The 56272-nt window shown below is 66.4% G+C and carries 51 protein-coding genes, 2 tRNA genes and 1 other RNA gene (2 of these 54 cut by a window edge); 31 read left to right on the top strand and 23 right to left on the bottom strand.

Annotated features, from left to right (window positions below; genetic code table 11):
- Positions 1-103: the final stretch of a DUF488 domain-containing protein gene (locus AC3EDY_RS01065; protein WP_488570592.1), read on the top strand. Its footprint begins 347 nt before the window's first position; 103 of the gene's 450 nt are visible here — the last part of the coding sequence; its start codon lies off the left edge, out of view; its stop codon occupies positions 101-103.
- A gap of 85 nt (positions 104-188) precedes the next feature.
- On the opposite strand, the gene aroB is transcribed toward AC3EDY_RS01065, so the two are convergent.
- Positions 189-1295: a 3-dehydroquinate synthase gene (aroB, locus tag AC3EDY_RS01060; RefSeq protein ID WP_488570591.1), complete on the bottom strand. Its 1107-nt coding sequence runs from the start codon at positions 1293-1295 to the stop codon at positions 189-191.
- A complete protein-coding gene (locus AC3EDY_RS01055) occupies positions 1286-1867 on the bottom strand; it encodes a shikimate kinase (RefSeq protein WP_488570590.1) in 582 nt (193 codons plus the stop codon). Before AC3EDY_RS01055 ends, aroB begins: the two co-directional genes overlap by 10 nt.
- A 76-nt stretch (positions 1868-1943) precedes the next feature.
- Between AC3EDY_RS01055 and AC3EDY_RS01050 the strand changes: the two genes are divergently transcribed.
- The 4 genes from AC3EDY_RS01050 to AC3EDY_RS01035 are packed head-to-tail and all read left to right on the top strand — an operon-like array spanning position 1944 to position 5957.
- Positions 1944-2183, top strand: coding sequence for a hypothetical protein (locus tag AC3EDY_RS01050; RefSeq protein ID WP_488570589.1), 240 nt, complete (start codon positions 1944-1946; stop codon positions 2181-2183).
- The gene (locus AC3EDY_RS01045) at positions 2180-4069 is read left to right on the top strand and encodes a hypothetical protein (RefSeq protein ID WP_488570588.1); all 1890 of its coding nucleotides are present in this window, start codon (positions 2180-2182) and stop codon (positions 4067-4069) included. Before AC3EDY_RS01050 ends, AC3EDY_RS01045 begins: the two co-directional genes overlap by 4 nt.
- A gap of 38 nt (positions 4070-4107) precedes the next feature.
- Positions 4108-4977: a tyrosine recombinase gene (locus AC3EDY_RS01040; RefSeq protein WP_488570587.1), complete on the top strand. Its 870-nt coding sequence runs from the start codon at positions 4108-4110 to the stop codon at positions 4975-4977.
- A gap of 32 nt (positions 4978-5009) precedes the next feature.
- Positions 5010-5957 (top strand): acetyl-CoA carboxylase carboxyltransferase subunit alpha, encoded by a 948-nt coding sequence (locus tag AC3EDY_RS01035; RefSeq protein ID WP_488570586.1) that lies wholly within the window; start codon positions 5010-5012, stop codon positions 5955-5957.
- 126 nt (positions 5958-6083) lie between these two features.
- Here AC3EDY_RS01035 and AC3EDY_RS01030 read toward each other — a convergent pair whose 3' ends face one another.
- Entirely contained in the window at positions 6084-6266 is a 183-nt protein-coding gene (locus AC3EDY_RS01030; protein WP_488570585.1) for a Flp family type IVb pilin, read from the bottom strand.
- A gap of 98 nt (positions 6267-6364) precedes the next feature.
- Complete coding sequence (locus tag AC3EDY_RS01025; protein ID WP_488570584.1) at positions 6365-6547, bottom strand: Flp family type IVb pilin; 183 nt, start codon at positions 6545-6547, stop codon at positions 6365-6367.
- Positions 6548-6641: 94 nt separating this feature from the next.
- Here AC3EDY_RS01025 and AC3EDY_RS01020 point away from each other — a divergent pair, with 94 nt between their 5' ends.
- The 3 genes from AC3EDY_RS01020 (at position 6642) to AC3EDY_RS01010 (ending at position 7360) form a co-directional block, all read left to right on the top strand.
- A complete protein-coding gene (locus AC3EDY_RS01020; RefSeq protein ID WP_488570583.1) occupies positions 6642-7103 on the top strand; it encodes a (deoxy)nucleoside triphosphate pyrophosphohydrolase in 462 nt (153 codons plus the stop codon).
- A 50-nt stretch (positions 7104-7153) separates the two neighbouring features.
- A tRNA-Arg gene (locus AC3EDY_RS01015) sits at positions 7154-7230 on the top strand.
- A gap of 53 nt (positions 7231-7283) precedes the next feature.
- Positions 7284-7360: transfer RNA gene (locus tag AC3EDY_RS01010), tRNA-Arg, on the top strand.
- Between the two features lie 72 nt (positions 7361-7432).
- On the opposite strand, the gene AC3EDY_RS01005 is transcribed toward AC3EDY_RS01010, so the two are convergent.
- Positions 7433-7561: a hypothetical protein gene (locus tag AC3EDY_RS01005; RefSeq protein ID WP_488570582.1), complete on the bottom strand. Its 129-nt coding sequence runs from the start codon at positions 7559-7561 to the stop codon at positions 7433-7435.
- A 388-nt stretch (positions 7562-7949) separates the two neighbouring features.
- On the opposite strand from AC3EDY_RS01005, the gene pdhA reads away from it, so the two are divergent.
- The 6 genes from pdhA (at position 7950) to AC3EDY_RS00975 (ending at position 14098) form a co-directional block, all read left to right on the top strand.
- Positions 7950-8960, top strand: a complete 1011-nt coding sequence (gene pdhA / locus AC3EDY_RS01000) for a pyruvate dehydrogenase (acetyl-transferring) E1 component subunit alpha (RefSeq protein WP_488570839.1) — start codon at positions 7950-7952, stop codon at positions 8958-8960.
- Position 8961: 1 nt separating this feature from the next.
- Positions 8962-10374 (top strand): pyruvate dehydrogenase complex E1 component subunit beta, encoded by a 1413-nt coding sequence (locus AC3EDY_RS00995; RefSeq protein ID WP_488570581.1) that lies wholly within the window; start codon positions 8962-8964, stop codon positions 10372-10374.
- 19 nt (positions 10375-10393) lie between these two features.
- Positions 10394-10960, top strand: coding sequence for a hypothetical protein (locus AC3EDY_RS00990; RefSeq protein ID WP_488570580.1), 567 nt, complete (start codon positions 10394-10396; stop codon positions 10958-10960).
- A gap of 74 nt (positions 10961-11034) precedes the next feature.
- On the top strand, positions 11035-11505 hold the full coding sequence (locus AC3EDY_RS00985; protein WP_488570579.1) for an EF-hand domain-containing protein: 471 nt from the start codon (positions 11035-11037) through the stop codon (positions 11503-11505).
- 136 nt (positions 11506-11641) lie between these two features.
- Entirely contained in the window at positions 11642-12937 is a 1296-nt protein-coding gene (locus AC3EDY_RS00980; RefSeq protein ID WP_488570578.1) for an MFS transporter, read from the top strand.
- A 48-nt stretch (positions 12938-12985) separates the two neighbouring features.
- On the top strand, positions 12986-14098 hold the full coding sequence (locus AC3EDY_RS00975; protein ID WP_488570577.1) for an S-(hydroxymethyl)glutathione dehydrogenase/class III alcohol dehydrogenase: 1113 nt from the start codon (positions 12986-12988) through the stop codon (positions 14096-14098).
- A gap of 63 nt (positions 14099-14161) precedes the next feature.
- Here AC3EDY_RS00975 and putA read toward each other — a convergent pair whose 3' ends face one another.
- The 5 genes from putA to AC3EDY_RS00950 all read right to left on the bottom strand — a co-directional run bounded on the left by putA (position 14162) and on the right by AC3EDY_RS00950 (position 20232).
- Positions 14162-17815 (bottom strand): trifunctional transcriptional regulator/proline dehydrogenase/L-glutamate gamma-semialdehyde dehydrogenase, encoded by a 3654-nt coding sequence (gene putA, locus AC3EDY_RS00970; RefSeq protein WP_488570576.1) that lies wholly within the window; start codon positions 17813-17815, stop codon positions 14162-14164.
- A 98-nt stretch (positions 17816-17913) separates the two neighbouring features.
- An RNA gene (gene rnpB, locus AC3EDY_RS00965) (RNase P RNA component class A) lies at positions 17914-18348 on the bottom strand.
- 10 nt (positions 18349-18358) lie between these two features.
- On the bottom strand, positions 18359-19063 hold the full coding sequence (locus AC3EDY_RS00960; RefSeq protein ID WP_488570575.1) for an N-acetylmuramoyl-L-alanine amidase: 705 nt from the start codon (positions 19061-19063) through the stop codon (positions 18359-18361).
- 6 nt (positions 19064-19069) lie between these two features.
- Positions 19070-19723 carry a histidine phosphotransferase family protein gene (locus AC3EDY_RS00955; protein ID WP_488570574.1) on the bottom strand — a complete coding sequence of 218 codons (654 nt, stop codon included), beginning with the start codon at positions 19721-19723 and terminating at the stop codon, positions 19070-19072.
- 92 nt (positions 19724-19815) lie between these two features.
- Positions 19816-20232 (bottom strand): M67 family metallopeptidase, encoded by a 417-nt coding sequence (locus AC3EDY_RS00950; protein WP_488570573.1) that lies wholly within the window; start codon positions 20230-20232, stop codon positions 19816-19818.
- Between the two features lie 104 nt (positions 20233-20336).
- On the opposite strand from AC3EDY_RS00950, the gene AC3EDY_RS00945 reads away from it, so the two are divergent.
- Together AC3EDY_RS00945 and rpoH are read left to right on the top strand one after the other, a co-directional pair.
- Positions 20337-21281 carry an RluA family pseudouridine synthase gene (locus tag AC3EDY_RS00945; RefSeq protein WP_488570572.1) on the top strand — a complete coding sequence of 315 codons (945 nt, stop codon included), beginning with the start codon at positions 20337-20339 and terminating at the stop codon, positions 21279-21281.
- Positions 21282-21395: 114 nt separating this feature from the next.
- Positions 21396-22310, top strand: coding sequence for an RNA polymerase sigma factor RpoH (gene rpoH, locus AC3EDY_RS00940; protein ID WP_488570571.1), 915 nt, complete (start codon positions 21396-21398; stop codon positions 22308-22310).
- 101 nt (positions 22311-22411) lie between these two features.
- Here the strand turns inward: rpoH and AC3EDY_RS00935 are convergent, their stop codons facing one another.
- The 4 genes from AC3EDY_RS00935 to AC3EDY_RS00920 form a co-directional block, all read right to left on the bottom strand.
- On the bottom strand, positions 22412-25588 hold the full coding sequence (locus AC3EDY_RS00935; protein ID WP_488570570.1) for an error-prone DNA polymerase: 3177 nt from the start codon (positions 25586-25588) through the stop codon (positions 22412-22414).
- Positions 25585-27024: a Y-family DNA polymerase gene (locus AC3EDY_RS00930; RefSeq protein WP_488570838.1), complete on the bottom strand. Its 1440-nt coding sequence runs from the start codon at positions 27022-27024 to the stop codon at positions 25585-25587. Before AC3EDY_RS00930 ends, AC3EDY_RS00935 begins: the two co-directional genes overlap by 4 nt.
- A 19-nt stretch (positions 27025-27043) precedes the next feature.
- Entirely contained in the window at positions 27044-27832 is a 789-nt protein-coding gene (locus AC3EDY_RS00925; RefSeq protein WP_488570569.1) for an ImuA family protein, read from the bottom strand.
- A gap of 126 nt (positions 27833-27958) precedes the next feature.
- A complete protein-coding gene (locus AC3EDY_RS00920) occupies positions 27959-29461 on the bottom strand; it encodes a CoA-acylating methylmalonate-semialdehyde dehydrogenase (RefSeq protein WP_488570568.1) in 1503 nt (500 codons plus the stop codon).
- A 104-nt stretch (positions 29462-29565) separates the two neighbouring features.
- Between AC3EDY_RS00920 and AC3EDY_RS00915 the strand changes: the two genes are divergently transcribed.
- Positions 29566-30456, top strand: coding sequence for a LysR family transcriptional regulator (locus tag AC3EDY_RS00915; RefSeq protein ID WP_488570567.1), 891 nt, complete (start codon positions 29566-29568; stop codon positions 30454-30456).
- A gap of 70 nt (positions 30457-30526) precedes the next feature.
- Positions 30527-32569, top strand: coding sequence for a M3 family metallopeptidase (locus tag AC3EDY_RS00910; RefSeq protein WP_488570566.1), 2043 nt, complete (start codon positions 30527-30529; stop codon positions 32567-32569).
- A gap of 112 nt (positions 32570-32681) precedes the next feature.
- Here AC3EDY_RS00910 and AC3EDY_RS00905 read toward each other — a convergent pair whose 3' ends face one another.
- From AC3EDY_RS00905 to cyoA, 7 genes are all read right to left on the bottom strand, one after another.
- Entirely contained in the window at positions 32682-33242 is a 561-nt protein-coding gene (locus AC3EDY_RS00905) for a response regulator transcription factor (protein WP_488570565.1), read from the bottom strand.
- Positions 33235-34542, bottom strand: coding sequence for an ATP-binding protein (locus AC3EDY_RS00900; RefSeq protein WP_488570564.1), 1308 nt, complete (start codon positions 34540-34542; stop codon positions 33235-33237). The genes AC3EDY_RS00905 and AC3EDY_RS00900 overlap by 8 nt, the downstream gene beginning before the upstream one ends.
- The gene (locus AC3EDY_RS00895; RefSeq protein WP_488570563.1) at positions 34539-35252 is read right to left on the bottom strand and encodes an SURF1 family protein; all 714 of its coding nucleotides are present in this window, start codon (positions 35250-35252) and stop codon (positions 34539-34541) included. The genes AC3EDY_RS00900 and AC3EDY_RS00895 overlap by 4 nt, the downstream gene beginning before the upstream one ends.
- A gap of 2 nt (positions 35253-35254) precedes the next feature.
- Positions 35255-35662, bottom strand: coding sequence for a cytochrome o ubiquinol oxidase subunit IV (gene cyoD / locus AC3EDY_RS00890; RefSeq protein ID WP_488570562.1), 408 nt, complete (start codon positions 35660-35662; stop codon positions 35255-35257).
- A complete protein-coding gene (gene cyoC / locus AC3EDY_RS00885) occupies positions 35659-36318 on the bottom strand; it encodes a cytochrome o ubiquinol oxidase subunit III (protein ID WP_488570561.1) in 660 nt (219 codons plus the stop codon). Before cyoC ends, cyoD begins: the two co-directional genes overlap by 4 nt.
- Positions 36315-38360 (bottom strand): cytochrome o ubiquinol oxidase subunit I, encoded by a 2046-nt coding sequence (gene cyoB / locus AC3EDY_RS00880; RefSeq protein ID WP_488570560.1) that lies wholly within the window; start codon positions 38358-38360, stop codon positions 36315-36317. The genes cyoC and cyoB overlap by 4 nt, the downstream gene beginning before the upstream one ends.
- 71 nt (positions 38361-38431) lie before the next feature.
- Positions 38432-39634 (bottom strand): ubiquinol oxidase subunit II, encoded by a 1203-nt coding sequence (gene cyoA, locus AC3EDY_RS00875; RefSeq protein WP_488570559.1) that lies wholly within the window; start codon positions 39632-39634, stop codon positions 38432-38434.
- A 167-nt stretch (positions 39635-39801) separates the two neighbouring features.
- On the opposite strand from cyoA, the gene AC3EDY_RS00870 reads away from it, so the two are divergent.
- On the top strand, positions 39802-41160 hold the full coding sequence (locus AC3EDY_RS00870) for an MFS transporter (RefSeq protein ID WP_488570558.1): 1359 nt from the start codon (positions 39802-39804) through the stop codon (positions 41158-41160).
- A 59-nt stretch (positions 41161-41219) separates the two neighbouring features.
- Here AC3EDY_RS00870 and AC3EDY_RS00865 read toward each other — a convergent pair whose 3' ends face one another.
- Both AC3EDY_RS00865 and AC3EDY_RS00860 read right to left on the bottom strand, forming a co-directional pair.
- Entirely contained in the window at positions 41220-42086 is an 867-nt protein-coding gene (locus AC3EDY_RS00865) for a bifunctional 5,10-methylenetetrahydrofolate dehydrogenase/5,10-methenyltetrahydrofolate cyclohydrolase (RefSeq protein WP_488570557.1), read from the bottom strand.
- Positions 42087-42176: 90 nt separating this feature from the next.
- The gene (locus AC3EDY_RS00860) at positions 42177-43829 is read right to left on the bottom strand and encodes an NAD(P)/FAD-dependent oxidoreductase (RefSeq protein ID WP_488570556.1); all 1653 of its coding nucleotides are present in this window, start codon (positions 43827-43829) and stop codon (positions 42177-42179) included.
- A 55-nt stretch (positions 43830-43884) separates the two neighbouring features.
- Between AC3EDY_RS00860 and AC3EDY_RS00855 the strand changes: the two genes are divergently transcribed.
- The 12 genes from AC3EDY_RS00855 to AC3EDY_RS00800 all read left to right on the top strand — a co-directional run.
- Positions 43885-45132 (top strand): dipeptidase, encoded by a 1248-nt coding sequence (locus AC3EDY_RS00855; RefSeq protein ID WP_488570555.1) that lies wholly within the window; start codon positions 43885-43887, stop codon positions 45130-45132.
- A 102-nt stretch (positions 45133-45234) separates the two neighbouring features.
- Positions 45235-45423 carry a hypothetical protein gene (locus AC3EDY_RS00850; protein ID WP_488570554.1) on the top strand — a complete coding sequence of 63 codons (189 nt, stop codon included), beginning with the start codon at positions 45235-45237 and terminating at the stop codon, positions 45421-45423.
- A complete protein-coding gene (locus AC3EDY_RS00845; RefSeq protein ID WP_488570553.1) occupies positions 45420-46757 on the top strand; it encodes an AtzE family amidohydrolase in 1338 nt (445 codons plus the stop codon). Before AC3EDY_RS00850 ends, AC3EDY_RS00845 begins: the two co-directional genes overlap by 4 nt.
- A 74-nt stretch (positions 46758-46831) precedes the next feature.
- On the top strand, positions 46832-48145 hold the full coding sequence (locus AC3EDY_RS00840) for an NCS2 family permease (RefSeq protein ID WP_488570837.1): 1314 nt from the start codon (positions 46832-46834) through the stop codon (positions 48143-48145).
- Positions 48142-49089: a 5'-methylthioadenosine/S-adenosylhomocysteine nucleosidase gene (locus tag AC3EDY_RS00835; protein WP_488570552.1), complete on the top strand. Its 948-nt coding sequence runs from the start codon at positions 48142-48144 to the stop codon at positions 49087-49089. Before AC3EDY_RS00840 ends, AC3EDY_RS00835 begins: the two co-directional genes overlap by 4 nt.
- 7 nt (positions 49090-49096) lie before the next feature.
- Positions 49097-50686, top strand: a complete 1590-nt coding sequence (locus AC3EDY_RS00830; protein WP_488570551.1) for a gamma-glutamyltransferase family protein — start codon at positions 49097-49099, stop codon at positions 50684-50686.
- Complete coding sequence (locus AC3EDY_RS00825; protein WP_488570550.1) at positions 50680-51930, top strand: allantoate amidohydrolase; 1251 nt, start codon at positions 50680-50682, stop codon at positions 51928-51930. The genes AC3EDY_RS00830 and AC3EDY_RS00825 overlap by 7 nt, the downstream gene beginning before the upstream one ends.
- A 43-nt stretch (positions 51931-51973) precedes the next feature.
- Positions 51974-53206: a pyridoxal-phosphate-dependent aminotransferase family protein gene (locus AC3EDY_RS00820; protein ID WP_488570836.1), complete on the top strand. Its 1233-nt coding sequence runs from the start codon at positions 51974-51976 to the stop codon at positions 53204-53206.
- Entirely contained in the window at positions 53203-54099 is an 897-nt protein-coding gene (gene puuE / locus AC3EDY_RS00815; protein ID WP_488570549.1) for an allantoinase PuuE, read from the top strand. The genes AC3EDY_RS00820 and puuE overlap by 4 nt, the downstream gene beginning before the upstream one ends.
- Entirely contained in the window at positions 54096-54476 is a 381-nt protein-coding gene (gene hpxZ / locus AC3EDY_RS00810) for an oxalurate catabolism protein HpxZ (RefSeq protein WP_488570548.1), read from the top strand. Before puuE ends, hpxZ begins: the two co-directional genes overlap by 4 nt.
- Entirely contained in the window at positions 54473-54913 is a 441-nt protein-coding gene (gene uraD / locus AC3EDY_RS00805) for a 2-oxo-4-hydroxy-4-carboxy-5-ureidoimidazoline decarboxylase (RefSeq protein WP_488570547.1), read from the top strand. The genes hpxZ and uraD overlap by 4 nt, the downstream gene beginning before the upstream one ends.
- Positions 54910-56272: the 5' portion of an NAD(P)-binding domain-containing protein gene (locus AC3EDY_RS00800; protein WP_488570546.1), read on the top strand. It continues 92 nt past the right edge of the window; the window shows 1363 of its 1455 coding nt (coding positions 1-1363); it begins with the start codon at positions 54910-54912; its stop codon lies off the right edge, out of view. Before uraD ends, AC3EDY_RS00800 begins: the two co-directional genes overlap by 4 nt.

Below are 56272 nucleotides of genomic sequence, written 5' to 3'. Positions count from 1 at the left end.
GCTATGCTATGAACGCGCCGCCCCGGAATGCCACCGGACATTGCTGCGCCACGCGGTTCTGCCGGAATTTCGGGCAGTGGATCTGGTGCCGGATAACGGTTGACGCAGCCAGGCGCAGCAATGCCTGTTGGCAAGGCATCGCTGATTTCCTCCACGCCGTCCACTCGCTCCCCCGACTGACGTGGAACTTACCGCGTCAGCTCCTCGTCCAGGAACGCCGCTACATCGGCAAGGTCGACATTCTTCGCCAGGAACGTCTGCCCGATGCCGCGCATGAGCAGAAAGGGCAGAATGCCTGCGTCCATCTTCTTGTCGTGCAGCATGTGGTTCTTCAGGGTCTGCCCGTCGCAGCCCAGGGCCAGGGCCTTGAGCGAGGCGGGCAGGCCGACCGCGGCGATATGGGCGGCCACGCGCTCGGCATCCTGGCCGCGCATCAGGCCGGTGCGCGCGGAATAGCGAGCCGCCAGGATCATGCCCAGCGCCACGCCTTCGCCATGGAGCAGCCGGTCGGAAAAGCCGGTCTGGGCTTCCAGCGCATGGCCGAACGTGTGCCCCAGGTTGAGCAGGGCGCGCACGCCGGTGGTCTCCCTTTCGTCGGCCGCCACGATCCGGGCCTTGGCCGCCACGCTGCGGGCGATGGCCTGTGCGCGCGCTTCGGGATCGCCGGCCAGCAGCGCCGGCGCATTCGCCTCGCACCAATCAAAGAACGCGACGTCGTCGATCAGCCCGTACTTCACCACTTCGGCATAGCCGGCGCGCACCTCGCGCAGAGGCAGGGTATCGAGACTGCGCGGATCGGCAAGGACCAGGCTGGGCTGATGGAACGCGCCTACCAGGTTCTTGCCAAGGGCCGTATTGATTGCCGTCTTGCCGCCCACACTGGAATCGACCTGTGCCAGCAGCGTGGTGGGCATCTGGATGAACCCGCAGCCACGCTTGAGAATCGCGGCGGCAAAGCCGGTGAGATCGCCGATCACCCCTCCGCCCAGCGCCACCACGTTATCCTTGCGTTCCACTTCCAGGCTCAGCAGCCAATCGACCACGCGGGCAAGGCTGTCCCATGATTTGGTACCCTCTCCTGCGGGCAGGACGAGCCAGTGCGCCGCGATCCCCTCCGCCGCGAAGCTGGCGTCCACGGTATCGCGCCAGGCGGCAGCCACGTTTTCGTCGGTGACGATGGCGACGTCGCTTCCCCGCAGGAACGGGCGGCACAGCGCTCCGGCGCGGGCCAGCACGCCGTCTTCGATCACCACGTCATAAGGCGCGCCGGCAATGGCGACGGGGATTACAGCCATGCATCAATCGCTTTCAGGATGCGGCCGGCCGTCATGTGATGGGGCATGCTGCCGCTGGTGATATGGATCGCCGCCTGTTCATAGGCCGCGCGGCGCTCCTCGCGCAGGCGGGTGAGGATCTCGCGCGGGTTCCCGGCGCGCAGCAGGGGGCGATTGTCCTTGCGCCCCACGCGCTCGACCAGCGTGTCGATATCGGTATCGAGCCAGACCGATATGGCCCGGTCCAGAATCAGGCGCCGCGTTTCGGGATCGGCGAACGCGCCGCCGCCCGTCGCCAGCACCCTGCACGGGGCCTGGGCCTCGCCATCAAGCAGGCGGGCGATGACGCGACGCTCCCCGCTGCGGAAATAGGCCTCTCCATAGATGGCAAAGATTTCCGGGATCGACATGTGGGCGGCGCGCTCGATCTCCTCGTCGGCATCGACGAACGGCGCCGACAGCAGGCCGGCCAGTTTGCGTCCCACCGTGGTCTTGCCCACGCCCATCATGCCGACCAGCACGACCGGCCGATCGACGCGGCGGGCGATGCGGGCGATTTCCGCCGTGGAAAGAGGTGCGCTGTCGTGCTCCATTGCCGCGCCGGCTATACTTGCGCTAGGGCCAAGCGCAAGCGCTGCGGCGGCTGACAATGTGAACGGTCGGGGATCGATGCAGACAGGCAATGACGAACAGGCGCAAGCCGATCGGCACCGGCACGGCGGCGTCGGCAAGGGCAAGCGCTGGCTCTGGCTGACTGTCTCGGGTGCCCTGGCCATGGCGATACTGGGCGTGCTGGTCGTGGCGGCCTGGAAACTGGGCGGACCACGGCGGGCCGCCTGGATCGAACAGCCGATTGCCGCGCCCGCCGCCAATTCGGGAATCGCACCCAGTTCGGGAATCGCACCATGACACCGCGCCTTTTGCGCCAGGCCCTGCTGGGCTGCATTGCCCTGTCCGGCATGACTGGCGTTCTGCTTGCACAGGAATCCTTGCTGCCGCCCGGATTCGACAAGCCGGCCAGCCCGCCCCCGCGGCCCAGGCCGGCAGCGGCGCCCACCCCCAGGCCCGAGGCAAAGCCCGCCGTCGCGCCAGCGCCCCGGCCGGGCGCCGCAGCCCCGCCGCCTGCCGCTGCTCCATCCCCGGTGATCCAGCCGCTCCCCCTGGCCGACGATGCCGATGTGACCGGCCTTGCCGGCCCGGCAGACCCGCTCGACTCGCTCGATCCGGCAACGCTCGATGCGCTGATCGCCAAGGCCCAGCCCAAATACGACATTCCGCCCAACGTGCAGCGCAGTCTGGCGCGGGTCGGCGTTATCGACGAGGTCGATGGCGGCTTTCCCGCAGCTTCGACCCATTATCTGAACGGCGCCTTTGTCGAGCAGTTGCTGGGCCGCATGCGTGGCCCGGTGGTTTCGCGCTGGGGACATATCCTGCTGCGTCGCGCGCTCGCGAGCCGGATGGACACGCCGGTGGGCATGAACGGCGCCGATTGGGCGGCTCTGCGCGCTGCCTTGCTGCTGCGCATGGGAGAGGCCGATGCCGCGCGCGCCATGGTGCAATCCGTCGATAGCGGGTTCTTCACCCCCGGCCTCGAGGATGCGGCGATGGGCGCGTTCCTGGCCACGGCCGATCCGGTCGGGCTGTGTCCGATCACGGCGCTGACCGCGGCCGCGCGGCAGGGCGTGCAGTGGGATCTCGCCCGCGCCATGTGCTCTGCCTTCACGGGTGATGGGCCGCCGGCCATGGCGCAACTCGATCGCGCGCTGCGCCGTGGCGGCACCGACAAGATCGATATTCTGCTGGCGCAGCGGCTGGCCGGCGCCACATCCGCCACGCGGCGCGCGGTGACCATCGAATGGAACGGGGTCGACCAACTCACGCCCTGGCGCACGGGCCTGGCCTTCGCCGTGGGGATCGAGCCGCCACCGGCCCTGCGCGAACAGGCATGGGCCGATTATGCGATGCTGGCCGTGCGCGCGCCGATGCTGCCGCTGCCGTCGCGCTGCGCGGCGGCCGATGTCGCGGCGGGTCGCGGCGTGCTGTCGAGCGCGGCGATGGTCGATCTTTACAGCCAGTTGGCGGAGATCAACGCCCAGGAAGGGGCGGATCAGGACAAGACCTGGGGGCCGCTGGCGGGCCAGTTGCGCACGGCCTATACAGCGCCCGCCGCTGCCGACAGACTAGCCGCGATCAAGGCGCTCTGGGGCACGCCTGACAATCCCGATCGCGCCTACTCCCGCCTGGTGCTGACGGCCTATGCGGCCGCACGCACGGTGCCCAGCCCGGATCTGTCCGAGGATGCCGGCGGGCTGATCGCTTCGATGCTGACGGCAGGGCTCGATGCCAATGCCCTGCGCTGGGCGCCGGTCGTGGCGGCGGGCAGCGAACCCTGGGGTCTGGTCGCGCTGGCCGCCCCCAGCAAGGTCGCCGCGATCGGTGCCGATACCCTGGACAAGTTCCAAGGCGCGGACGACACCCCGGGCGCGCTGCGCTCGCAGTTCCTGCTCGCCGGCTTGATGGGCCTGGGCCGGGTGGACGATGGAACGGCGCAGGCCTTTGCCGGCCAGCTCAAGATCGACCTTGGCCGCCAGACGCGCTGGACCAGAGCCATCGACGATGCCGCCCGGTCGGGCAATCCCGCGCTCGTGGCCTTGCTTGCCGGCTTTGGCATGCAGGCCACGCGCTGGGACAAGATGACCGCCGTGCATCTTTACCACATCGTTTCGGCCCTGCGCCGCGTGGGTCTCGAAGGTGAGGCCCGGATGATCGCGGCCGAAGCGGTGGCGCGGGTTTGACACCGGCCGGGGCGCCCGCTGTTGCCGCTTTCCTGGCAATGATGGCGGCAGAGCGCGGTGCCGCGGCCAATACCCTTGCTGCCTATGGCCGCGATCTTGCCGATGCCGAACGCATCGTCGGCAACCTGCTCCTGGCCGATCAGGCAGCCTTGACGCAGCTTGCGCAAAGCTGGGCCAAACTTGCCCCCGCCAGCCAGGCGCGCAAGATATCCGCGCTGCGCCAGTTCATGGCCTTTGCCCGGGACGAAGGCCTGCGGGATGACGATCCCTCTGCCGCCATGATGCGCCCGCGCGCCCGGCGCCCTTTGCCGCGCTTGCTCGATCATGCGGAAATCGACCGGTTCTTCAAAACCGCGGAAGCCGATGCCGCGGCCGGCACGCCCGAGGGTGTGCGGCTGCTGGCGCTGGTGGAACTGCTTTACGGATCGGGCTTGCGGGCCACCGAACTGGTGTCCCTGCCACTGTCAGCCCTGCCGCGCGACGTGCCGTTCCTGGCCGTAACCGGCAAAGGCGGGCAACAGCGGCTGGTTCCGGTATCGACGCGCGCGCTGGCGGCGCTGCGCCGCTGGGTCGCCGTGCGCCCGGGGCGATCGCGCCACCTGTTTCCCTCGCCGCGTGGCGGGCACCTGTCGCGCGTGCGGCTGTTCCAGCTGGTGCGCGATCTGGCGGTGCGTGCGGAAATCGATCCGGACAAGGTCAGCCCCCACGTGCTGCGCCACGCATTTGCCACGCATCTGCTCGAAGGCGGCGCCGATCTGCGCGTGCTGCAAACCCTGCTGGGCCACGCCGATATCGCCACGACCGAGATATACACCCATGTCGACGGCGCGCGGCTGGTTGCGCTGGTCAACGAAAAGCATCCCCTGCGCAACGCTCCCGTGCGCGACCCTCGCGTGCGCAACCATTGACCAAACGCGTGCGTATCCCTAGCGCAGGCGCCATGATTTCGTACCTCGAATTCGAAAAGCCGGTCGCCGCCCTGGAAGCCCGTATCGCCGAATTGCGCGATACCGCCGCCGCCAGCGGTGAACTCGACATCGCTGCCGAAATCCGCCGGCTTGAGACCAAGTCGGCCGAACTTCTGGCCAACACCTATCGCGCGCTCACGCCCTGGCAGAAAACCCAGGTCGCCCGCCACCCGTCGCGCCCCCACTTCCGCGATTACGTCGAGCGGATGTTCACCGGGTTCATGCCGCTGGGGGGTGACCGGGTTTTTGGCGAGGATCAGGCGATCGTCGGCGGCTTTGCCCGCCTGGGCAATCGCCGCGTCATGCTGATCGGCCACGAAAAGGGCCACGATACGCAAACCCGCATCCGCCACAATTTCGGCATGGGCAAACCCGAAGGCTATCGCAAGGCGGTGCGCCTGATGGAAATGGCCAGCCGGTTCGGCCTGCCGGTGGTGACGCTGGTGGATACCTCGGGCGCATTTCCCGGCGTGGAGGCAGAGGAGCGGGGCCAGGCCGAAGCCATTGCCCGGTCCACCGAAGCGTGCCTTGCGCTGGGCGTGCCGATGGTCGCCACGATCGTGGGCGAGGGCGGCTCGGGCGGGGCGGTTGCTCTGGCCAGTGCGGAGCGCGTGCTGATGCTGGAACATGCGGTCTATTCGGTCATCTCGCCCGAAGGCTGCGCCTCCATCCTGTGGCGCACCGCCGAAAAGGCGCCCGAAGCGGCCGAAGCCATGAAAGTCACGGCGCAGGATCTGCTGTCACTGGGCGTGATCGACCGGGTCGTGCCCGAACCGGTCGGCGGCGCCCACCGCGATCCGGCGGCTACCTGCACCACGCTGGCGGCGGCAATCGGGGAAGAACTCGATCATCTGGCCGGCAAGAATGCCGACGCACTGCGCGCTTTGCGAGCCGAGCGTTTCCTGCGCATCGGGGCCTGAACAAAGAGGGCCGCCACCATGATGGTGGGCGGCCCTTTTTCAAAAAAGACGGATATTCAAAAAAAAGACGGAGAAAGGCCCCCGCCTTCCTCCGTCCCTTTTCGATCTTTCGCTTGCGCGACAGCCTTACAGCTTGCCGTCCGAAGCGTTGTTCATGTCGTTCGACACGAGGTTGAACGTGTTGCCGAGCGAGTTGCCCAGCGCGCCCATGGCGGTGATGGCAGCAACGGCGATCAGGGCGGCGATCAGGCCGTATTCGATGGCGGTGGCGCCTTCTTCGTCGCGCAGCAAGTCACGGATCAGCTTCATCTTTATTCTCCTGAAGAGGTCTTCTTTTCCCGGCCCGCATCGGTCGTTGATGTCGCTGCGGACAGCGCCGTTTCTAAGCAATAAAACCTAAAATGCGCTTAATGACGTTTGGCCGCATTGGTGGTGTTGGTTTCGACAATGTGCCAAAGCTTGTACAGTTGATTGGTAAACGCATTGAGGCCGAACACGATCGAAAGCCCAAGCGCTCCAACCAGAAGGCCATATTCGACAACCGTCATCGCATCGCTTTCACGTGCGATCTTGCGCAAGAATTCCGGCATCCGACGGCCCCCATGACATGTCCCGACACTGGCATAGCAGGCGACCACCTAAGAAAACCTTGCACCAGACATGGGGGCCTGTTGAACTGGCGCCTTGACCGCTTTCGTACTGGACGGGTCCATGCCATCTGAAACGCCGCTTCTGGTCGTTGCCGCTGCCCTGGTTGCCGGGCAGGGCACGGATCGGCGTCTGCTGCTGCAGCAGCGGCCGCTGGGCAAGCATCATGGCGGTCTGTGGGAATTTCCTGGCGGCAAGGTCGAGCCTGGCGAGGCGCCATCGACGGCCCTGGCCCGCGAACTGCACGAGGAATTGGGCATTGCCGTGAGGCCCGCCGATCTGCATCCGCTGACCTTTGGCGTGCGAGAGGGCGAAGGGCGCGATCTCGTGCTGCTGCTCTATCGCTGCGGCGTCTGGGCGGGCACGCCCGTGGCAGAGCCGGGCGCCGCGCTGCAATGGGTCGGCACCCGGGCCTTGCACGATCTGGCCGCCGCCAGAGCAATGCCGCCGCTGGACATCGCGTTGTGCACAACCGCGCAGAATCTGCTGGCGCCCTGAACAAGATGCTTGCCAATGCGAGCGGTCTGACATAGAGGCCCGGCTTCCCGGCACCCGTAGCTCAGCTGGATAGAGCATCAGACTACGAATCTGAGGGTCGGACGTTCGAATCGTTCCGGGTGCGCCATTCCCTTCGGGCATGGTGCGGGAAAAGGCCTTTGACAGGCCGGACATGGGCAAGCACCCGTAGCTCAGCTGGATAGAGCATCAGACTACGAATCTGAGGGTCGGACGTTCGAATCGTTCCGGGTGCGCCACGTCGGATCAAAGACACGATTGCTTGGCACTGCCGCCGTGGCTCCAACGGCGGCGGCATCCTGCGGACCGTCCTACTCCTGATCGACGGGCATGATCACGGTCAAGCCTGCGCGCGGGGCTTGCCGGCTGGCGCCGGCATGGGGCACCCGGTCGCTTTGCCGGTTCACTTTCCATAACGTCGCCACCATTTGAGCTGCCATGAGGTACGCATTCGAATGCGATGAAAGGCGGTATCGGATCGCCGCGGGTTGCGTCGACGCTGCCGGTTTCAATCATTCTCATTTTATACTAGTATAAACCTCCGCAACCGCCGTCACCGATGCAGATTTCGTCGTTTTGCTGCGTCTTGGGCGTTGCGAAACGCGCGATCATGGTTCAAGGAAAGAGCTGGTTTTGCGAACACGCAAGGCCGTGAGGCTGCCAGAACAAGGATATTGAGACTTGGCCAAGTCCGCCAGGCCGCGTGCCGCCACCCCCCGTGCTGCCGCCCCCCGCGCTTCCGCTCCCAAGCCTGCCGCCGCAGCGGCGTCGCTCCCTGACGTGTCCGCGGCCTTGAGCAGCCCGGTGGAAGACGATGCCACGTTCGCCCTGCGCAGCCTCCAGCAGGCGCACGCGAACAACCGGCGCTATGATGCATCGGATGCCGAACTGCTCAAGTTCTACGAGCAGATGGTGCTGATCCGCCGTTTCGAGGAAAAGGCCGGCCAGCTTTACGGCCTCGGGCTGATCGGCGGCTTTTGCCACCTCTATATCGGCCAGGAAGCGGTGGCGGTGGGCCTGCAGTCCGCGCTCAAGGAAGGGCACGACAGCGTCATCACCGGCTATCGCGACCATGGCCATATGCTGGCCTACGGCATCGATCCCAAAGTGATCATGGCCGAACTGACCGGGCGCGGCGCCGGGATCAGCCATGGCAAAGGCGGGTCGATGCACATGTTCTCGACCGAGCACAGGTTCTATGGCGGCCACGGCATCGTGGGCGCGCAGGTGCCGCTGGGCGCGGGCCTTGCCTTTGCGCACAAGTACCGCGACGACGGCGGTGTGTGCATGGCCTATTTCGGCGATGGCGCGGCCAACCAGGGCCAGGTCTATGAAACGTTCAACATGGCCGCGCTATGGAACCTGCCGATCGTGTTCGTGGTCGAGAACAACGGCTATGCCATGGGCACCGCGGTCAGGCGCGGGTCGGCCGAAACCCATTTCTATCGCCGTGGCACTGCTTTCCGCATTCCCGGCATGCCGGTGAACGGCATGGACGTGCTGGAAGTGCGTCAGGCGGCCGAAGTGGCGCTGGAATACGTGCGCGGCGGCAATGGTCCGGTGCTGATGGAACTCAATACCTATCGCTATCGCGGCCACTCGATGTCCGATCCGGCAAAGTATCGCAGCCGTGAAGAAGTTCAGGAAATGCGCGAGAAGCACGATCCGATCGAAGGCGCCAAGCAGGAACTGCTCAAGCGCGGCGTGAGCGAGGACGCCATCAAGGAGATCGACAAGAAGATTCGCCAGCGGGTGGCCGAGGCCGCCGACTTTGCCGAAAGCTCGCCCGAGCCCGACATGGCAGAGCTCTATACCGACGTGCTGGTGGAGACCTATTGAGATGGCAATCGAACTGAAAATGCCCGCCCTCTCTCCCACCATGGAAGAGGGAACATTGGCCAAGTGGCTGGTCAAGCCCGGTGACGCGGTCAAATCGGGCGATATCCTGGCCGAGATCGAAACCGACAAGGCAACCATGGAATTCGAAGCCGTGGACGAAGGCACGGTCGGCGAACTGGTGGTGGCAGAAGGCACCGAAGGCGTGAAAGTCGGCACCGTGATCGCCACTCTGCAGGGAGAGGAAGAGCCTGCCGCGCCGGCAGCCGAGGCGCCGCCGCCCGCCAATGCTCAGGCCGCCAATGCTCCGGCCGCCAATGCTCCGGCCGTTACCGATCCCGCTGTGGCCGATCCAAAGGCCCAGGCCGCTGCTGCCATTGCGCCGCGTCACGATGCCAAGCCGGCGGCCGATCCCGAGATTCCGGCCGGCACCACGATGGTGCCCACGACCGTGCGTGAAGCTTTGCGCGATGCCATGGCCGAGGAAATGCGCGCCGATCCCGCCGTGTTCGTGATGGGCGAGGAAGTGGCGGAATACCAGGGCGCCTACAAAGTGACGCAGGGCCTGCTCGAAGAATTCGGGGCCAAGCGCGTGATCGATACGCCGATCACCGAATATGGCTTTGCCGGCATCGGCACCGGCGCGGCCATGGGCGGCCTCAAGCCGGTTATCGAATTCATGACGTTCAATTTCGCCATGCAGGCGATCGATCACATCGTCAATTCAGCCGCCAAGACCAATTACATGTCCGGCGGGCAGATGCGCTGCCCCATCGTGTTCCGCGGCCCCAACGGCGCGGCCGCGCGCGTCGGTGCGCAGCACAGCCAGAACTATGGCCCGTGGTATGCCTCGGTGCCCGGCCTGGTGGTCATCGCGCCATATGACAGCGCCGATGCCAAGGGCTTGCTCAAGGCCGCGATCCGCAGCCAGGATCCGGTGGTCTTCCTGGAAAACGAGCTGGTCTATGGCCGCACGTTCGATGTGCCGCAGATCGACGATTTCGTGCTGCCGATCGGCAAGGCCCGCGTCGTGCGCGAAGGCAAGGACGTGACGATCGTTTCCTATTCGATCGGCGTCGGCTTCGCGCTCGATGCAGCCCAGCAACTGGCCGCAGAAGGCATCGATGCCGAAGTGATCGATCTGCGCACCCTGCGTCCGCTGGACAAGGAGGCCGTGCTGGCCAGCCTTGCCAAGACGAACCGCATGGTCGTTGCCGAAGAGGGCTTTCCGGTCTGTTCGATCGCGTCGGAAATCATCGCGATCGCCATGGAGGAAGGCTTCGATCACCTCGATGCCCCGGTCCTGCGCGTGTGCGACGAAGACGTGCCGCTGCCCTATGCCGCCAATCTCGAAAAGGTTGCGCTGATCGATGCGGGCAAGATTGTGGCCGCGGTAAAGAAGGTCTGCTACCGCTGAAGCGCGGGCGGGCCAGGCGATGCAGGATCTGATCGACGCTTTGCCGCCGCTGGAACGGCTGGCGGCAAGCTATGCCCCCGCCGCGACCCGGCAGTTGTGGATCGGATACTTCGCCTTGGAGCGGCGCCTGTCCGACGCCGCGCGCGAGGGGCGCGACGCGATCATGATCCAGTTGCGGCTGGCCTGGTGGCGCGATCGCCTGGGCGAGGATGCTAGCCGGTGGCCCAGGGGCGAACCCCTGCTTGCCGTCCTTGGCGCATGGAATGCGGAGCGCGGCGCCCTTGTCGCGCTAGTCGATGGATACGAGGCGCTCCATGTGGGCGAAGGGGGGCCTGGCGCGCTCGATGTGGCGCGGGCCGGCGTGATGGTCGCCCTGGCGCGTCTCTCTGCGGTGACCAATCTGGCTCCTGTCGAGCGGGCGGCGCGCGAATGGCGCGGCCTCGCGCCATCGTCAGGGCCTGCGCCACGCTTGCCGCGCGCCATGCGCCCCCTTGCCGTGTTGCGCGGCATGGCGGTGCGCGACGAGGGCGGGGCGCCGGTCATGCGCTTTCTATCCGCCTTGCGATTGGGGTTGACCGGCCGTTGATCCGGCCAAATCGGCACGGCTTCCCGTTGGAAATCCCCTTTTCCTACGTAAAAATGCATAGCAAAGGGGATCGCATGAACAGGATACTCATCGGCGCTCTGGGCGCGCTCTTGCTTGCCGCGGCCGGGGTCTTCTGGTGGCAGGGCCACGCGGCGGTGCAGCGCGGGCAGGCGGCGGCCGCCCTGCCGAGCGACGCGCCCGAGGCGCAGGCGGAGGACGACAGCCTGCCCACGGCCAATGGCGACGGTCTGCAAGGGCCCGCGTTGCCCCATGCCAGCGAAGCGACGCGCGAGCAGCGCCGGTTCGACCACGTCGACAAGGACCATGACAGCCGCATCACCCGCAACGAGATGCTGGCACCCCGCGCCAAGGATTTCCGCAAGCTGGACACCGACGGCAACAACCTGCTCAGTTTCGAGGAATGGGCGGTCAAAACCGACAACAGGTTCAAGGGCGCTGACGCCAATGGCGACGGCACACTCAACCGCGCCGAATTCGCCACCACCAAACAGAAAGTGAAAACGCCAGCCTGCAGATGCAAGTAGACTGGCAGCCTTGCGGTTTTTGGCCAGGCGTTTTCCTGCAGCCAGGCTGAGATCGCAACCGCATTACGGTTGCAGGCTGGCGTCGGCCGGCTAAGCTGCGCCAACAGACCGTTCGCAGCGGGAGAAGGCGCCGGCCATGGCCATTTCACACGACCACAATGCCGTTGCCGCGCTTTCTCACGCGCAGCGGTTGCGCGCCATTCTTGCCGGATCGGCCGGCAATCTCGTCGAATGGTACGATTTCTACATCTATGCGTTCAGCGCGCTCTATTTCTCGGCCGAATTCTTTCCGCAGAGCGATCCGTTGGTACAGGTCATGGCCACCAGCGGCATCTTTGCCGTCGGCTTCCTGCTGCGCCCGATCGGTGGCTGGTATTTCGGCCGTTATGCCGATCGGCGCGGGCGGCGGAAAGCGATGGTCGCCTCGGTCCTGATGATGGGCCTGGGCGCGCTGATCATTGCTGTCCTGCCCACCTATCGCCAGGTGGGGATCGCCGCGCCGGCGCTGTTGCTGCTGGGCCGCATGCTTCAAGGGTTTTCCACCGGCGGGCAATATGGCACCGCCGCCACGTATCTCAGCGAGATTGCCGGGCCGGGGCGGCGGGGGTTCTGGTCATCGTTCCAGTATGTCACGCTGATCGGCGGGCAACTGCTGGCCACGCTGGTGATCCTGGCGCTGCAGTACGGTTTGGGCGAAGCCGGGATGAAAGCCTATGGCTGGCGCATCGGCTTCGTATTGGGCGCGGCGGGCGCGGCGCTGATCCTGCTGTTGTCGCCACACATGCACGAAACCGGCCAGGCCGGGCAGGGCCAGCCCGGCGCCGGCTCGCTGCGCATGCTGCTTATTCACCACACCCGGCCGTTCCTGCTGGTCATGGCGCTGACGGCGGGCGGTAGCCTGTCGTTCTACACGTTCACCACCTACATGCAGAAATATCTGGTGCTTACGCTGGGCATGACCAAGCCCGATGCCACCCTGCTGATGACCGTGGTGCTCATCGTGTTCATGGTGATCCAGCCGGCCATGGGCGCCCTGTCTGACCGGATCGGGCGGCGGGCGAACGTCATCCTGTTCGCCGCGCTCTCGATGCTGCTGACCGTGCCGATCTTCACTGCCCTGGCCCGCGCGCCGGATGTCCGGACGGCCGGTGTGCTAGTGCTGGCAGGCCTCGTGATCAACAGTTTCTACACCTCGGTCAGCGGGCTGTTCAAGGCTGAACTCTTTCCCGTTCATCTGCGCGCGCTGGGCGTGGGGCTGGCCTATGGCGTGGGCAATGCGCTGTTCGGCGGCACCGCAGAAAACGTGGCACTGGCGTTCAAGCAATGGGGCCATGAAAGCGGGTTCTATTGGTATGTCACCGCGCTTTCGGCCGTGGCGCTGGTGGCGGCGCTGATGCTCAGGGACACGCGCCGGAACGATCCGCTGGCCTGACCGCCCGGCAGTGATATAAGCCGCGCAAATCGACAAGAAGGAACCGCCATGAAAACCCGCGCCGCCGTCGCTTTCGAAGCCAGAAAGCCGCTCGAGATCGTCGAACTCGATCTTGAAGGACCCAAGGCGGGCGAAGTGCTGGTGGAAATCATGGCGACGGGCGTGTGCCATACCGATGCCTACACTCTGGACGGCTTCGACAGCGAGGGCATTTTCCCTTCGGTGCTGGGCCACGAAGGCGCGGGCATCGTTCGCGAAGTGGGTGCCGGGGTAACCAGCGTGAAGCCCGGCGATCACGTGATCCCGCTCTACACCCCCGAGTGCCGCCAGTGCAAATCGTGCCTTTCGGGCAAGACCAACCTGTGCACCGCGATCCGCGCGACCCAGGGCAAGGGGCTGATGCCCGACGGCACCACGCGCTTTTCCTACAAAGGCCAGCCGATCTATCACTACATGGGCTGCTCCACCTTCTCCAACTTCACTGTCCTGCCCGAGATCGCGGTAGCAAGTATCCGCAAGGATGCGCCGTTCCAGACCAGCTGCTACATCGGTTGCGGCGTGACGACGGGCGTAGGCGCGGTGGTCAATACCGCCAAAGTGCAGGTGGGCGACAATGTCGTGGTCTTCGGCCTGGGCGGCATCGGTCTCAACGTGATCCAGGGCGCGCGCCTGGCCGGTGCGGGCAAGATCATCGGGGTGGACATCAACGAGACCCGCGAGGAATGGGGGCGGCGCTTTGGCATGACGGATTTCCTCAATTCCAAAGGCCTCAGCCGCGAAGAAACCGTGGCCAAGGTCGTGGAAATGACCGATGGCGGCGCCGATTACACGTTCGACGCCACCGGCAACACCGAAGTGATGCGCACCGCGCTCGAAGCCTGCCACCGTGGCTGGGGCACCAGCATCATCATCGGCGTGGCCGAAGCCGGCAAGGAGATCGCCACCCGCCCGTTCCAGCTCGTCACCGGACGTAACTGGCGCGGTACGGCGTTCGGCGGGGCGAAGGGCCGTACCGACGTGCCCAGGATCGTCGACTGGTACATGCAGGGAAAGATCGAGATCGACCCGATGATCACCCACGTCATGGGCCTCGAAGAGATCAACACCGCTTTCGATCTGATGCATGCCGGCAAATCGATCCGCAGCGTCATCGTCTTCTGATCGTGCGTTTTCGCGGTGCCGGGGCAGGGCGCCCAGCGGCGGGGCGCCCCTTTCCAGTCGGCATCAGACCATGGCCATCAGGCTGGCATTGCCGCCCGCGGCCGTGGTGTTGATCGACAGGCTTATTTCCTCGAGCAGCAGGTCGAGCGGATAGTTACCCTGTGCGTCGGGCGCGTGCAGGGCCACGATCATCCCTTTGCGCGCGGCCAATTCCTGGCTGGCCCTGATCGCCGGTGCGCCGGGCTCTTCCACCAGGGCCGCAGCCAGATGGCGCGTCTCGCCTTGCGCAAAGGCCACCCGGGCGGCAAGTGCAGGGGGGAAATCGGCCGGCAGTGCCGGGATCGGCGCCCCGGGCATTACCACCGCCCTGTTTCCCGTGGCGAGCACCGCGCCCACCTGGCGCCACAGCCCGTCGGCAGTGCCGGCATGAAGCGCGATGGCGCCACGCGGGGCCAGGCGATAGCGGTTGCTTTCGCCCACGGGGCCGGGCAGTTCGATCTCCAGCCCCAGCCTGCTGCGCGCGGCATCGGCACGCACCGCGCGCGCCACGTCACTCTTGCCCTGCCGGTCGAGCCAGTCGGCGAGCACGAATGCAGCCGGATCGGTCGAAGCGGTCGCCCGTGCGAGATCGGGGGGCGGAGTCACTGCGCCGCGCACCAGCCGCGCCAGGTAAAGCGGGCCACCCGCTTTCGGCCCGGTGCCTGAAAGCCCGCGCCCGCCAAAGGGCTGCACGCCAACCACGGCGCCAATAGTGTTGCGGTTTACATAGAGATTGCCGGCTTCCACCGCCGCGGTCACCCGTGCCACGGTGTCATCCAGCCGGGTATGCAGGCCGAAGGTGAGGCCATAGCCGGTGGCATTGATCGCGGCGACAAGCCGGTCCAGATCGCGCGCGGCATAGCGCACGACATGGAGAACAGGCCCGAAAACCTCGCGTTCGAGCGCGTCGATGCCCGGCACTTCGATCAGCGTCGGCGCCACGAACGTGCCCTGCATGCAGGCGGTGGGCAGAGGCAGGCGATGGACCGGTGCACCGCGTTCGGCCAGCGTGGCCACATGGGCTTCGATCCCGTCACGCGCCTGCGCGGTGATAACGGGGCCTATGTCGGTGGCCAGCGCATCGGGATTGCCCACCGCCAGTTCGGCCATCGCGCCGCGCAGCATCGCCAGCGTGCGATCGGCGATGTCGTCCTGCAGGCACAGCACCCGCAGGGCCGAACAGCGCTGGCCGGCGCTGTCGAAGGCAGAGGCCAGGACATCGGCCACCACCTGTTCGGCCAGCGCCGACGAATCGACGATCATCGCGTTCTGGCCACCGGTTTCGGCAATCAGCGGGATGGGCCGGCCTTGCCCGTCGACGCGTGGTGCGAGCGTCCGCTGGATGATGCGCGCCACCTCGGTCGATCCTGTAAACATCACGCCGGCGATGCCGGGCGTTTCCACCAATGCCGCACCGATCGCGCCGTCGCCCGGAACCAGGTGCAGCACCTCGTCCGGTATGCCCGCCTGGTGAAACAGGGTCACCATCCGGGCCGCGATCAATGGCGTTTCCTCTGCCGGTTTGGCCAGCACCGGATTGCCGGCCACCAAGGCCGCCGCCACCTGGCCGGCAAAGATCGCCAGCGGAAAGTTCCACGGAGAAATGCACACTACCGGTCCCAGCGGCGTGGTATGCGCCAGGCCGGCTCGCGCCTCGGCGGCGTAATAGCGCAGGAAATCCACCGCTTCGCGCACTTCGCCCACGGCATTGGGGGCGGTCTTGCCGGCTTCGCGCATGATCAGACCGATCAGCGTGCGCCCCTCTTCCTCAAGCAGCGCGGCGGCACGTTCCAGCATGATAGCGCGGGCAGCGACCGGGGTTGCGGCCCATGCGGGGGCGGCGTGCATCGCTTGCTCCACAGCCGCGCGTGCCGTATCGGGCGTGGCCGGCCAGACCGTGCCGACGATGTCGCGATGGTCGGCCGGATTGCCAACGGTCTGCGCACTATCGCCGCTTGCGGGCACCCGCGCCTGCCATGTCTGCCGGGCTGACGCGGCCAGGCGAGGAGCCAGGTCGGCCAGCGTGGCCTCATCGGCCAGATCCAGCCCCGCCGAATTGCGCCGGTCGGCAAAAAGCGCGGCGGGCAAAGCCACGGCAGGATGCGGCGCCCCCGGATCTGGGCTGGCTTCGACCAGGGCGGCCGGATCGCGGACCAGATCGGCAACCGTCACCGCCGGATCGTTGATGCGGTTGACGAACGATGAATTCGCCCCGTTTTCCAGAAGGCGTCGCACCAGGTAGGCCAGCAGCGTTTCGTGCGTGCCCACCGGGGCATAGACGCGGCACGGCCGGTCAAGCTTGTCGGGCCCGACAACCTGTTCGTAAAGCCCTTCACCCATGCCATGCAGGCACTGGAATTCATAATCGCCGTGCCGGAAAACAGGACCTGCCAGATGCAGTATCGTGGCAACCGATTGCGCATTGTGCGTGGCGAACTGCGGGAACACGGCATCGCGCGCCGCCAGCAGCCTGCGCGCGCAGGCCGCATAGGCAAGATCGGTATGGACCTTTTGCGTGTAGACCGGGAAATCGGCAAGACCATCGACCTGCGCCCGCTTGATTTCCGCATCCCAATAAGCGCCCTTGACCAGGCGCACCATGATCCGTCGTCCGCTGCGCCGCGCCAGGTCGATGATCCAGTCGATCACGAACGGGCATCGCTTCTGATAGGCCTGGACGACGAAACCCAGCCCGTTCCAGCCGGCAAGGTCCGCATCGGTTGCCAGGCTTTCCAGCAGATCGAGCGAAAGCTCCAGCCGGTCGGCTTCTTCGGCATCGATGTTGAGGCCGATGGCATGGCGCTTGGCCATCACGCACAGCGCTTTGACGCGAGGCAGCAATTCGGCCTTCACCCGGTCTGCCTTGGCGCGAGTGTAGCGCGGATGCAGGGCCGACAGCTTGATGGAAATGCCCGGCCCGCCATAGATGCCGCGGCCGGCGCTGGCCCGGCCTATTGCCTCGATCGCCTGTTCGTAGGATGCATTATAGCGATCGGCGTCGGCCGCGGTCATCGCCGCTTCGCCCAGCATGTCATAGGAAAAGGAAAAGCCCCTCGCCTCGCGCGGCGCGGCGCGGCGCAGGGCCTCTTCGATAGTTTCACCGGTTACGAACTGTTCGCCCATCATGCGCATCGCCGCATCCACGGCGCGGCGAATGACCGGCTCGCCCATGCGCGCGATCAGGCGCGTCAGGCTTGCGCCGAGCCCGGCATCGTCTTCGGCCTGAACGAGGCGCCCGGTAACCAGCAGACCCCATGAGGCGGCGTTGACAAACAGGGGGCGGTCTTTGCCCACATGACCGCGCCAATCCCCAGGCGCGATCTTGTCACGGATCAGGGCATCGCGCGTCGCGGCGTCGGGAATGCGCAGCAGCGCTTCAGCCAGGCACATCAAGGCGACGCCTTCCGGGCTGCTCAAGGCGTATTCCTGCACCAGCGACTGGACTGCACCCGGGCGCGACTCGGCGCGAAGCTGGGTGATCAGCGCGGTGGCGGTGGCGGCGATCGGCCTGGCGAGGCTTTCCGGCACGCGGGCTTCAGGCAGGAGCGCCGCCACGCAGGCGCGCTCGGCCCGGCGCGTCGCGGCCGTGATGGCCTGGCGCAATGCGGTCTGCCCGGCCAGCGGCGGGGCAAAGCAGGCAAAGGGGCCGGAAACGGGTAGGGAAACGGAAGCGGTCATATTCATTTCCTCTCGCACGTATCGGCCGGCTTCCGGCGGCACTTGATCGCTTTGATTGCCCAGAACGACGCGGCCGGTCTCGACAATCCGCCTGGATACGCGCCGGGGAGCCTGTAAGCCGGGTTCTGTCGTGCCGGCGGTTTCCATGCAATGGACCGTACCGGCACGGGCAGCCATTCCTCTCGGCGGCCTGTCGCCAGGCCGCTCCAGCAACCAACCCGGGCAACTGGCGCGAAACCCGCCTGCATCGCCTTGCCGATACGATCGGTGGCGATGCGCGTTGCCCCTATTCGGTCTTGCTCCGGGTGGGGTTTGCCATGCCGCTTCCGTTGCCGGTCGCGCGGTGCGCTTTTACCGCACCCTTTCACCCTTGCCTGGGGCACGAATGCCCCGTCGGCGGTCTGCTTTCTGTGGCACTTTCCCTTGCCCGGCTTGCACCGGGCCGGCGGGCGTTACCCGCCACCCTCGTTTCGTGGAGCCCGGACTTTCCTCGGCATCAGGCGAAGTGATGACGCGGCTGCCCGGCTCCCCGGCGCGAGACGCTCACCTAGCATGGCCCAGATCGCGCGCCAACAGCAGTTCGAACAGCAATGCCCCGATCTGACCGTCCACCTGTCCGTCGATCTTGTGCGGGCGCCAGCGCCGCTGGAAGGCGGCCACGGCTGCTTCCCTGTCGGTCACGTCATAGCCGAAGCGCTCCAGCGCCAGGAAAAACGCACTTTCGTTGTCATAAATCAGGCGCATTCTGGGCCGGGGGCGGGGTAGGGCAAGGTTGTATCGGGCCAGCATGTCCCAGTCGAACAACTCGCCCGGGTCGGTCTTGCGGGCCGGAGCGACGTCGGAATGGCCCACCACGTTGGCGCGCGGGATGTCGTGCCGCCGCACGATATCCGCCAGCAGCGGCACCAGCGCTTCCATCTGGGCATCGGGAAAGGGGCGATAGCCGAATTCATGGCCGGGGTTGACCAGTTCTACGCCCACGCTGGCGGAATTGATGTCGGTGATCCCGCGCCAGAAACTGCGCCCTGCATGCCACGCGCGGTGGGTTTCATCGACCAGGCGGATGACCGTGCCGTCTTCCTCGATCAGATAATGGGCCGAAACCTGGGCTTCCGGGTCTTTCAACCGGGCGAGTGCCTCGGCGGCGGTCGGCATCCCGGTATAGTGCAGCACCACCATCGAAACCGGCAGCCGTCGCGCGTTGAAATTGGGCGACGGCTCTTCGCGATGGACCAGCCAGCGGTTCATCAGGCTTTAGCGGACAGGCAGTACGGCGCCCAGCACAAGGGCATCGGCCGTCACATGCGTTTGAAAGCTGCCCCCCAGGTCTTGCGCCAGCTGATACAGCATGGCGGCAGGGGCGGTGCGGCTGGAAAGATCGGCCGGGGCCAGGGTTCCGGCCAGCGCCTGGGCCACCAGCGGATCGAAAGCGATGCGCGGCCCGCTGGCGCGGATCACCAGTTCGGTGGCGCCGCCCCCGGCATTGCTCCGCATTTCGCCGGCAATATCCAGGTTGCCGCCGCGCACCAGCGCTTCCATCCCGATCAGGGCCAGGTTGAGCAGAGTCTTGACCGCGGCTTTGGGCAACATGTCGTCGGCCAGCGTCCAGGCCACCGCGACGCGCGGATTGGCCGCCACCAGTGCATCGACCAGCGCGCGCGGCTCTGCGGTGGGAACCATGTCGCCAAAGCCGCCGGCCGCGCCGAAAGCCAGGCGAAAGAAACGCAGCTTGTTGGCCGAACTCGTCGCGCTCTGCTCCAGCAGGTCCATGCATTTCTGGCGCATTTCGGGATCGCGCTCCTCGGCCAGCAATTCCAGCCCGTTGGTCAGTGCGCCCACCGGGCTCAGCAGGTCATGGCACAGGCGCGAGCAGAGCAGGCTGGCAAGGTCGAGAGTGGCGATGGTCATGGGATGTCGGAAAGCCTTTACCGGATGCACGCTTGCGCCGGGGAATGGAAGGCTGCGCAAATGCATCCTCTTTCCCCGCCCGCAGGATCGCCTTAACCGTCTGCGAGGCGATAGGAAAGCGCTTGAAACGCCGCTGGCGCATCACGCCACAAACCGACTGTACCAGCGGCAACGATGGCCCATACGCGCCCATCGCCCTCGCGCTGCGCCGCATCGGTTGCCGACGGCCGCGCCAAGCCATTGGGATGAGAGTGAAAATAGCCCAGGACAGTCGGCCCCCCCTCCCGCGCCGCACGATGGGCGGCAATCAGGGCGGCAGGATCGATCTCGAAACGATGCAACGGATCTGGTGCCACATTGGCGCATTCCCGCGCCCAGGCGATATGCGTGCCCATGCCCAGCAACAGCCCGCAGGCTTCGCGCGGATGGGCCCGTGCCGCAGCCGTCAACATCGCCGCGTGTGCGGCCACAGACAGCGTAAGGCTGCACGACGGTCGTGATTTATCCATGTCCTCGCCTGCCATGCCAAGCCGTCGGCCGGGCGATACGATACCGCTCCCGAACGGTCCATCCCCTTGCGGCCACACGCCATGCCCCCCATATTCAAAGGCAAATGGGGGAAGTCGACGAAATTCTGACCGGTACGATCGACGTGCCCGGCCGCCTTGACAGGGCCTTGGCCGATGCCAGCGGCCTTTCGCGCGAGCGGATCAAGGCATTGCTCGACGATGGCCGCGTCATGCTGGCAGGCCGGGCCGTGCGGCAGGCCTCGCTCAAGGTTGCCGCGGGTGCCTCCTATGAAGTGCGGGTTCCGGCTGCCGCTGCCGCAGCGGCAGCGGCGCAGGATATTCCGCTGGCTATCGTGTACGAAGACGATGCGCTGATCGTGGTCGACAAGCCGGCCGGCCTGGTGGTCCATCCCGCGGCGGGCAATCCCGACGGCACGCTTGTCAACGCGCTGCTGCACCACTGCCGCGGCCGGCTTTCCGGCATTGGCGGCGTCGCTCGGCCGGGGATCGTCCACCGGATCGACAAGGATACCTCGGGCCTGCTGGTCGTGGCCAAGAACGATGCCGCGCATGAAGGGCTGGCACGCCAGTTTGCCGATCATTCGATTGTGCGGGCCTACAAGGCGATCACTGCCGGGCGGCCGATGCCGCCGTCAGGCACTGTCCGCGGCGCGATTGCCCGTTCGGTGCACGATCGCAAGAAGATGGCGCTGGTGGAGGATGGGCGGGGCAAGCATGCCGTCACCCACTATGCCACCCTGGCGGTGCTCGACGGGGCGGCCCTGGTCGAATGCCGGCTGGAAACGGGAAGAACCCACCAGGTCCGCGTTCACCTTGCGTCAATCGGCCATTCGCTATTGGGGGATCCTGTCTATGGACGTGCGCCCGCGAAGATTCGCCCCGTTCTGGTCCGCATTGGCTTTGCCCGCCAGGCGCTGCATGCAGCCGAACTGGGCTTCGTTCACCCGATCGACGGCGAGACGCTCCATTTCACCAGCCCGACGCCTGTCGATATGGAGGAACTGATAATCGAACTGGGCGGTTCTTAACGAGCTTATGATGTAAATCGATTACTGTGTGCCAAAAGGATGTGTGGCCCCACCGGGGAATGCTCGCTAGAGGTTCTCCATCGGGGAACTGACGCGACGAAAGGATGTGTTCAGGTGAGCAACAAGACTGCAGTGGCCAAAGCCCCCGTGACGGTTCCGGCCTTGGGCGGGGAAGCCAGTCTCAATCGCTATCTGTCGGAAATTCGCAAGTTTCCGGTGCTGACGGCAGAGCAGGAATACATGCTTGCCAAGCGCTATCAGGAGCATGGCGATCCCGAGGCGGCCGCCCAGCTGGTGACCAGCCATCTGCGACTCGTGGCCAAGATCGCCATGGGCTATCGCGGCTATGGCCTGCCCGTGTCCGAGCTGATTTCCGAAGGGAACATCGGCTTGATGCAGGGCGTCAAGAAATTCGAGCCCGATCGGGGTTTCCGCCTCGCGACTTATGCGATGTGGTGGATCAAGGCCTCGATGCAGGAATTCATCCTGCGTTCGTGGAGCCTGGTGAAAATGGGCACCACGGCCGCGCAGAAAAAGCTGTTCTTCAACCTGCGGCGGATGAAGAAGAACCTCGAAGCTTTCGAAGACACTGATCTTTCGCCCGAGGACGTCAGGAAGATCGCAACCGATCTCGGCGTGCCCGAGCAGGAAGTGATCAACATGAACCGGCGCATGATCATGGGTGGCGATGCCAGCCTGAACGTGCCCCTGCGCGAAGATGGCGAAGGCAGCTGGCAGGATTGGCTGGCCGACGATCGTCCGTTGCAGGACGAAACCGTGGCCGATGCCGAGGAAGCGCATTTCCGGCACGACATGCTGGTGGAAGCGATGGGCAGCCTCAACGAGCGCGAGCGGCACATCCTGATCGACCGCCGCCTGGTGGACGAGCCCAAGACGCTGGAAGAGCTGAGCCAGGTCTACAATGTCAGCCGCGAACGGGTGCGCCAGATCGAAGTGCGGGCCTTTGAAAAGCTGCAGAAGGCGATGCAGCGCATCGCCGGCGAAAGGCACCTGCTGCCGGCTGGTTGACGGCTTGGGCAAGCCCCCCGGATCAGGTCCGGGATGACCTGAGAAAGCCATGCTTCGGCGTTACCCCGGACTTGCTCCGGGGTGACGCTACGTTTTTGGCTTCAATGAAAATCCCTTGATTTCGGCAATACCCTTACCTGACGCGGATGGCGCGCCAGGTAAGGGTCGGGCCGGGGCGCGATCCCTTCATCTGTCAGGCCGGCCAGTTCGGCGCTGGCATCGTGGACGCGAGAGGCCATCAGATGGACCACGCCCTCCTTGCTGCGCTGTACTTCGCCTTCGATCACCATCAGCCGCGCGGCCATGACCTGGCGCCGTTGCTTCTCGAAATCGCGCGCCCACAGCAGCGCGTTGACCACGGCGGTTTCGTCTTCCAGCGTAATGAAGACGGCATTGCCCTTGCCGGGCCGCTGCCGCACCAGCACCACCCCGGCCACGCGCACCCGGCTGCCATCCCGGGCGGCATTGACCTGCGCGCACGAAACGATGCCTTGCCGCGCCAGGCGGGGGCGCAGGAATTGCAGGGGATGGCCTTTCAGCGATAGCCGCTGGGTCTGATAATCGGCGACCACTTCTTCGGAAAGCGGCATGGCGGGCAAGGCGGCATCGGGTTCCGCCGCCAGTTCGGGCGCCTCCTGCGCGGCGAACAGCGGCAATTGCCGGGGCGGAACGCGGCGAACGTCCCATCCCGCGGTGCGCCGGGTGCGTCCGAGCGAGCCCATGGCATCGGCATCGGCCAGCAAGGCCAGCGCGCGCGTGGGCAGATCGGCGCGGCGTGCCAGGTCTTCGGGCGAGGCAAAAGAGCCGGCGACCCGCGCCCGCACGATGGCGGCGGCCCATTCTTCGCGAAACCCGTCGATCAGGCGCAATCCCAGACGCAGCACGCGTTCGCTCTCCAGCGTGCAATCCCAACCGCTGGCATTCACGTCAACGCCATGCACGGCGACGCCATGTTCGCGCGCATCGCGCACCAGCTGCGCCGGGGCATAAAAGCCCATGGGCTGGCTGTTGAGCAGCGCGCAGGTGAAAACCGCGGGATAATGGCATTTCAGCCATGACGAGACATAGGCCAGCCAGGCAAAGGCCTGGGCATGGCTTTCGGGAAAGCCATATTCGCCAAAGCCCTTGATCTGTTCGAAGCAGCGTTCGGCAAAATCCTGCGCATAGCCGTTGCGGATCATGCCGGTAATGAACTTTTCCTGGTAATTGGCGATGGTGCCGTGATTGCGGAAAGTGGCCATGGCGCGGCGCAGGCCATCGGCTTCGGCCGGAGCGAAACCGGCGGCCACGATGGCCAGTTTCATCGCCTGTTCCTGAAACAGCGGCACGCCCAGGGTCTTTTCCAGCACGCTTTTCAGTTTGCCTGGCGGGCCGGGATATTCCACGGCTTCCTCGCCATTGCGGCGGCGCAGATAGGGGTGGACCATGCCGCCCTGGATCGGGCCGGGCCGCACGATCGCCACCTGGATCACCAGATCGTAAAGGATTCTAGGCTTCATCCGCGGCAGCATCGCCATCTGCGCGCGGCTTTCCACCTGGAACGTGCCTACGCTGTCTCCCCGGCACAGCATGTCGAACGTCGGCTCGTCCTTACGGGGAATGGTGGCCAGAGTCAGGTGGCCCAGCCCGTGGCGCGCCATCAGGTCAAAGCTTTTGCGGATGCAGGTCAGCATGCCCAGCGCCAGAACGTCGACTTTCATCAGCTTGAGAACATCGATATCGTCCTTGTCCCATTCGATGAACGTGCGATCGGGCATGGCGGCGTTGTGGATCGGCACCAGTTCGTCGAGCCGGTCCTGGCACAGCACGAAGCCGCCGACATGTTGCGACAGGTGGCGCGGAAAGGTCAGCAGGCGATCGACCATCTCGCGCAGCCGGGCGATTTCGGGATTGGCCGGATCGAACCCGGCCTGGGCCAGGCGCTCTTCGGGCAGGGAGCCGCGCCCCCAGCTGCCCCAGACCGTGCCCGCAAGGCGCGCGGTCACGTCTTCGGAAAGGCCCAGCGCCTTGCCCACGTCGCGAATGGCGCTGCGCTGGCGATAGTGGATCGCCGTGGCCACGATTCCCGCACGCGCGCGGCCATAGCGGCGATAGATGTACTGGATCACTTCCTCGCGTCGCTCGTGCTCGAAATCCACGTCGATGTCGGGCGGCTCGTCCCGCTGTTCCGACAGGAAGCGCGAGAACAGCAGGCGTTCCCGCACCGGATCGATCGGCGTGATGCCCAGCAGGTAACAGACCAGCGAATTGGCGGCCGAACCGCGCCCCTGGCACAGGATCGGCGGCGAAAGGCTGCGTGCATAGCGGACCACATCATACACGGTGAGAAAGTAATAAGCATAATTTCTTGAAGCGATTAGCCTGAATTCCTCATTCAGAACCTCACGATAGCGAGGTGGCAATCCGTCGGGAAACTGGCGCGCCGCATTTTCCATCACGAGATGTTCGAGCCAGCCCTGCGGAGTCCAGCCCTGCGGCACCGGTTCGTGCGGATATTCGTAAGCGATCTCGTCCAGCGTGAAAGCGATGCAGGCAAGCCAGTCGCGCGTTGCTTCCAGGGCTTGCGGGCACAGGGCGAACAGGCGGGCCATTTCGGCCGGAGGCTTGAGATGTCGTTCGCCATTGGCCGCCAGCCGGCGCCCGGCAGCGCGCACCGTGGTGCCCAGGCGCACAGCCGTGAGCACATCGTGCAGCGGGCGATCCGCCGGAACGGCATAGAGCGGATCGTTGCTGGCGATCAACGGTATCCCGGTTTCGTGCGAAAGCGCCATGCGCCGGGCAAGTTCGCGCCCGTCGCGCCCGGCGCGGGGCATGGTGGCGGCCAGCCACAGATGCGAGGCCGCCTCGTTCAGGCGTGCCAGCAGTGCCGCATCGGCATCCATCGCCACCAGCGCCAGTCCCTGCGCATGATCCAGAAAATCGCCCAAGGCGAGGTGGCAATCGCCTTTGTCCGCGCGGCGGTTTCCAGTGGTAAGCAGGCGTGTGAGCCGCCCCCAGGCCGCGCGCGTCGTGGGATAGGCGGCAATATCGGGCGTGCCATCGGCAAAGCACAGCCGCGCCCCCACTTTCAGGGAAAAGCCGCCGTTCGCGCCGCCGATCTCGCGCCAGGCCGCATGGGCGCGCACCACGCCCGCCACCGAATTGCGATCGGCGATGCCAATGCCTGTCAGGCCCAGGGCATGGGCGCGCGCCACCATTTCGGCCGGGTGTGCCGCGCCGCGCAGAAAGCTGAAATTGCTGGCCGCCACAGGTTCGGCAAAGAACGGCGCGGCATTCATGGAAACAGTCCGTGGACGTACCAGGAGGGTGCGCTTTCCACGCTGCCGTAAAGCCCCCGCCGGAAGACCCACAAGCGGCGGCCGCGCGCATCCTCGATCCGGTAATAATCGCGCGTCGTGCGACCGGCGCCCCGGCCCATGTGGCCGCCCCGCTGGCGCCACCATTCCGGCGCGATCCGTTCTGGCCCTTCGGCATGGACCACCTCGTGCACCGCGCCGCGCCAGCGCAGGCGCAGCGGCGGGCCATCGGGCACCCCGGCGATCACCTCGATCCCCTGGGGCGGATCGAACAGCAGCAGCGGGCGCGGCATGGCCGGTGGAACAAGCCGGGCGGGCAAAGGAAATGAGACGGGTTCGTTCAATTCCATTGCCGGCACGCGAACCTGGGCTGCTTCAGGCAGGTGACGGTCGGCCGGAACCAGACGCAGCACGGCATCCCGGCCCAGCCGCACGCCCAGCCTGTCGATCAATGCCTGCACGCCATCGTGCACGTGTTCGGTGCGGTCCAGCCCCGCTTGCCGTGCCGCCAACGGTTCTGCACGGGTGACGGCCAGGGCCATGGCGTCAAAACCGAAACCCGGATCGAGAGGATCGGCCAGGCTTTCGATCCTCTCGCGCAGCAGACGCACCACCGGTGATGGCGCGCGCGTAGGCTGGCCGGTTTCCACCGACAAAGAGCGCTGCGCCCCGTCGCTCCGGTAAAGCGTCAGGACAAAGCGCCGGCCGCCCAACCGGCGCTGCTCCATCTGTGCGGCCACCTGGCGCAAGAGATCCTCGGCCACGTCCAGCACATCGTCGGTGCGGGCGATGGGTTCGGCAAAGCGCGCTTCGGCTGCGATCGGCGCCTGGGCCTGGCGCGGGGCGAGCGGCGCGGCCACGTCTCCCATCACCTGGCGCAACCGCAACACCACGCTTTCGCCAAAGCGCGCGGCCAGGGCCTGGGGCGGGCGGGCCGCCAGATCGCCCAGGCGCCTGAGCCCGGCACGGCGCAGCGCCGTCGTGGCTTCCTCGGCCAGATCCAGCGCGGCCACGGGCAGGGCGGGCACGTCTTCGGCGCGGCGTTGTGCCGGGCTGCCATGACGGGCCAGGGCACGGGCGGCCGCCGGATTGCCGGCCAGGGCATGGACCGTGGCAAGCCCGGCCAGTTTCGCCGCCCGCGCCGCCATCGCCGTTTCCGAGCCGAACAGATGCGCGCAGCCGCTGATATCCAGCAGCAGGCCGTCAGGGGGATCGGTCATTACATTGGGCGTCAGGGCATGCATGGCTGCGGCCAGGCGTTCCAGCAAGGCTGCATCTCCCGCCGGATCGTGGGGCAGGGTGAACAGATCGGGGCAGCGCGCGCGGGCATCGGCCAGGCCCATGCCGCGCGCCAGGCCATGGCTGGCGGCATCGCGCTCCACCGCCGCCAGGCGCAGGGCCTGCCCGCTGCGCGCCACCAGGGCCAGCGGCGCCCCTTCAGGCAGCGTAGCCGCCAGCCCCGGATGGCTCCTTGCCCGCTCGCAGGGCAGCCATGGGAACCACAGGGCCAGGTAACGCCGCTCTGCCGGGATCCGTTTTGCCTTCGCTGTTGCCGATGCTGCCTGTGGCGTCACGGAATCGGCCATGGTCTTCATCCCATTGCAAGTGCCACCTCTGCCCTGCCGGCCCACCGCGCCAGCGCAGGGCCTCTACCGCAAGAGCGGGAAGGCCGGGCGGGCGCACTTGCGCACCAGGCGGCGCCTCCAGCGGCATGGAAGCCGCGCTCGCCACCTGCCAGCGGGTATGCGCGGCGCTGGACTGAACCGGCGCGGCGTGGCGCAAGAGGACCACCGGTGTCTGCGTGCGTTCGGCCGCCAGCACGAAGCGCCGGCTCGCCGTCAGGTCATAGCTCTTGAGCGGCCCTTCGCTTTCCAGCACCACCAGCGCGAGGCCAGGGCAGCGCGCGGCTTCCAGCCCGGCGCGCAGCAGGGCGGCGGCATCGCCCGCTTCCACCAGCAGCAAGTCGGCTGGATCGATGCCAAGGTGCGCCAGCCCTTCGCCATAAAGCCCCAGCGGCTGACGCAAGGCCCCGCGTATCACCAGCACCGGCCCTGCGCGATTCGCCGCGCCCAGCCCCAGGGCAAAGGCGAGCGGCGCCACGCGATCATCACCTTGTCCATGCACTTCATGGACTTGGCCGGGTGCCAGCACCGGCACGGGGCGGCGAAGCGCCGGGCGCAAACGCCATGCAGGCGAGGAAAGGATCGAAGCGGAACACGTTTCCATGTTCCCTTTATGTTCTAAATTCTCCGCGCTGTCGAGGCTGGCCGTTGGAACAGGGGGAGGAAAGTCCCGTTATCATTACCGATATGAAAAATGCGCCACAAGCCTTTGCTCGTGGCGCATTTTCCATCACTTCATCGTCGGGATCACGAAGCTCTGGTCCACCACGGCGGCGCCGGTTGCCGGCCAGCGCTGGGTCACCGTCTTGGTGCGGGTATAGAAGCGCACGCCGTCCATGCCGTACTGGTTGAGATCGCCAAAGCCCGAGCGCTTCCACCCGCCGAAGCTGTGATAGGCGACCGGCACCGGGATCGGCACGTTGATCCCCACCATGCCTACTTCCACCTTTGCAGCGAAATTGCGCGCGGCGGCGCCATTGCGGGTGAACATCGCCACGCCATTGCCATAGGAATGATCGGTCGCCAGCGCGATGGCTTCATCCACGTCCTGCGCGCGCACGATCTGCAGCACGGGGCCGAAGATCTCTTCCTGATAGCTGCGCATCTGCGGCGTCACCCGGTCGAACAGGGTAGGTGCCAGGAAATAGCCGTTCTCATAACCCTGGAGCGAGAAACCGCGGCCATCGACTACCAGTTCGGCGCCTTCGTCCACGCCCATCTGGATATAGCTTTCGATCCGGGCCTTGTGCTGCGCGGTCACCACCGGGCCGTAATGAGCCGCTTCGTCGGTCGAGATGCCGACCTTGAGACCGGCGATCCCGTCGATCAGGCGGCTACGCAGTTCCTCGGCCGTCTTGTCGCCCACCGGCACCACCACCGGCAGGGCCATGCAGCGTTCGCCGGCCGAGCCATAGGCCGCACCCAGAATGTCGCTGACCACCTGGTCGAAATCGGCATCGGGCAGCACGATGCCGTGGTTCTTGGCCCCGCCCATGCACTGCATGCGCTTGCCCGCCTGCGCGCCGCGCTGATAGACATAGTTGGCGATGTCGGATGAACCGACAAAGCTGACGGCCTTGATGCCAGGATGATCGAGAATGGCATCGACAGCCACCTTGTCACCCTGCACGACGTTGAACAGGCCAACCGGGCCGCCCGCCTCGATGAACAGTTCCGCCAGCATGACCGGCACCGAAGGATCGCGTTCCGAAGGCTTGAGAATGAAGGCGTTGCCCGTGGCAAGGGCCGGGCCGCACATCCACAGCGGGATCATCGCCGGGAAATTGAACGGCGTGATGCCCGCAACGACGCCCAATGGCTGGCGCATCGAGAACACGTCGATCCCCGGGCCGGCGCCTTCGGTATATTCGCCCTTGAGCAGATGGGGGATGGCGCAGACGAACTCGATCACTTCCAGCCCGCGCTGCACATCGCCCTTGGCATCGGCGATCACTTTGCCGTGCTCGGCCGAAAGGGCACGGGCCAGCTTGTCCATGTCACGCTCGATCAGGCGCTTGAATTCGAACATCACGCGGGCGCGGCGCTGCGGATTGAGCGCAGCCCATTGCGGCTGCACCGAGGCCGAAAGGGCCACGGCCTGATCGACATCGGCCTCGCTGGCCAAGCCGACTTCGGCCTGGACTTCGCCGGTATTGGGATCGAAAACCGCGCTTTTGCGGCCCGATGTGGCGGCAACGGCGGACCCGTTCAGGAAATGATCGATCTGACGCATAGCAACTCTCCCGCAGGACATGTGATGCCCTTTTGTAGAACGTGCGCAAATATCATGATACAGGCATTTTTGCCAAACAGGCCGTGCAAATTTACAGGGACGTCATGCGTATTCGCCAATGGGATGATCTGAGGATATTTCTGGAAGTGGCGCGCCATGGCCGCCTGAGTGCCGCCGCGCGTTCGCTGGGTCTTGATCATTCCACGGTCTCGCGCCGGCTCGATGGGCTGGAAAGCGGGCTTGGCGCGCGACTGGTCGATCGCTCGCCCAACGGGGCGCGGCTGACCGAGGCGGGCCGCGCGCTGATGCTGCATGCCGAACGGATAGAGGCCGAAACCCATGCGGCCGACAGCGCGCTGGGCGGCGTGGATACCGAACTGACCGGTACCGTCCGCGTGGCGACGCCGGCCGCTTTCGGCACGTATCTGGTGGCGCCGCGCATTGCCGCCTTCATGGCCCGGCACCCGCGCATCGAACTGGAACTGGCGCCCGAAACCCGCGCCGTCAGCCTGTCGCAGCGCGAGGCAGACCTGGCCGTCACACTCAAGCGTCCGCCGCGCGGACGGCTCTATGCCCGGCAACTGGCGCCCTTTACCGTGGGATTCTATGCAGCACCCGCCTATCTGGAACAGTACGGCATGCCGCAAGGCGTCGATGATCTCGCCCGGCACCGGCTGATTTCCTATATCGACGATCTGATCGACTGGCCCGAGTTGCGCTATCTCGATGAAGTGGCGCCGGGGCTGCATGCGCAATTCCGCTGCACCTCGGCCACGGTGCAACTGGCCGCCGTGCAGGCGGGGGGCGGCATCGGCCTGCTGCATACCTTTGCCGCCGACGGCCTGGCGGGCCTGGTGCGGGTTCTTCCCGATCTGGTGGCACAGCGTGCCTATTGGCTGGTGGTGCATGCCGAACTGCGCCGCCTGCCGCGCGTGCGGGCGGTGGCCGAATTCCTGGAAGAGGCGGCCCATGCCGCGGCGCCCACGGCAAAATAACCGGCCCCGGGGCAGACAAGCCCGGGCCGCGTTCCTATCTTGCCCGCACGACCTTTCGCCGGAGCGTACCTTGACCGATATCGCCACGATCGACACCGTCTTTCCCTTGCTTGCCCCGCATGACCAGCCGCGGTTCGCCGCGATCCGGCCAGACGATATCGTGCCGGCCATCACTGCCGCGATTGCCGATCACCGCGATGCCATGGCGCACTGCGTGGCGCGTGCCGGCGATCCGGCCATGCTGGCGTTCAAGGAAGAGGCCGATCGCCGCATCGGCGAGGCATGGACCGTGGTCGGCCATCTCCTGGCCGTGACCAACACGCCGGAATTGCGCGCCGCCCATGCAGAGGCGCAGCCGCTGATCGCCGCGCACTTTGCTGCCGTTGGCCAGGACCGTGCCCTGTACGACGCGATCCGCGCGATTGATCCGGCAGCGCTCGACCGGCTCGCCGCGCGCGCCCGCGAGCTGGCCCTGCGCGATTTCGAGCTTTCCGGCGTCGCGCTGGACGGGGACGAGGCCCGTGCCTTTGCCGAAAACCAGGTGGAGCAGGGGCGCCTGGCAACCGAATATGCCAATGCCGTGATGGACGCAACGGAGGCCTGGAGCCTGCACATCACCGATCCTGCACGCCTGGCCGGAATGCCCGCGGCAGACCTGGCCGGCATGGCCGCCGCTGCCCGTGCCAAGGGACACGCGGATGGCTGGCTGATCACGCTGCACGCGCCAGTGGTGGTGGCTGTGCTGACTTATGCGCAGGATCGCGCGCTGCGACACGAGGTGCAGCGCGCCTATGCCACGCGCGCATCCGATCAGGGGCCCAATGCCGGGCAGTTCGACAATGGTCCGCGCATGGCGGCCTTGCTGGCGCTGCGCGCCAGGGCCGCGCAGCTCTTGGGCCAGGGCGATGCCGCCAGCCTATCGCTGGCCACCAAGATGGCGCAAAGCCCGGCGGCGGTGGAAGAATTCCTGATCGACCTGGCAGAGCGCGCCCGGCCTTTGGCCCAGGCCGAACTGGCCGACCTTGCCGCATTTGCCCGCAGCGAGCTTGGCATCGATGCGCTCGAGCCATGGGACATGGGCTTTGCCACCGAGCGCGCGCGGTTGGCACGCCATGCGCTCGATCAATCCGAAGTGCGTCGTTATCTGCCGCTCGATAGCGTGCTGCCGGCGCTGTTCGGCCATGTCGAGCGGCTGTTCGGGGTGCAATTCCGGGAAATGCCTGCCGATGGGCTGTGGCATGAGGACGTGCGTTGCTTCGGTCTGTTCCAGCAAGGGGCGGATGTGCCATTCGCGCGGCTCTATGCGGATTTCTTTGCGCGCGATGGCAAGCGCGGCGGCGCCTGGATGAACACGTGCCGCTCGCCCAGCCGCGCGGCGGCACGGCATCAGATCCCGATGGCCTATCTTGTCACGAATTTTGCGCGGCCCGCGCCGGGCGCGCCCGCGCTGCTCCAGCATGCCGACATGGTGACGCTGTTTCACGAAATGGGCCATTGCCTGCACCATCTGCTGGGCGAGGGCGATATGCCCTCGATCGGCGGCATCAGCGGGGTGGAATGGGACGCGGTGGAACTGCCCAGCCAGTTTCTGGAAAACTTCGCGTTCGATCCGGCGGTACTCAAGGCTGCTTCGGCGCACGAGGAAACCGGGGAGCCGCTGCCCGATGACCTGATCGCCCGGCTGAATGCCGCGCGCGGTTTCATGGGCGCGCTGGCCGTGCTGCGGCAGATCGAATTCGCCCTTTTCGACATGCGGCTGCACCGCGCAGCGGCCGCAGCGCCCGATATCCAGGCCATGCTGGATGCCGTGCGGGCCGAAGTGGCCGTGGTGCGCTATCCGCCGTGGAACCGCTTTGCCCATTCCTTTACCCACATCTTTGTAGGTGGCTATGCGGCAGGGTATTATTCCTATCTCTGGGCCGAACTGCTGTCTTCGGATGCATACGAACAGTTTGTCGCCGCGCCCGGAAGGCAGCCGGCGCTGGGCGCGGCATTCCGGCGCGAGGTGCTGGCCCAGGGCGGCGCGCGCCCGGCCATGGAAAGCTATGTGGCGTTTCGCGGGCGTGCGCCCGATCCGGGGGCGCTGTTGCGGGTGCGCGGGCTCGTGGCTTGAGCGGCAACGCCGTTGCAAGACGCGATGACGCATGGCCTGTTTTCCTCGCCCCGGACTTGATGCGGGCCTGCGTTCACCAACGGAGTACGACACCTCGAACGGGTGCCGAACCTTATCGCAAGGGCCGCTTTTCCAGCTTCCGCGCCAGGGTGCGGCGGTGCATGCCCAGACGCCGCGCGGCTTCCGAAATGTTGAAATCGCATTCCACCAGCGTGGAATGGATATATTCCCATTCCACCGTCTTGATCGAGGTTTTGCGGGTATCGAGCGGCACGGTGGGATCGCCGCCCGTGCGGCCGAAAGCTTCCTCGATATCGTCGGTATTGGCCGGCTTGGCGAGATAATGCGCCGCGCCGAGCTTGATCGCCTCGACCGCCGTGGCGATTGAGGCAAAGCCGGTCAGGACGACGATCCGCGTGTCGCGATCGCGTGCGGCCAGCATCTGTACGCAAGTGAGGCCCGATCCGGTGCCGAGCTTCAGATCGACCACGGCAAACTGAAAGGCATGGACGGCGAGCAGGGTTTCGAGCGCGTCAGGGCTGGCGGCATGCTCAACGGCATAGCCACGCCGTTCGAACGAGCGGCGCAGCGTGCGGGCAAAGGCCGGATCGTCTTCCACGATGACCAGCCGGGGAGTATCCAGCATGGCCTCGCCCGCTGCGGGATCAGGCATGGTCGTTCCCCGAATGATAGGCGAGCGAGGCCAGCGGTATCTCGAGCCGCACCATGGCCCCGCGCGCGGTGCGGTTGCGCACTTCCACCTGCCCGCCCAGCTTGCGCACCACGTTGACCACCAGGAACAGGCCCAGCCCGCCGCCGTCACGGCCCTTGGTCGAACTGTAGGGCCGGCCGATCGCTTCCAGCATCTCGGGCGTGAAGCCGGGGCCAAGGTCCAGCACGGTCAGCACGATGTCTCCACCGGCCATCTCGGCACGGATTTCGACGAAATCGGGCGAGACTTCCAGGGCATTGTCGATCACGTTGCCGATCACCTGACGCAGCGCAGGGTCGGCCACGATCGGGCGGTCGGTCTTCACCATGTTGCGCAGGTGGATCGTGCCGTTGCCGCGCTGGTTCCATTCGGCGGCAATGGTTTCCAGGAATGCGCCCAGCGTGGTGACCTGCGGGTTTTCGCCGCGCGCTTCGCCGGCGCTGAGCAGGATGCCCGAAAGGATCGCTTTGCAGCGCCGCAATTCCGACGCCATGTCCTGCACGTCGTCATGCAGATCGGGATCGCCCTGGATTGCCGGGTGGCGTTGCCAATCGCCCAGGATGACCGACATCGTGGCCATCGGGGTACCCAGTTCGTGCGCCGCGCCCGAAGCCAGCAGGCCCATGCGCACGATATGCTGTTCCTCGGCCGCCTGCTGGCGCAAGGCGGCCAGCGCGGTTTCGCTCTGCCGCCGGTTGCGGTCCATGCGGATGACGAAGAACACCAGCAGCGCGGCAACCAGCACGAAGCAGACGAGATTGCCCAGCTGGAACAGTTCCACCGTGCCGAACGTGCCTCCGGGCAGATCGAGCGGGCGATGGGCGAACGTCAGGATGGCAACGATCAGCGCGGCCATGGCCGCGACGATCGCGCTCCAGTTGGGCGGCAGAAGGATCGCGGCGATCACGATTTGCAACAGGAACAGGAACGTGAAGGGGTTCGAGGTGCCGCCGCTGAAATAGAGCTGCCAGGCCAGCGCCAGCATATCGAGCGTGAGGGCGCCGAGCAGTTCCACATGGCTATACCCCTCGCGCCCACGATCGAGCACGAGGGTGAGCGCATTGACCACGATCATCAGCATCGGCACGGCGAGCAACGGCGCCACGTCGAGCCTGACGCCCAGGAGCCGCAGGCTGACCCAGATCGCCACGAGCTGCCCGGCTGCCGCGAGCCAGCGCAGCTGGACCAGCAGCGCCATGTTGCGCGCGCTGGCCGCGGGATAGATCGGCCTCTGCGTGGAAAGGGTGGCGGCGGCGCTCATCGCGCCTTGCGCCATACCATGATCGCCGCGCCAAGCGAGAGGGCGCAAAGGGCAAACCAGGTAAGCGCATAGGACAGGTGGCTATTGGCGAAGCGGATCACCGTCAGGCCGGGCACGGGCACGGGCGCCACGGTCGGCCGGGGCGTTTCTTCTTGCGCATCGAGGAAATAGCGCGGCTCGGCCACGATGCCGCGGCGCGCGGCCATGACCGGCAGGTCACGCGCATACCAGCGTTCGGCCGCGGGGCGGTTGTCGCGCAGGAACGAGCCCTTGGGCTCGCTCGGCCGGATCAGGCCGTTGGTGGAAACGATTCCGCCCGGCACCGCCGCGCGCGCGGCATCGAGACGGGTACCCAGCGGCACGAAGCCGCGGTTGATCCAGATCGGCAGGTGCCCGGGCCTTTCCAGGGGGACCATGACCCAATAGCCGTTGCCCAGCGTGCTGGTGGCGGTGGCAAGGACCGTGGCGGCCGGCAGGAAGCGCCCCGACAGCACGACGCGGTGATAGGCAAGGGGCGCGATGTTGCCGGGCGGAATGGCCTCGGGCGCGATCGGCGCGGCACGCAGGGCACGGTCCACATCGGCGATCAGCGCCTCTTTCCAGGCCAGGCGCCGGACCTGCCAATGGCCTAGCGCGGCAAAGAGCGCGGCCAGCACCAGCAGGAGGGAAACGGGCAGCACGCGCCGCCTGCCGCCCCCTTTCCCAGTCATGGTCAGTCCATCTGCTCGGCGTGCATCGGCATCATGTTGCGGTTCATGTGATACATGACCCACATGGAGCCCGAAATGACGATCAGCACGATCACCGCGGTGAAAATCAGCGCCAGCATGTTCCACCCGCCTTCGGCCTTGCCGTTCATATGGAGGAAGAACACCATGTGCACCACGATCTGCACCGCGGCAAACACCGCGATCGTCATGGCGGTCACGGTCTTGTCGGCGATCACGCCGCTCATCACCAGCCAGAACGGGATGGCGGTCAGCACGACCGAGAGAACGAAGCCGATCACGTAATCGCGCAGCGAGCCGTGCGCTTCTTCGTGATGATGGCCGATGGCATGGGGATTGGCTTCCCCATGCGCATGGCGGTGCGCCAGATCGTTGTAGTTTTTCGCGGTCATCGCAGCATGCCCATCAAATAGACGAAAGTGAAAACGCCGATCCACACGACGTCGAGGAAGTGCCAGAACAGCGACAGGCACATCAGGCGCCGCCGGTTAGCCTGGATCAGGCCCTTTTGCGCGATCTGCACCACCAGGGTGAACAGCCAGACCAGGCCGAAGGTCACGTGCAGGCCGTGCGTGCCCACCAGGGTGAAGAAGGCCGAAAGGAAGGCACTGCGTTGCGGCGTGGCCCCTTCGTGGATCAGGTGGGCGAATTCATACAGTTCGATCGACAGGAACGCCGCGCCGAACAGCGCCGTGACCAGCAGCCAGATCTGCGTCTGGCCCGCCGATCCGCGCTGCATGGCCAGCATGGCAAAGCCGTAGGTGATCGACGAGAACAGCAGCATCGCGGTGTTGAGCGCCACCAGCGGCAGCTCGAACAGGTCTTTCGGACCGGGCCCGGCCGCATAGTTCCCGCCCAGTACGCCATAGGCGGCAAACAGCATCGCGAAGATGAGGCAGTCGCTCATCAGGTAGAGCCAGAAGCCCAGCATGGTGCTGTGGCCTTCGGGATGGTCGTGCTCGTCAAGGTCCCAGAACTTGCCGAGTTTCTGCAGCGCGCCGGGCGAAAGCGCCGCGGGCAGGGGCGGGGTTTGGGTGGCATCGCTCATGCGGCGGCTCCTTGTTTACCGGCAAGGCGTTCGAGCTGGGCCGTGCGGCGCCCTTCGACTGCGGCAACATAATCGGCCGGAATATGATAATCGCGCTTGTAGTTGAACGTATGGACGATCGCCCCGGCGATGAGCGCCGCGAAACTGGCGCCGGCCATCCACCAGATATGCCAGATCAGGGCGAAGCCCAGAACCGTGCTGATGCCGGCCAGGATCACGCCCGCGCCGGTGTTGCCGGGCATGTGGATCGGGCGGAAACCGTCGAGCGGGCGGCCGACGTTGGCGCGCTTCATGTCGTCCCAGGCGTCAAGATCGTGGACAATCGGCGCGAAGGCGAAGTTGTAGGCCGGCGGGGGCGAGCTTGTCGCCCATTCCAGCGTGCGGCCGTTCCACGGATCGCCGCTTTCGTCCTTGAGCGCCTCACGCTTCCAGATCGAAACGCCGAACTGCACGATCATCGCGCCGATGCCCCCGGCGATCAGCACCGCGCCCACCAGGGCGACGATGAAATAGGGTTGCAGGCTGGGATCGTCGAACACGCGGACGCGGCGGGTCACGCCCATCAGGCCCATGACATAAAGCGGGGTGAACGCTACCCAGAAGCCCACGACCCAGCACCAGAAGCTGACTTTGCCCCAGAACTGGTCGAGCTTGAAGCCGAAGGCCTTGGGCCACCAGTAGTTGATCGCGGCAAACACGCCGAACACCACGCCCCCAATGATCACGTTGTGAAAGTGGGCGATCAGGAACAGCGAGTTGTGCAGCACGAAGTCGGCCGGGGGAACGGCGAGGAGAACCCCGGTCATGCCGCCCACGGTGAAAGTAAGCATGAACGCCACCGTCCACATCATCGGCAGGTCGAAACGGATGCGGCCGCGGTACATGGTGAACAGCCAGTTGAACAGCTTTGCCCCGGTGGGAATCGAGATGATCATCGTGGTGATGCCGAAGAAGCTGTTGACGCTGGCTCCCGACCCCATCGTGAAGAAGTGATGCAGCCAGACCAGATACGACAGGATCGTGATCACCACCGTGGCATAGACCATCGACGTATAGCCAAACAGCCGCTTGCTCGAAAACGTGGCGGTCACTTCGGAAAACACCCCGAAAATCGGCAGGATCAGGATGTAGACCTCGGGGTGGCCCCAGATCCAGATGAGGTTGACGTACATCATCGGATTGCCGCCGAAATCGTTGGTGAAGAAGTTGGTCCCCACGTAGCGGTCAAGCGACAGCAGCACGAGAACGGCGGTCAGCACCGGGAAGGAGGCAACGATCAGCACGTTGGTGCACAGCGCGGTCCAGGTGAACACGGGCATGCGCATCATCGTCATGCCGGGCGCGCGCATCTTGATGATCGTGGCGATCAGGTTGATGCCCGAAAGCGTGGTGCCGACGCCGGCCACCTGCAAGGCCCAGATGTAATAGTCGACGCCGACGCCAGGGCTGTAGGCCAGCCCCGACAGCGGCGGAAAGGCCAGCCAGCCGGTCTGCGCGAATTCCCCCAGGAACAGCGAGGCCATGACCAGGAGTGCACCGCCGGTGGTCATCCAGAAGCTGAAATTGTTGAGGAACGGGAACGACACGTCGCGTGCGCCGATCTGCAGCGGCACGACATAGTTCATGAGGCCGGTGACGAAAGGCATCGCCACGAAGAAGATCATGATCACGCCGTGCGCGGTGAAGATCTGATCGTAATGGTGGGCGTTGAGATAGCCTTCGCTGCCGTTGAACGCGATAGCCTGCTGGATGCGCATCATGATCGCGTCGGCAAAGCCGCGCAGCAGCATCACCACGCCCAGGATCATGTACATGATGCCGATCTTCTTGTGATCGACGCTGGTGAACCATTCCTTCCAGAGATAGCCCCATAGCCGGAAATAGGTAAGAACGCCCAGCAGCGCGATCCCGCCCAGGATCACGGCAACGAACGTCATCCCCACGATGGGTTCATGCAGAAAGGGAAGCTGCTCGAACGAAATGCGCCCCAAAAGCGGGGTCCACGGCGGCGGGGCGGTGGCGGGAAGGGAATCTGCGGGCATCGCGGTATCCATCGATCAGAAAGTGGGGCCGGAGCAAACCGGGCGTGGCTTCTCGCTCAAGGCAAATCGGTTCAGGAGGTAGGCTGGAGAAGGGGCGCCACCAGGCTGATGCGCTGACCGCCTGCCTGGTTGATCCCCGATCCGCGCAGGCGGTCGAGCGTCTTGGGTGCGACGGTTTCGCCGCCGGGCGCGGCCATCGGGCGATTGTCGCTGCAGAAGGCTTTCACGAAGCGGTCGGTCTGGGCAACCACGCTGCCCGGCAGCACCGCCGTCTCGGTAGCGCGACCCTGTTTGTCATAGGTCAGCGCGGCGACATTCAGCATCGCGGCTTCCTTGCCCACGCCGCCCTTGGCATCGAGCATGGCCATCTGGCTCATGCAGATCTTGCCCGGCTGCACGCACAGGTTGACGACGGCGTTGAACAGATCGGGCGCCACGCCGGCGTAGTGGCGCACGGGCTCGGCCACGCTGGGCTTGTCGAGCCGGAGATAGGCCCCGCGATCGAGCGTGCCGTCGTTCCGGCCCGCTTTGACACTTTCGACCCATTGCGCAAACTGGGCGTCGGACACCGCGCGCGTGGCAAAGCGCATGTGCGAAAAGCCCGCCCCGCTGTAATGCGCGGACAGCCCCTTGAACGTGCCCTCGCTGTTGAAAACCGCGTGCAGCTTGGTTTCCATGCCCGGCATCGTATAGATCATGCCGGCGAGCGCGGGGACGTAGAACGTGTTCATGACGGTCGAGGAGGTCAGGCGGAAACGCAAGGGGCGGCCCGCCGGCACGACCAGTTCGTTGACCGTGGCGATGTTCTGTTCGGGATAGATGAACAGCCACTTCCAGTCCATCGATACCACTTCGACGTCCACCGGCCTGGCATCGGCGGGGATCGGCGTCTGCGCATCGATCCGCGAAATCGTGCGATAGGGATCGAGCAGATGCGTACCTACCCAGGTCACCGCGCCTAGGGCGATGATGATCATCAGCGGCGCGGCCCAGATCAGCAGTTCCAGCTGGGTCGAATGGTTCCAATCAGGCTCGTACTTGGCTTCTGTATTGGTTGCGCGATAGCGCCAGGCGAAAATCACCACGGTCGCCATGACGGGGACGACGATCAACAGCATCAGGAACGTGGCGACGATGACCAGGTCGCCTTGCTGGCGCGCCACGTCGCCGGCCGGGTTGAGCACGACCCAGTCGCAGCCGGAAAGCGGCAGGGCCAGGAACGGAACGGTGGCGCGGCGCAGGAGGCGCGCCCGATTCAGAAGTTTCGCACGCATGCAGCGCAACTAGGAGCGACGGCGGATGCAAACGATAGGACATTTTGTCCAATCCCCTTCATCGCTCGCCGGGGACATTAGGACAGCCACGAGCAGGCTGCCATCGGCGGCCGGCCGTTCGGCGCGTTCCCGGGAACGGCGCGGAATCCAAGGAGTTTGTGACAGTCATGACGGCCGCCGTAGTCGATAATCGCCAAGGGCTGGAAAGCGATCCCAACGCCGGTAACGGCGAGGTCGCTCATGGCCAAATTCCTCATGGCCAAATTCCGCATGGGCCGATCTCTCCCGGCGAAATCGCCATCGGCGTGATCATCGGGCGGACGTCGGAATTCTTCGACTTCTTTGTCTATGCGATCGCGTCGGTGATCGTTTTTCCCAAAGTGTTCTTTCCCCACCTCGACCCGCTTAACGCCACGCTCGCCTCGTTCGCGGTGTTCCCGCTTGCTTTTCTGGCGCGTCCGGTCGGCACGCTGTTCTTCACGTGGCTCGACCGTGCCTATGGGCGTGGGCTCAAGCTTACGGTGGCGCTGTTCGGCCTCGGCGGATCGACCGCCGCCATCGCATTCCTGCCCGGCTACGAATATCTCGGCCGCAATGCGGTGCTGTTGCTGGCGCTCTTGCGCCTGGGCCAGGGTTTTGCCCTGGGCGGCACCTGGGATGGCCTTGCATCGCTGCTGGCGCTCAATGCGCCCAAGGGCAGGCGCGGATGGTTCGCGATGGTCCCGCAGCTTGGCGCTCCACTGGGCCTTATTGTCGCCAGCCTGCTTTTTGCGTTCTTCACGTCATCCCTGCCGGCCGAGGATTTCCTGTCGTGGGGCTGGCGGTTTCCGTTCTTCGTGGCGTTCGCCATCAACGTGGTGGCATTGTTCGCACGGCTGCGCATCGTCGTGACGCCGGAATACCAGCGTCTGTTCGAATCCCGCGACCTGGTGCCTGAAAGCGTGATGGTCACGCTGCGCGAACAATGGAAAACCATCGTCATCGGAGCGTTCGCCCCGCTCGGCAGCTTTGCCCTGTTTCACATGGTCACCGTGTTTCCGCTGTCGTGGGTGTTCATCTTCACGACCGAGGAGCCGAGCCGCTTCCTGACCATCGAGGCGGTCGCGGCGGCCGTGGGCGTGGCCGCGATCGTGATTTCGGGGATCGTTGCCGATCGCGTCGGCCGCCGTACGCTGCTGGGCTTTTCCGCTGCTGCCATCGCCACGTTCTCGGGCTTTGCCCCGCAATTGCTCGGCACCGGGGTCGCGGGCGAAATTTCGTTCATGCTGACGGGTTTCTTGCTGCTGGGGCTGGCGTTCGGCCAGTCTTCGGGCGCAGTGGCCGATGCCTTTGAAACCCGGCATCGCTATACCGGCTCTGCACTGACGAGCGACCTTTCCTGGCTTCTGGGCGCAGGCTTTGCGCCTTATGCCGCGCTGTGGCTGTCGGCCAATTACGGCCTGCTTGCGTCGGGCGCCTATCTGCTGTCGGGGGCGGTCTGCACGATCGTGGCGCTCTGGGCAAACCGTACCGCCGCCACGCACTGAACCGCGCAAACGGACAGCGGGGGCGGCTTGGCATCGGCCGGGCCGCCCCTTGCCGCGTTTCAGCCGGGCTGGCCCGCCTGCGCCGCGGCCTGAACCGTGTTGCTGAGCAGGCAGGCGATGGTCATCGGGCCAACGCCGCCGGGAACCGGCGTGACGGCGCGGGCGTGGTTCATTTCGTGGGCGGCGCAATCGCCCACCAGGCGGGTGGTGCCGTCGGGCTGGGCCACGCGGGTGATGCCTACATCGATCACCACGGCGCCCGGCTTGATCCAATCGCCCCTCACGAGTTCCGGCGCACCGGCCGCCGCCACCACGATATCGGCCTTGCGCACGATAGCGGGCAGGCCTTGCGTGGCGATATGCGTTACCGTGACCGTGCATTCACGCTCAAGCAGCAGCATCGCCACAGGCTTGCCGACGATGTTGGACTTGCCGATGACCACGGCATCGAGCCCGCGATAATTGTCGATCACCGTATCGAGCAGCATCATACAGCCAAGCGGCGTGCAGGGCACGAGGCCGCCCGTGCCGGTTGACAGCCGCCCGACGTTGACGGGGTGGAACCCGTCGACGTCCTTGGCCGGGTCGATCGTATCGAGAACCTTGCCGGCATCGATCTGGGGCGGCAACGGCAGTTGCACCAGAATGCCATGAACGGCGGGATCGGCATTGAGCGCGGCGATAAGCGCCAGGAGATCGGCCTCGGCGGTATCGGCCGGCAGACGATGCTCGATAGACAGGATGCCCGCTTTGGCGCACTGGCTGATCTTGCGCCTGACATAGACTTCACTTGCCGGATCGTTGCCGACCAGGACCACGGCGAGGCCCGGCGCCGGCCGTCCTTCGGCGATCATCCGGGCGACGGCCCCGGCGGTTGCCTGCGAAAGCCTGCTGGCGATTGTTCTGCCGTCGATAAGCGTTGCCATGTTTCCCTCCCCTGGCGATTGCGGTTGCGGCTTTTGCCGGCTTTGGCGCATCGCGCAAACATTCGATGCAGCCTCTGCCGATCGACATGATCAGTTGACAGTGATCCTGCCCAGCAGCAGATCGGCGGCGAGGGCCTCTGCCACGCGGATGCCGTCGACCGCCGCCGAAAGGATGCCCCCGGCATAACCGGCCCCTTCGCCCGCCGGGTAAAGGCCGGCGGTGTTCAGGCTTTGCAGATCGCGGCCGCGCGTGATTCGCACGGGCGAAGAGGTGCGCGTTTCCACCCCGGTCATCACCACGTCGGGATGGTCATAGCCGGCCATCTGGCGGCCGAACACCGGCAGCGCCTCGCGCAGGGCCGCGGTCACGAAATCGGGAAGGCAGGCGTCGAGCGCGGTCAGATGCACGCCCGGCTGATACGAGGGCACGATGCTGCCGAGCTCGGTGCTGGCGCGGCCGGCCAGGAAATCGCCCACCTTATGGCCCGGTGCGCAATAGTTCGAACCGCCCGCGGCGAACGCGCGTTCCTCCCAGTGGCGTTGCAGGGCAACGCCGGCCAGCGGGTGCCCGGGAAAATCGCGTTCGGGCGTGATGTCCACCACCAGGCCCGAATTGGCGTTGAATTCCGCACGGGAATATTGGCTCATCCCGTTGGTGACCACGCGGCCTTCCTCGCTGGCGGCGGCCACCACGCGCCCGCCAGGGCACATGCAGAAGCTGTAGACCGAGCGGCCGTTGGCGCATTTGTGCGCCAGGGCATAGGCGGCCGGCCCAAGCACCGGATGGCGCGCACAGGCACCATAACGCGCTTCGTCGATCAGGCTCTGCGGATGCTCGATCCGCACGCCGATGGCAAAAGGCTTTGCCTCCAAATGCACGCCGCGCCGGTAAAGCACTTCGAACGTGTCGCGCGCGGAATGGCCCACGGCCATGATCACGCGCCGCGCGGGCAGGAAGGCGCCATCGGAAAGGTGCAGACCCGCCAGCCACCGCCGCCCTCCGGCGTCGGCCTCGATCTCGAAATCATCGACGCGCGTGCCGAACCGGTATTCGCCGCCGAGCTGCTCGATCGTCTCGCGCATCGACATGACCATGGTGACGAGGCGGAACGTGCCGATATGCGGGTGGGCCTCGGTCAGGATGTCGTCGGGCGCGCCCGCCTTGACGAATTCCACCAGAACCTTGCGGCCCAGATGGCGCGGATCCTTGATCCGGCTGTAAAGCTTGCCGTCGGAAAAGGTGCCGGCACCGCCTTCGCCGAACTGCACGTTGGATTCAGGGGTCAGCACCGATTTGCGCCACAGCGCCCAGGTATCCTTGGTGCGTTCGCGCACGGCCTTGCCCCGTTCGATGATGATCGGCCTGAGCCCCATCTGCGCCAGGATCAGTCCGGCAAGCAGGCCACAGGGGCCGGCCCCGATCACTACCGGCCGCTCGCCTTCGCCGGAGCGCCACCCTTCCGGCGCCCGCACCGGAAAGCGATAGCCGGTATCTGGAGAAGGGCGCACGTGACTGTCGGCTTCAAGCCGGGCCAGCACTTCAGTCTCGGCCGCTGCGTCCAGCGTCACATCCACGGCATAGACCAGCTGGATCGCGTTCTTGCGCCGCGCGTCGTTGCCGCGCCTGACCACGGCATAGCGCAGGATCCGCGCAGCATCGACGCCCAGCCTGGCCGCGATTGCCGGCAGCATCGCCTCGGGCGGATGATCGAGGGGAAGCTTGAGTTCGTTCAGGCGCAACATATCGTGCGCCTCTAGCCCTTGCGCTACTGCAGGGAAAGCGCGATGAACAAGGTCTATGCACCTGACCCGCACCGCGATTGCGCCCGCCGCCCTCCTGGCTCTGTGCCTTTCCGTTTCAGCCCGTGCCGAGCCGCCCGTGCCCACCAAGGCCGAACGCGCGGTGCACGAGCGGTTGCTCACGCTCGACACGCATCTCGATACGCCGGCCTCGCTGGCGATACCGGGCTGGTCGATCATGGAGCGGCACAGCGTGACGCGCGATTACACGCAGGTCGACGTGCCGCGCATGGTGGCGGGCGGGCTCGATGGCGGCTTCTGGGCGATCTATACGCCGCCCGGCCCGCTCGACCCCGTCAGCACGCGCGCCGCGCGCGATTACGCGCTGCGCCGGGCCGTGGCGATCAATGCCATGGTTGTTGCCCATCCCGAAGCATTTGCCCTGGCCGACAAGGCGGCGGACGCGGCGCCGATTGCTGCCGGCGGTCGCCGCGTGGTCTATCTTTCCATCGAGAACGCCTGGCCGCTGGGCGATGATCCCACCCTGCTGCAATCCTTTCATGCGCTGGGCCTGCGCATGTCGGGCTTTGCGCATTTCCGCACCAACCAGTTTGCCGACAGCAGCACCGACGCGCCCAAGTGGGACGGGCTGAGCCCGGCGGGCGTGCAGCTTCTGGCGGAAATGAACCGCCTGGGCGTGATCGCCGATCTTTCGCACAGTTCCGATGCCGCGCTCGACGATGCCCTGCGCCTTTCCAAAGCGCCGATCATTCTCAGCCATTCGGGCTGCAAGGCGGTGTTCGATCACCCGCGCAACATCGACGATGCGCATCTGCGCGCTCTGGCCGAAAAGGGCGGGGTGATCCAGATCAACTCGCTATATCTCAAGGCCCTGACGCAAAGCCCGCAACGCAAGGCCGCGCTGGAAGCGCTGGCCCAGCGGTTTCCCGAACGTGCCGCGCTTTCGGCGACGCAACGGGCCGAGTATCTGGCCGCCCGCCAGCAGATCGACCGCGACACCCCTGAAGTGCGCGCCGGGTTCGACGATTTCATGGCCAATCTGCTGCATGCGCTTAAAGTGGCCGGCGTCGATCACGTGGGCATCGGCATGGACTGGGACGGCGGGGGCGGCGTGGCTGGCCTCGACGATACTGCCGATCTGCCGCGCATCACCGCGGCGCTGCTACGCGCCGGCTATAGCGAAACGGATATCGGCAAGATCTGGTCGGGCAACGTTCTGCGCGTACTGGCCGCGGCAGAGGCGGAAGCAGCGCGCGAACAGGCGGGCACGCAACCGTCACGCTGATTCCGGCATTGCGTGGTTTTAGGCTGCGCTAATTTTTGCAACGATCCGTTTCGATCATTGCGTTGGATCGATAGGGGGAGGGCGGCTACGATCAGCCGCACCATGGCCGATCCGCCCGTTACCCCGCCGGTTGTCGACACGCTGCCCGCGCTCCCTCTGACCGAGGCGGAAGCGCAGGCCGGCGCCGCGCGCGAAGGCTGGCAGATCCCGGACGCTTGCTTGCCAGGCGTGGTGGCGAACCTTCGCCTGCTGGCACGGCACGCGGCGATTTTTGCCGGAAGCGAGCCGTGATTGCAGCGCTGGAGCAGGCCGCCATGGTTCGCAGCGGCACGGCCCGCGCGGTCGATCTGGCGCAGGCGGCGCTGGCAGGGCTGGCTGCCGATCCGCACGGCGCCGTAACCCGGCTGCTGCCGGCGCGCGCGTTGGATGAAGCGGCGCGGGTTGACGCGATGGTGGCGCAAGGTCGCGATCCCGGCCCGCTGGCGGGGGTGCCCTATGGCGTGAAAGACCTGTTCGACGTGGCCGGCGAAGTGACGACGGCCGGATCGGCCGTGCGCGCCGGCGCGGCGCCCGCCGCCGACGATGCAGAGGCAGTGCGCCGCCTGCAAGCCGCGGGCGCGGTACTGGCTGCCACGCTCAACATGGACGAGTTCGCCTATGGCTTTGCCACGATCAACGCGCGTTACGGCACTACGCGCAATCCGCACGATCCGGCGCGCCTTGCCGGCGGGTCATCGGGTGGATCGGCGGCGGTTGTCGCGGCCGGGCACCTGGCATTCACGCTGGGTTCGGATACCAACGGTTCGATCCGCGTGCCGGCCAGCGTTTGCGGGCTGTTCGGATTGAAGCCGACGCACGCCGATTTGCCGTGCGAAGGCACCTTTCCCTTTGCCCACAGCTTTGACGATATCGGCCCGTTCACCGCATCGCTGGCCGATATGCGGGCCGTCTGGGCCGTGCTCTCCGGCCGGGCTGAGGCACCGCCGACGCGGCCGCTGCGGCTGGGGGCTTTGGGTGGCCGCTTTGCCGAAAACCGCGATCCTGAACAGGCCGAGGCCATTGCCGCCATCGTGGGCGAGGGGCCGACTATCGTCGTGCCCGATCTGGCGCGCTATCGTTCGGCGGCATTCCTGATTACCGCGTATGAAGGCGGTGCGCTCCACCGTGCCGATCTGGCGCGCGCGGCGATGGATTATGATCCGGCGGTGCGCGACCGGCTGATCGCCGGCAGTCTTGTGCCGGCGGGGCTTCACGATGCGGCGCAGGCGCTGCGCGCCCAGGCCCGCGCCGCGATCGACGCCCTGCTGGAACAAGCCAACATCGACGTGCTGGTGGCACCCGCCGCGCCTTGCATTGCGCCGCCGATAGACGATCCGCGCATCCTGATCGACGGGGCCATGGCGCCGGCGAGGGCCGATCTGGGCATTCACACCCAGCCCGTGACGTTTCTTGGCCTGCCGGCACTGTGCGTGCCGCTCTCGCGGCCGGGCCGATTGCCGCTGGGACTGCAACTGATCGGCCGCCGCCATGGCGAGGCTGCGTTGTTTGCCTGCGCACAGATGCTGGAAGAACGGGGCGTGGTGGGCATCACCGCGCCGGGGGCAATGACAAAGGAACGGCAATGACAGTGGGGACGGGGCCACAGGGGACTGGGCCAGACGGGACTGGGCCGGAAGTTACGGGAACAGCGTCCGTGGGGATGGCGCAACGGATCGGCGCCTTTTTCGATTTTGCGGGCCGCGGCACCGATCTGCGTACCGAAGTGGTGGCGGGCGCCACGACGTTCCTGACCATGGCCTATATCGTGCTGGTCAACCCTTCGATCCTGGGGCAGGCGGGCATGCCGGTGGCAGCGGTGGCGGCGGCCACCTGCTTTGCCGCGGCCTTTGCCTCCATCCTCATGGGGGTGGCCGCCAATACCCCCCTGACCCTGGCGCCGGGCATGGGCCTCAATGCCTATTTCGCGTTCACCGTGGTCAAGCAGATGCAGGTGCCCTGGCAGGTGGGGCTCGGCTGCGTGATGATTTCCGGGGTGGTGTTCCTGATCCTGACTTTGACGGGCGTGCGCCAGTTGATCGTTTCGGTCATTCCCAACTATCTGTTTGCCGCCGTCGCAGGGGGGATAGGCCTGTTCATCGGCTTCATCGGGTTGAAAGACGCGGGGATCGTGGTGGCCAACCCGGCAACGCTGGTGGCGCTGGGCGATCTCAAGACAGCCGGGCCGGCCCTGGCGCTGCTTGGCCTGCTGATCATCGGCGCGCTTTCGGTGTGGAACGTGCGTGGCGCCATGCTGCTGGGCATCGTTGCCACGACGGTGATCGGCTGGTTTTCCGGCATGGTCCATGTCTCGCCCGAGCCCTATTCGCTTTCGGCGCTGACGGCCACGGCGTTCAAGCTCGATCTGCCCGGCGTGCTCAAGCTGTCGGGCGGGGTGATCGAAATCGTCTTCGTGTTCCTGTTCGTCGATCTGTTCGACAATATCGGCACGCTGGTGGCAGTGACCAAGCGCGCCGGGCTGATGGACGCGGCCGGCCGCATTCCCCGGCTCAACCGCATTCTGGTGACCGACGCGGTGGCAACCATGGTTGGCGCGCTGGCGGGCACCAGCACGGTGACATCCTATGTCGAAAGCGCCGCGGGCGTTCAGGCGGGCGGGCGGACCGGGCTTACCGCAGTCGTCACCGGCGTGCTGTTTCTGGCCACGATGTTCGTGGCGCCCTATGCCCAGCTCGTGCCGCTGGCGGCGACGGCGCCGGCGCTGATCATCGTCGGCGGCCTGATGCTGCTGCCGCTGACCGAGGTGGAATGGGACGATCCCATGGCGGCGATCCCGGCGTTCCTGACGGTGGCGATGATTCCGCTGACCTTTTCCATCGCCAATGGCCTGGCGCTGGGCATCACCGCCCATGCCGTGCTGATCCTGCTGCGCGGCCGGGCGCGCAAGAGCGACTGGTTCCTGTTCGTGCTGGCGGCGCTGTTCGTCGCGCGCTTTGCCTGGATGGGGGCGGCATGATCCGGGCGATTGCCGCCGCGCTGGCCGTCATTGTCGCCACTGCCCTGCCGCCCGCGCCCGCCTGGGCAGCGGCCCGGCTGCTCGATGCCACGCCGCGCACTCTGGTGTTGACCGCCTATGCCCCCGAATGGGACGCGATGGCCGCGGTGATCACCCACGGCCGGCGCGTTCGGGTCAACGACCGCGAGATCGTGCTTGGTACGCTGGCCGGGCGGCCGGTGATCCTGATGTCGAGCGGGGTGAGCATGGTCAACGCCGCGATGAACACCCAGTTGGCGATCGACCGCTTCAATGTGAAGCGCATCGTGTTTTCCGGCGTTGCCGGCGGGGTGGACCCGGCGCTGCGTATCGGAGACGTTTCGGTGCCCGAACGCTGGGGCCAGTATCTGGAAGTGATGTTTGCCCGGCAGACCGCCACCGGCTGGCAGACGCCGTCGCCGAGCCCGCCCGGCGCACCCGAAAACTGGCAGTTCATTTTCCCTTATGGCACGCGCGTGGGCAATGCCCGTGAACCGGCGAAAAAGCATGTGACGCTCGCTGCCGACCCCGCCCTGCTCGCCTTGGCGCGCCAGGTGGCGTCGCGCGTGTCGCTCGAACGCTGCGTTGCGCCGCCGTCCAGGCAAAGGGCCGAAACCCGGCTGTGCCTGCCGCACGATCCCAAAGTAGAGGTGGGCGGCACCGGCGTTTCGGCCGGCGCCTATGCCGATAATGCCGAATTCCGCGAATACCTGTTCCGCGCCTGGCATGCCCGCCTGCTCGACATGGAAAGCGCCGCGGTGATCCAGGTGGCCTATGCCAACCAGGTGCCGGCAGTGGTGTTCCGTTCCGTGTCGGACCTGGCCGGCGGGGATGCCGACCGCAACATGGAATATGTGTTCGATCACCTGGCCTCGGTGAATTCGGCCACCGTGGTGCGCGCGTTCATCGCCGCGCTGCCGGATTGACGCGCGCATGACCCGGGCACTTCACACGGTAAGCGGGCGCTACGGGATCGTGACCGCGCCGCATCATCTGGCAGCACAGGCCGGCCTTGCGGTGCTGCGCGATGGCGGCAGCGCGGCGCAGGCTTCGATCGCCGTCGCGGCGATGCTGGCCGTGGTCTATCCGCACATGACCGGGATCGGCGGCGACGGTTTCTGGCTGATCCGCGAGGCGGACGGGCGCGTTCATGCCGTGCACGGGGTGGGCGCCGCGGCCCGTGCCGCCACCCTGTCGCTCTATGCCGGGCACGCGGCGATCCCCTGGCGGGGGCCGCTCGCCGCCAATACCGTGGCCGGAACCCTATCGGCGTGGGCCGCGGTGCTGGCGGAAGCCCCCGTGCCCCTGCCGCTGTCCCGCCTCCTGGCCCCGGCGATCGCCCATGCCGAGGCGGGTGTCGTGGTAACCGCCGGCCACGCCGCATTGGCCGCAACCAAAGGCGCCGAACTGCGCGCGCAACCGGGCGCCTATGCTGCCGTGTTCGAGCCTCACGGCGCACCCTTGCGCGCAGGCGATGTGCTGCGCCAGCCTGCCCTGGCGCATACCTTTCGCCGCCTTGCCGATCATGGCCTCGACAGTTTCTATCGTGGCGCGCTGGCCGCCGATATCGCGGCCGACCTGGCCAGGCTGGGCAGCCCGGTCGAGGCCGAGGATCTTGCCGCCCACCGGGCGACGCGCCCTGCGCCGCTATCGCTGTCCACCCGCGCCGGCCGGCTTTACAACAGCGCCCCGCCGACCCAAGGCGCGGCCTCGCTTTTGATTCTGGCGCTGGCCGAGCGCGTGGGGTGCGACACGGGCGAAAGCTTCGGCCATGTTCACACGCTGGTCGAGGCGACCAAGCAGGCGTTTCTCTGGCGCGACGCCCTTTGCGGCGATCCCGCGTTCATGGCGCAGGACGCGCAGAGCATGCTTGACGACGGGGCCGGGCTCGCGGCCATGGCCGCGCGGATCGCTCCGGCGCGGGCACTGCCCTGGCCGCACCCCGCGCAATGGGGCGATACCTGCTGGTTCGGCGCGATCGACGCGCGGGGCCAGGCCGTTTCGGCAATTCAGAGCACCTATTTCGAGTTCGGATCGGGCCTGGTCCTGCCGCGCACGGGGATCGTCTGGCAGAACCGCGGCGCGTCGTTCCGCCTTGCCGAACAGGGCTGGAACGCCTTGCGGCCGGGCCGCCTGCCCTTTCACACGCTCAACCCGGCGCTGGCCGTGCTGAAGCATGGCCGCGTCATGGCCTATGGCACCATGGGCGGCGAAGGGCAGCCGCAGACGCAGGCGGCGATCTTTTCGCGGTATGCCTGGCACGGCATGGATCTGCAGGCCGCCGTATCTGCGCCGCGCTGGCTTCTGGGCCGGACATGGGGTGAAGACAGCACGAGCCTCAAGATCGAGGATGGTTTCGATCCGCCGCTTTATGCCGCATTGCAGGGCGCCGGCCATATGGTCGAGCGCGTGGGGCCGCTGACTGCCATGATGGGCCATGCGGGCGCGCTGGTCCGCCATGCCGACGGCCGCCTGGATGGCGCCACCGATCCACGCAGCGATGGCGGGGTGGCGGCATGGTAGGAGGCATTGGCCTGGCGGATAAAGGCGGAGCGCGCGCGGTGGAGCGGTGCCGGCTGCTGGGCCGCGCGCCCTTTTCCGACATCGATGGCGGGCTCTATCGCGGCTGGTTGAGCCCGGCGCACCGGGCCAGCGTGGAACGGGTGGCGGCCTGGATGCAGGAGGCCGGCCTGGCCACACGCGTGGACGGCGCCGCCAATCTGATCGGCCGCTATCCGGGCACGGGCGACGGCCCGCCGCTGCTCATCGGCAGCCATATCGACAGTGTCCGCGATGGCGGATTCTATGACGGGCCGCTGGGCGTGATGCTGGGCATCGAATGCGTGGCGGCATTGCACGGGGCGGGGCGTCGCTTGCCTTTTGCCATCGAAGTGGTTGCCTTTGGCGATGAAGAGGGCAGCCGCTTTCCCGCCGCGATGCTGACCAGCAAGGCTCTGGCCGGCACGCTGGACGCGGTGCCGGCAATGGCCGATGCGGCCGGCATCCCCCTGGCGCAGGCGCTGCGCGAATGGGGCCTTTCGTCCGAAAGCCTGCTTGCCGCGCGTCATCCGGGCGCGCTCGCCTATCTCGAAGCGCATATCGAGCAGGGCCCGGTTCTCGAGGCCGAAGGGCTGGCGTTGGGCGTTGTCACCGGCATCGCCGCGCAGCACCGCTACGAAGTGGACGTGGCGGGGCAGGCCGGGCATGCCGGCACCACCGCCATGCCGCTGCGCCGCGACGCCCTGGCGGGTGCGGCCGAAATGATCCTGGCGATCGAGGCCGTCGCCAACGCCGATCCGGGCGATCTGGTAGCCACGGTGGGGCGGATCGCCGCGACGCCGGGCGCGGCCAACGTGATCGCCGGGCAGGTGCGCTTCACGATCGACGTGCGGGCAGGCGAGGCCGCGCGGCGCGACTGCGGCGCCGCCGCGATTCTTGCCCGGCTTGACGCCATCGCCGCGCGGCGCGGCCTGGCGCTGGCGTATCGCCTGGTTCACGATCTGCCGCCATCGCCATGCGATCCGGCGCTGATGGACCGGCTGGAAGCGGCGCTGGTGGCCGCTGGCCATCCCGCTCGCCGGCTGGTTTCCGGGGCAGGGCACGATGCCATGGTCGTCGCCGCGCTGTGCCCCACGGCCATGCTGTTCATCCGCTGCCGCGGCGGCGTAAGTCACAACCCTGCCGAGCATGTCGAACCGGCCGACGCAGAGGCTGCGTTGGCGGTGATGCTGGGCTTTATCGACAATCTGGGAGCATCCTTTGCCTGATCCACTGCTTTTTGGCGAAATCGATCCGCCGCAGCGCCTGTTGATGGGGCCGGGGCCGGTCAATGCCCATCCCCGCGTGCTACGTGCGATGAGCGCCGATCTGCTGGGCCAGTTCGATCCCGAAATGACCGGCTACATGAACCAGGTCATGGCGCTCTATCGCCCGATCTTCGGTACGCGGAACCAGTGGACCATGCTGATCGACGGCACCGCGCGCGCCGCGATCGAAGCGTCGCTCGTCAGCCTGATCGAGCCGGGCGAAACCGCGCTCGTCATCAATTTCGGGCGGTTCGGCCTGCTGCTGCAGGAAATCCTCACCCGGATCGGCGCGCGATTCGAAACGGTCGACGCGCCCTGGGGCGAGGTCGTGCCGGCCGAGGCCATTCGCGCCGCCGCGCTGCGCGTGCGGCCCCGCCTGATCTGCTCGGTGCATGGCGATACGTCCACCACCATGGCCCAGCCGCTCGATGATATCGGCGCCATCGCGCGCGACGTTGGCGCGCTGGTCTATGTCGATGCCACGGCCACGCTTGGCGGAATGGACATCGCCGCCGACCGCTGGGGCGCGGACGTGGTCACCGGTGGTCTGCAGAAATGCCTGGGTGGCCCCTCGGGCAGTGCGCCGATCACCATTTCCGATGCCGCTGCGCAGGCGATCTTTGCCCGCCGCCACGACGAAAAGGGTATTCGCGCCGCCGACGCGGTGGACGGGGCCAGGCCGCGCATCGCATCCAACTATTTCGATCTCGCCATGATCATGGACTATTGGAGCGAGAAGCGCCTCAATCACCATACCGAAGCGACAACGATGCTTTATGGTGCGCGCGAATGTGCGCGCGTGGCGCTGGGCGAGGGGCTGGAGGCGCGCTATCGGCGCCACCGCGCGGCAGGCGCCGCGATGAGCGCGGGCCTGCGCGCCATGGGCCTGACGCTGTTTGGTGACGACGCACACCGCATGGCCAACGTCACCGGCGTCTATATCCCGCAAGGCGTGGATGGCGAGGCCGTGCGCCGCATGATGCGCGAGCATTTCGAGATCGAGATCGGCACGGCTTTTGGCCCCCTGGTCGGCAGGATCTGGCGCCTGGGGGCGATGGGTTACAACGCCATGAAGCACAAGGTGCTGATCACGCTGGGCGCGCTGGAGGCCTGCCTTGCGGCACAGGGCGTATCGCTGCCGCTGGGCGCTGCCGTGCCCGCCGCGCTGGCCGCCTGGGACGCTGCTTGGGAAGACAGGGCCTTGGACGGGGCTTTGAATGGAGCCAGCGCGGCATGACACGCGATCTTGTCGGTTATGGCTCGGTGCCGCCAGCGGCCGATTGGCCTGGCGGCGCGCGCGTCGCGGTGAATTTCGTGATCAATTACGAAGAAGGCGCGGAAAACTGCGTACTCAACGGTGACGCGCTCTCGGAAGGTTTCCTGTCCGACATGGTCGGCGCCGCCCGCCATCCGGCCCGGGCCATGGCGATGGAAAGCCTGTACGAATACGGCAGCCGCGCCGGCTTCTGGCGGCTTCACCGCCTGTTCGTCGATCGCGGCGTGCCGGTGACGGTGTTCGGCGTGGCGGCCGCCCTGGCGATGAACCCGGCAGCGGTGGAGGCGATGCTGCAAGCCGGGTGGGAAGTGGCAAGCCACGGGCTGCGCTGGATCGACTATCAGGACGTGCCCGAAGCGGTCGAAGCCGAGCATATCGCCAAGGCCATAGCCATGCACGCGGCGTTGACCGGCAGCCGCCCGCTGGGCTGGTACCAGGGCCGCACCAGCCCCAATACGGCGCGGCTCGTGGCCCAGGAAGGCGGCTTTGTCTATGATGCCGACAGCTATGCCGATGACGTGCCCTATTGGGACGACCGCCACGGCCGCGCCCAGCTGATCGTGCCCTATAGCCTGGATGCCAACGACATGAAGATCGTGGCGCTCAATGGCTTTACCGAAGGCGAGCAGTTCTTCCGCTATCTGCGCGACACTTATGACCAGCTTGCCGAGGAAGGCGGACGGATGATGAGCGTTGGGCTGCACGGACGCATTGCCGGGCGCCCCGGCCGGGCGCGGGCGGTGGCGCGGTTCGTCGATCATGTTCTTGCCGACGGGCGCGGCTGGATCGCCACGCGGCTGGAAGTGGCCCGCCACTGGATAGCGACCCACCCCTATCGGGAGAGCGGGGCATGAAAATCGACGATCCGGTCTTGCTGGCCGAAGTGGAAGCGGTCTTTGCCGCTTATGAACGGGCGCTGATGGCTGACGATGTCGCCGCGATGGATGCGCTGTTCCACGATGCGCCCACGACCAATCGATATGGCGTTGGCGAAGTGCTTTACGGGATCGAGGCGATCCGCGCCTTTCGCAAGGGTCGCGGCGGATCGCCGCAGCGCCGGCTGGGCCGCGTGGCGATCACCGTCTATGGCGAGAGCTTTGCCACGGCCGATGCCGAATTCTTTCGCGAAGGGTCCGATCGGCGCGGCCGGCAGAGCCAGGCCTGGGTGAAGTTCGCCGACGGCTGGAAAGTCGTTTCGGCCCATGTCAGCCTGGAAGGGAACGGCCATTGACGGCCCTGTTCGAACATTCTCCCTGGGTGGAAGCACGCGCCGATGCCGCGCCCTCTTCGGGCGATCGCCATGCCGATCTGATGGCCGTGGTCCATGCCGCGACGCGTGCGGAGCAGCTGGCGCTGATCCGCGCCCACCCCGAACTGGCCGGCAAGGCGGCGATCGACGGCACGCTGACCAGCGCTTCGGCCGCCGAACAGGCTGCGGCCGGGCTGGACCGTCTGACGCCCGAGGAGTTCGCGCGTTTTCACCAGCTCAATGCCGCGTATCGCGCCGCGCATGCCATGCCGTTCATCATCTGCGTGCGGCTGACCGACAAGGCCGGCATCCTGGCGGCGATGGAAGCGCGCATCAGCAACGACACCGAAACCGAAATCGCCACCGCGCTCGCCGAAATCGGCAAGATCACGCGGCTGCGGCTGGAGGACATGGCATGACCCTTGCCCCATCTGTCGATACCGCGGCTCTTGCCGCCCTGGAAGCCGAGCTTGCGCGGCAACTCGCGCTGGTCGATTGCTTCGGCCCGGATTGGACCCGCCCGCGCACCCATCCCGATGGCCACGTCCATGACGTGGTCATCGTCGGCGGCGGGCAAAGCGGTCTTGCCGCCGCGTTCGGCCTGCGGCGGGAGCGGATCAACAACGTCCTCATCCTCGATGAAAATCCGGAAGGGTTCGAAGGCCCCTGGGAAACCTATGCCCGGATGATCACGCTGCGCACGCCCAAGGGCCTTACGCCGATCGACATGGGTATCCCAGCGCTGACGCCCCAGGCCTGGTTCGAGGCCAGCTTCGGCAAAGAGGCCTGGGACGCGCTCGACAAGATTCCGCGCGGGGTCTGGATGGCTTACCTGCGCTGGTATCGTCGCGTGCTGAACCTGCCGGTGCGCAACGACGCCAAAGTGATACGGATCGTGCCGGCGGGCGAGAGTCTCTATCGCGTGGCGCTGGCCGATGGCAGCGCGGTGCTGGCGCGCAAGGTGGTTCTGGCCACCGGCATCCAGGGTGGCGGCCAGTGGCATACGCCGGCGATGATCGAAAGCAGCCTGCCCCGTGCCGCTTACGCCCATACCAGCGAACCGATCGACTTCGCCGCGCTTCAAGGCAAGCGCATCGGCATTCTGGGCGGCGGCGCCAGTGCGTTCGACAACGCCAACTGGGCGCTGAACCAGGGCGTGGGCGAAGTGCACGTGTTCATGCGGCGCAAGGCCCTGCCGCGCATCAACCCGATCCGTTTCATGGAAAGAGTGGGGTTCACGGCGCGCTATCCCGCGCTTTCCGACACCGAAAAGTATCGCGCCATGGCGGCGTTCCTGGCGCACAACCAGCCGCCCACCAACGACACGTTCAATCGCGCGGCAAGCTGGCCCGGTTTTGCGCTGCACCTGGCCAGCCCCTGGGAAAGCGTGGCCTATGGGGATGGCAACGTCATCGTCACCACCCCGCGCGCGCGCTTTGCGTTCGATTTCGTGATCCTTTCCACCGGCCTGGTGTCAGACCCGCGGCTGCGCCCCGAACTGGCGGCGCTCGCCCCGCATGTCGCGCTGTGGGGTGACAAGGTCGCCATGCCGGAAGACCAGCGCAATGCCCTGATCGATGCCCACCCCTACCTGGGTCCCGCGTTCGAATTCACCGCGCGCACGGCCGAAAGCGCGTCGCTGCTGCACGGCCTGTTTGCCTTCAACTATTCCGCCCTGATCAGCCTTGGACTGTCAGCCTCGGCGCTTTCGGGCATGAAGCACGCGCTGCCGCGCCTGGTGCGCGGCATTGCCGACCAGCTTTTCCTCGATGATCGCG

It is taken from the genome of Novosphingobium sp. DS6-6 (assembly GCF_057784975.1).
The sequence above is the reverse complement of the archived record's forward strand: the minus strand, read 5'-3'. Positions and strand labels throughout refer to the sequence as shown.

Excerpts from the sequence above, each read along its gene's own strand:
- aroB (WP_488570591.1), bottom strand. The coding sequence starts at position 1,295 with ATGGCTGTAATCCCCGTCGCCATTGCCGGCGCGCCTTATGACGTGGTG.
- AC3EDY_RS01055 (WP_488570590.1), bottom strand. The coding sequence starts at position 1,867 with ATGGAGCACGACAGCGCACCTCTTTCCACGGCGGAAATCGCCCGCATC.
- AC3EDY_RS01050 (WP_488570589.1), top strand. The coding sequence starts at position 1,944 with ATGCAGACAGGCAATGACGAACAGGCGCAAGCCGATCGGCACCGGCAC.
- AC3EDY_RS01045 (WP_488570588.1), top strand. The coding sequence starts at position 2,180 with ATGACACCGCGCCTTTTGCGCCAGGCCCTGCTGGGCTGCATTGCCCTG.
- AC3EDY_RS01040 (WP_488570587.1), top strand. The coding sequence starts at position 4,108 with ATGATGGCGGCAGAGCGCGGTGCCGCGGCCAATACCCTTGCTGCCTAT.
- AC3EDY_RS01035 (WP_488570586.1), top strand. The coding sequence starts at position 5,010 with ATGATTTCGTACCTCGAATTCGAAAAGCCGGTCGCCGCCCTGGAAGCC.
- AC3EDY_RS01030 (WP_488570585.1), bottom strand. The coding sequence starts at position 6,266 with ATGAAGCTGATCCGTGACTTGCTGCGCGACGAAGAAGGCGCCACCGCC.
- AC3EDY_RS01025 (WP_488570584.1), bottom strand. The coding sequence starts at position 6,547 with ATGCCGGAATTCTTGCGCAAGATCGCACGTGAAAGCGATGCGATGACG.
- AC3EDY_RS01005 (WP_488570582.1), bottom strand. The coding sequence starts at position 7,561 with ATGGCAGCTCAAATGGTGGCGACGTTATGGAAAGTGAACCGGCAAAGC.
- AC3EDY_RS00995 (WP_488570581.1), top strand. The coding sequence starts at position 8,962 with ATGGCAATCGAACTGAAAATGCCCGCCCTCTCTCCCACCATGGAAGAG.
- AC3EDY_RS00990 (WP_488570580.1), top strand. The coding sequence starts at position 10,394 with ATGCAGGATCTGATCGACGCTTTGCCGCCGCTGGAACGGCTGGCGGCA.
- AC3EDY_RS00985 (WP_488570579.1), top strand. The coding sequence starts at position 11,035 with ATGAACAGGATACTCATCGGCGCTCTGGGCGCGCTCTTGCTTGCCGCG.
- AC3EDY_RS00980 (WP_488570578.1), top strand. The coding sequence starts at position 11,642 with ATGGCCATTTCACACGACCACAATGCCGTTGCCGCGCTTTCTCACGCG.
- AC3EDY_RS00975 (WP_488570577.1), top strand. The coding sequence starts at position 12,986 with ATGAAAACCCGCGCCGCCGTCGCTTTCGAAGCCAGAAAGCCGCTCGAG.
- putA (WP_488570576.1), bottom strand. The coding sequence starts at position 17,815 with ATGACCGCTTCCGTTTCCCTACCCGTTTCCGGCCCCTTTGCCTGCTTT.
- AC3EDY_RS00960 (WP_488570575.1), bottom strand. The coding sequence starts at position 19,063 with ATGAACCGCTGGCTGGTCCATCGCGAAGAGCCGTCGCCCAATTTCAAC.
- AC3EDY_RS00955 (WP_488570574.1), bottom strand. The coding sequence starts at position 19,723 with ATGACCATCGCCACTCTCGACCTTGCCAGCCTGCTCTGCTCGCGCCTG.
- AC3EDY_RS00950 (WP_488570573.1), bottom strand. The coding sequence starts at position 20,232 with ATGGATAAATCACGACCGTCGTGCAGCCTTACGCTGTCTGTGGCCGCA.
- AC3EDY_RS00945 (WP_488570572.1), top strand. The coding sequence starts at position 20,337 with ATGGGGGAAGTCGACGAAATTCTGACCGGTACGATCGACGTGCCCGGC.
- AC3EDY_RS00935 (WP_488570570.1), bottom strand. The coding sequence starts at position 25,588 with ATGAATGCCGCGCCGTTCTTTGCCGAACCTGTGGCGGCCAGCAATTTC.
- AC3EDY_RS00925 (WP_488570569.1), bottom strand. The coding sequence starts at position 27,832 with ATGGAAACGTGTTCCGCTTCGATCCTTTCCTCGCCTGCATGGCGTTTG.
- AC3EDY_RS00920 (WP_488570568.1), bottom strand. The coding sequence starts at position 29,461 with ATGCGTCAGATCGATCATTTCCTGAACGGGTCCGCCGTTGCCGCCACA.
- AC3EDY_RS00915 (WP_488570567.1), top strand. The coding sequence starts at position 29,566 with ATGCGTATTCGCCAATGGGATGATCTGAGGATATTTCTGGAAGTGGCG.
- AC3EDY_RS00905 (WP_488570565.1), bottom strand. The coding sequence starts at position 33,242 with ATGCCTGATCCCGCAGCGGGCGAGGCCATGCTGGATACTCCCCGGCTG.
- AC3EDY_RS00900 (WP_488570564.1), bottom strand. The coding sequence starts at position 34,542 with ATGAGCGCCGCCGCCACCCTTTCCACGCAGAGGCCGATCTATCCCGCG.
- AC3EDY_RS00895 (WP_488570563.1), bottom strand. The coding sequence starts at position 35,252 with ATGACTGGGAAAGGGGGCGGCAGGCGGCGCGTGCTGCCCGTTTCCCTC.
- cyoD (WP_488570562.1), bottom strand. The coding sequence starts at position 35,662 with ATGACCGCGAAAAACTACAACGATCTGGCGCACCGCCATGCGCATGGG.
- cyoC (WP_488570561.1), bottom strand. The coding sequence starts at position 36,318 with ATGAGCGATGCCACCCAAACCCCGCCCCTGCCCGCGGCGCTTTCGCCC.
- cyoB (WP_488570560.1), bottom strand. The coding sequence starts at position 38,360 with ATGCCCGCAGATTCCCTTCCCGCCACCGCCCCGCCGCCGTGGACCCCG.
- cyoA (WP_488570559.1), bottom strand. The coding sequence starts at position 39,634 with ATGCGTGCGAAACTTCTGAATCGGGCGCGCCTCCTGCGCCGCGCCACC.
- AC3EDY_RS00870 (WP_488570558.1), top strand. The coding sequence starts at position 39,802 with ATGACGGCCGCCGTAGTCGATAATCGCCAAGGGCTGGAAAGCGATCCC.
- AC3EDY_RS00865 (WP_488570557.1), bottom strand. The coding sequence starts at position 42,086 with ATGGCAACGCTTATCGACGGCAGAACAATCGCCAGCAGGCTTTCGCAG.
- AC3EDY_RS00860 (WP_488570556.1), bottom strand. The coding sequence starts at position 43,829 with ATGTTGCGCCTGAACGAACTCAAGCTTCCCCTCGATCATCCGCCCGAG.
- AC3EDY_RS00855 (WP_488570555.1), top strand. The coding sequence starts at position 43,885 with ATGCACCTGACCCGCACCGCGATTGCGCCCGCCGCCCTCCTGGCTCTG.
- AC3EDY_RS00850 (WP_488570554.1), top strand. The coding sequence starts at position 45,235 with ATGGCCGATCCGCCCGTTACCCCGCCGGTTGTCGACACGCTGCCCGCG.
- AC3EDY_RS00840 (WP_488570837.1), top strand. The coding sequence starts at position 46,832 with ATGGCGCAACGGATCGGCGCCTTTTTCGATTTTGCGGGCCGCGGCACC.
- AC3EDY_RS00835 (WP_488570552.1), top strand. The coding sequence starts at position 48,142 with ATGATCCGGGCGATTGCCGCCGCGCTGGCCGTCATTGTCGCCACTGCC.
- AC3EDY_RS00830 (WP_488570551.1), top strand. The coding sequence starts at position 49,097 with ATGACCCGGGCACTTCACACGGTAAGCGGGCGCTACGGGATCGTGACC.
- AC3EDY_RS00825 (WP_488570550.1), top strand. The coding sequence starts at position 50,680 with ATGGTAGGAGGCATTGGCCTGGCGGATAAAGGCGGAGCGCGCGCGGTG.
- AC3EDY_RS00820 (WP_488570836.1), top strand. The coding sequence starts at position 51,974 with ATGGGGCCGGGGCCGGTCAATGCCCATCCCCGCGTGCTACGTGCGATG.
- puuE (WP_488570549.1), top strand. The coding sequence starts at position 53,203 with ATGACACGCGATCTTGTCGGTTATGGCTCGGTGCCGCCAGCGGCCGAT.
- hpxZ (WP_488570548.1), top strand. The coding sequence starts at position 54,096 with ATGAAAATCGACGATCCGGTCTTGCTGGCCGAAGTGGAAGCGGTCTTT.